Source organism: Pseudoalteromonas sp. Angola-7, assembly GCF_028599255.1.
Classification (GTDB): Bacteria; Pseudomonadota; Gammaproteobacteria; order Enterobacterales; family Alteromonadaceae; genus Pseudoalteromonas; species Pseudoalteromonas atlantica.
In genome coordinates, this window is record NZ_JAQREL010000005.1 from 115,344 (window position 1) to 173,014 (window position 57,671).

Genomic DNA, 57,671 nt, shown 5'->3' on the forward strand with positions numbered 1-57,671 from the left:
CATAGCTGTTACGGCATATCTGCCTTTTGATGTTAACTTCATAACGCCCCCCGCACAAAAGAGTGCAAATTTTAATTACCAGAGTAAAATAGTCAAGTATTATCACTTGATAAAAATTTGATTAAAGAACACTGTTCTATTAACAAATTTTTAATACCTGACCTTTTTGGTCAAGTATTAGGTGTATTGTAATTACTTGAGTGTTTTAGTCAAGTATTAGCTCGTTATTTACCCGCAGGTTTTTATAACCAATCGCTATACCTTACTTAGGAATAGATTTATTAATTGAGGTAAGAATACCGCGCAATATGTTTAGCTCTGCCTCTTCTGGGCGTGCACGGTTAAACAAACGGCGTAGCTTGGTCATTACTAAACCTGGATGCTGCTTAATAATAAAACCGGTGTTATCGAGCGTCTCTTCTAAATGATCGTAAAATAACTCTGTTTGTTTTGAGCTTGGGTAAGCAGTTTCATCGTCTGCTTGCTCAGCCTTTGGCTGCTGATTTAAAAACGCCATACGCGTTTCGTAGCTTAGCGTTTGTACCGCCATAGCTAAATTAAGCGAGCTGTACTGTGGATTTGCAGGAATACATACATGGTAATTACACAGCTGTAGTTCTTCGTTAGTTAATCCGCTGTTTTCACGGCCAAATACAAGCGCTACAGGACCGTTTACAGCCTCAGTAACTAGCTTTTCACCGCACTCACGTGGCTCAACCATAGGCCAAGACAGCGTGCGTGAACGAGCACTCGTACCAATAGTTAATGCACAATCGGCAATGGCATCAGCCACAGTGTCAACAATAACCGCATTGCCTAAAACATCGGTTGCACCGGCTGCTAAGGCGCTTGCATGGCTGTCTACTTCACAAGCAGGGTCCACTAAATACAGTTTTGATAAACCCATGGTTTTCATGGCGCGAGCCGCCGAACCAATGTTGCCAGAGTGTGAGGTATTAACTAAAACGATGCGAATATCATCTAAGATCATTGCTGTGCTACTTTACTATGCCAAAAAATTGTGCGAATTCTAACATAAAAGCGCGCTAAGATCCTAGATCCTTAAAACCGATCAACACGCTAAATGCCGTTAAACCATGGCCGCTTTTACATACACATCAAAACGGTTCTTTTTTGTTTTAATTTGCATGCTGGGGGTTTGGTTGTTTAAAAATGGGGCGTAATCGGGGCGTTTAACTACCACACGCTTACTGGCAAGTGGGTAGGCGAATTCAAGTAAGTCATCGGCGTCGGTATCTGCGCCTACTAATGCCTGAAATACGCGCATTTCTTTTTTAACTAACGCTGATTTTTCTCGGTGTGGAAACATAGGATCTAAATACACTACATCGGGCATGCTCTCGCACTGCTCTAATAACGTGTGGCTTGAGCCAAACACTAAGCTCATATTTTGCTGCATCCATGAACCAATCTCTGCATCTTCGTAAGCGCGTTTTAAGCCATCAAATAATAAAGCCGCTACCACAGGGTGGCGCTCATGCAGTATAACCTTACAGCCAAGTGACGCTAGCACAAAGCCATCTCGGCCAAGCCCGGCAGTGGCATCAAGTACAACAGGCGTTGCGCCTTTATTTAACCCTACCGCTTTTGCGATTGATTGGCCTTTGCCGCCGCCAAACTTACGCCTGTGAGCAACTGCACCTGTTACAAAGTCTACGTTTATTGCGCCAAGTTTAGGCTCATCGCTTTTTAAAAGGCTAAGGCCTTTATCGTCGTAATGCAGAGTAAAACCGCTACAACTTTGCGCCCATTGGGCTAAGTTAAAACGCGTTTCTAGCTCATTTAAATATGGGCGACACTCTTTAAAAGCACACTGAATAACCACTACACACTCCGACGAAAAATTTCAGCTGCAGTATAACAAGCGTTAAAGCACTAAAATAGCTCTATATCGCTTTGATGCGCAAGACTATGTGAGCTGGCCTCCTCTACTTTAGAGCGTAAGTTGCACAATAATTCGTTGCGGCTCTCGGTCACTTGTTTAAGCTGGTACTTTATAAACGCTAAATCACTGTTTGCGGTTACTAGCAGTTGCATAGTTTCGTCTAATTGCGACATGTATAAAGTTAAATCAGCTGGATTGGCGTGTGCTTGTGTTTGCTTAATTGCACAGTTAAGTTCATGAAGCTGCTCTATAAACTGCCTTGTGTAGTCGTTTTGTACAACATTTTGGCTGGTAAGCTGCTTTACTATATCTTGCAAAGCAGTGCTAATTTGGGTGGCTTGTTCAAAGCTATTTTCGTTTCTTTCCATAGCAACGACCTTTTCGTTTGTCACTTCGAGTATGTGCGGGAATAAGTCTTTATAACGGCCGTATAAAGCACGATTATCAGCCGGCATATTTTTAATTAATAAAGATATTTTGGGGTAGTTAATAATGGTGCTGCTACCAATATCAACAAACCGCTTGGCATTACGGTGCTGCTCTAAAAGCTCCTGCTCGAGCGGGCATACGCCACTTTCTAAACTATAAAAATAGCTCCCCCCTTGATACCAAAATACAATAACAACGTCTAAATTAAACGGGCTAAAAAAGGCAAGTAAGTGCTCGCTTAATGACTGAAAGTTATGACAGTGATAGCTTTGCCCCACAAACCTAACAATACGCCCCATATCCCCCGACTCCGCCAAGGCCATTGCGGCGGTATCTTGCGCTTTAGCTACATCAAATTTTAGCTTTTCACATTGCTGCCGGTACTCATAAAGCACTTTAATGCGTGCCATTAGCTCTTCGGTGTTGAAGGGTTTTATGATGTAGTCAGACGCGCCTACGCTGTAGCCTTTTACTCTATCGTTAAGCTCCACCTTAGAGGATAAAAACATAACGGGTATATCGTGTGTTGACTCATCTTCTTTTAGTGCTTGGCATACTTGGTAGCCGGATTTACCGGGCATTTCTATATCAAGTAAAATTATGTCGGGCGTGTGCTTTTTGGCTAGCTTAAGTCCTTGTTCGCCATCTTTAGCGTGAATAAGCTTACAAAAGCCCGCTAAAGCCTCTTCAATAATTCGATGAACATACAAATCGTCATCAATCGTTAGTACCAACTTTGCCATGCCCTAGTCCATTTTGCTGCGTATACACAAAGCATAGTACGGGAGGTTAAAATTACTAAAAACAATTGGCCAATATATTAAAAAACATAAAAAAAGCGCCATGTAGGCGCTTTATAAGGTTAAGTAGTTGTTTATGCAGCTATACCACTGTGACGCAGTAGCGCATCAACATTTGGCTCGCGACCTCGGAACTTTTTAAATAACTCCATAGGTTCTTCACTGCCGCCTTTTTCTAAAATATTTTCTAAGAAGGCTTTACCTGTTTCGGCGTTAAAAATACCGTCTTCTTCAAATTTAGAAAATGCATCGGCAGAGAGTACCTCAGCCCATTTGTACGAGTAGTAACCGGCGCTGTAGCCACCTGCAAAAATATGACTAAAGCCATGTTGAAAACGATTAAACTCAGGCGGGTTAACCACCGACGTGCGGCTACGTACATCGTTTAAAATCGCTTGAATTTGGCACTCTTGGTTTGCCTGGTAGTCGTGGTGGATTCTAAAATCGAACAACGAAAATTCAATCTGACGCAGCATTTGCATGCCAGAATTATAGTTTTTAGCAGCCAGTAGCTTATCAAGTAGCTCTTTTGGTAATGGCTCACCACTTTCAAAGTGGCCTGAAATAAAGCTCAGCGCTTCTTCATCGTAACACCAGTTTTCTAAAAATTGGCTTGGTAGTTCTACGGCATCCCATGCAACGCCGTTAATACCAGCAACAGGAGCAGCATCAACTTGGGTAAGCATGTGGTGTATACCATGGCCAAATTCGTGGAAAAGCGTGGTTACTTCGTCATGTGTAAATAGCGCCGGTTTGTCGCCTACCGCTTTATTAAAGTTACACACTAAGTATGCCACGGGTGTTTGCAATTCGCCGCTGGCGCGCACTTTACGCCCCATACAGTCATCCATCCACGCACCGCCACGTTTGCGCTCGCGTGCATATAAATCAAGATAAAAACGACCGCGCAATGTATTACTGCTATCAAAAATTTCAAAAAAGCGAACATCGCTGTGGTAGCTATCAAAGTCGCTTACTTCTTTTACCTTAACACCAAAAAGGCGGCTAACGGTTTCAAATAAACCGCTAAGTACTTTATCTGCAGGGAAATAAGGGCGCAGTACTTCATCTGAAATTGCGTATTTTTCTTGCTTGAGCTTTTCGCTGTAGTAACCAAAATCCCATGCTTGAAGCTCAGTAATGCCATGGTGTTGCTCAGCATAGGCTTTTAGCTCTGCCACTTCTTGCTCTGCTTGAGGCTTAGACTTAGCGGCTAAGTCTTCTAAAAATGAGAAAACTTGCGCTGGCGACTCAGCCATTTTAGTTGCTAATGATTTTTCAGCGTAGTTATTAAACCCTAATAGCTGCGATAGCTCATGGCGTAGTGCAAGCTCTTCTTTCATAATGGCTGAGTTATCAAACTCACCCGCATTAGGGCCTTGATCTGAAGCGCGCGTACAAAATGCCGTGTAGGTTTCTTTGCGCAGTTCGCGGTCATCTGCATAGGTCATTACCGGTAAGTAAGACGGAAAATCAAGCGTAAATACCCAGCCGTCTAAACCTTTGCTTTTAGCTGTTTCGCTAGCAAGCGCTAATGCCGACTCTGGCAAGCCTGCCAATTGGCTTTCATCGGTAATGTGTTTATGCCATGCAAGCGTTGCATCCATTACGTTGTTGCCAAATTTAGAGGCAAGTTCAGATAAACGCGTGCTAATTTCGCCGTAGCGCTTTTGATCTTCTGCTGATAATGCAATGCCTGAAAGTTTAAAATCACGTAGGGCGTTGGTGATGGTTTTTTGCTGCGCAGTGCTGAGTGTTTTAAATTCATCGCTGTTATAAAGCGCATTATACGCTTCGTACAGGCCTTGATGCTGCCCGACAAATGTTGAGTACTCAGATATAAGTGGTAAACATTGCTCGTAGGCTTCACGCAGCTCGTCGTTATTCATGACTGAATTAAGGTGCGATACTGGTGAAAACATACGCGAGAGTTTATCGTCGGCTTCTTCAAGGGGTAATACTAAATCGTTCCATGTATACGAGCCTTTCGCTAACACGTCATCTATGGCTTTACGACATTGCTCTATACCGTGCTTTAGTGCCGGTACTACGTACTCTGGCTTTATTTTTGAAAACGGGGGTAAGCCTTCTAGGCCAATGAGTGGATTTGTTTGTGCTTCGCTCATGAATTTTCTCAATTTAATTGACTATGAATTTGAAGTTGGGGCAAAACGGTGAAATACAAGCCTCCATTAATGGGTCTAATATAGCTTAGGATGAAACTGATCGGCATAATAAACAATTTCGTTTGTTGTATTTATCAGCTTTTTAGCGCGCCGCGCTGGGTGACTTGCACTTAGCATATGCTATCATCGGCACATTATAGTTAAATATATTTTTTGAGGATAAAACATGGCTCAGCATTTTGATTACATTGCGATTGGTGGTGGTAGTGGCGGTATTGCCTCTGCTAACCGTGCGGCAATGCGTGGCGCTAAAGTAGCGCTTATCGAAGCAAAACACATGGGCGGCACCTGTGTTAATGTAGGCTGTGTGCCTAAAAAAGTAATGTGGCATGGCGCACAAGTTGCTGAAGCAATTAACTTATACGCACCTGATTACGGCTTTAACGTAGAAGTAAAAGACTTTAACTGGAGCAAACTCGTTGAGAGCCGCGAAGCGTACATTGGTCGCATTCATAAAGGATACGACAACGGTTTAGCGAACAATGGCGTAACCGTAATTAATGGTTTTGCTAAATTTGTTGATAGCAAAACCGTAGAAGTAAACGGCGAGCATTACACGGCCGATCATATTTTGATTGCAGTAGGTGGACGTCCGCATACTCCTAATATTCCAGGTGCTGAGTACGGTATAGACTCAAATGGCTTTTTTGAATTAACAGAGCAGCCAAAGCGAGTAGCGGTAATTGGCGCAGGCTACATTGCTGTAGAACTTGCCGGTGTACTGCATGGTTTAGGCACAGAAACTCATTTATTTGTACGCAGACACGCGCCACTTCGTAATTTTGATACGCTACTGGTTGAAACCCTGGTAGAAATCATGAAAAAAGAAGGCCCAACACTGCATACCGAATGCTCTCCTAAAGAAATTGTTAAAGAAAGCGATGGTAGCTTAACCATTCATTTTGAAAATGGTTACAGCCAAAACGTTGACCAAGTAATTTGGGCTATTGGCCGCGAGCCAAGCACCGATGTAATTAACATTGCAGCAGCAGGGGTTGAACTAAATAGCTCTGGTTATGTAAAAGTAGATGAATATCAAAATACAAACGTACCTGGTATTTATGCTGTGGGCGATATTATTGAGCACGGTATAGAACTTACGCCTGTCGCTGTTAAAGCCGGCCGTACCCTATCAGAGCGTTTATTTAATAAAGACCTACCTGATGATTTAAAAATGGATTACAGCCTTGTACCTACCGTGGTATTTAGCCACCCACCTATTGGTACTATTGGTGAAACCGAGCAAGAAGCTATTGCTCGCCACGGCGAAGAAAACGTAAAAGTGTACAAGTCGGGCTTTGCCGCTATGTACACAGCCGTTACACAACACCGCCAACCGTGTGCAATGAAGCTTGTATGCGTAGGCCCTGAAGAAAAAGTAGTTGGCTTACACGGCATTGGTTTTGCCGTTGACGAAATGATTCAAGGCTTTGCGGTTGCTATGAAAATGGGCGCAACTAAAGCTGATTTTGATGCCGTTGTTGCTCTGCACCCTACAGGCTCAGAAGAGTTTGTGACGATGCGCTAAGCAAATTCTGCTTATAACGTTAAAAGCCCTTACTATGTTTTAGTAAGGGTTTTTTTATGCTTAACGCATTTAACCCTATGCAGCACAACTAATTAACTCAACTTCTTACAAAAAACACATCATAAATACATAAAATAAAAACATAACCCATTAATTTAACAGCAAAAAACTTAGACCGATAAATATATAAAAAGTTTCTATAATGTTTTGGCTTTTAGCCATTTTTATAATTAAACTGCCGCGCATTGTTTTCTATTTGAGCTTTTATATGTTTTTACTGCGATCTTTTATTTACTTATTATGCTTAGCAGGTGTGGCTTTTTTAATTCAGCTTGAAGGTTTTGATTTACAGCAAAATGCACTTTACAGTGAAGAAACACTAACCGAACACATGCAAGATATTTTAACGTTTTTAAGTTGTATGCTGTTTTTCTACGCCTCACGTATTCATTCTGATCTTAAAATAGCCGCGCTGTTACTGGCTGCATTGTCGGCTGCTATGTTTGTTAGAGAATTTGACACCTACCTAGATATGTATGTGTTTGATGGCGCATGGCAAGCAATTGTATATACGCTGTTAGGGAGCGTACTACTTTACTTAAAAGCCCAACGAGGCTTTATTTACAGCTCGTTAAAAGCCTATGCGCAAACACCGAGCTATGGTATTTGTCTGTCTGGCTTAGTGACCTTACTCGCTTTTTCGAGAATGATGGGCAAGGGCGAGTTTTGGCACTCAGTTATGGGAGAACAATACGTTCGGGTCGTTAAAAATATTATTGAGGAAGGCATAGAAACCCTAGGTTACACGCTTATTTTTATCGCTGCTATTGAGCTTGTATTGTTTTGCCAAAAACACGCTCAATACGCGCAAGCCTCTATTACAGAGCACACAGCCTAGCTGCTAAGTAATACCGGTTTAATTAAGTATTAGCCGTTCTAGCGTGCAAAATAAAGCGCTAACAGGGTTATAACGCTATTCACCTATAGCTATAAATGGCTCATAACTTAACACAATTGGTATAAGTGATTTTATGTAGCTTAAATTTGCTAATTGGTTTGATTACTCAATATACTTAGCGTGCCTATTGCTACTCGTATTTGGAAGTTATGATTAAAGACATACTCATGCACCCTTTTTTAGTTTCTGTGCTCGTGCTTGCCATTGCATTTGTGCTTAAAGTACTGGTTGATAAACTAGCAAGAAACCGCGCAGAAAAAAAAGAAAAAGACATTCGTTACATCACTCATAACATTAAGCACTTTATTAATTTTGTTATGGTGTTGTCGCTGCTATTTGTGTGGTCGACCGAAATACAAAATTTTGCGCTGTCTATTGCTGCGTTTGCTGTAGCTATAGTGCTTGCAACTCGCGAGTTTATACAATGCGTTATAGGCTTTTTTTACCTAGTTACCACCCGCCCGTTTAGAGTAGGTGATTGGATACAAGTAGGTGACTATTTTGGCGAAGTAGCCGAAACAGACTGGGTAAAAACCACCATGCATGAAATAGACATGCACACTTATCAGTTTTCGCGCAAAACCATTTATATACCAAATAATAAGCTGATCACCAGCTCAATTAAAAACCTTAATTATGTAAAACGCTTTGTTACTCATCATTTTACTATTGTACGCAGAGAGAGCTTTAACCCTTATGTTATTCATGACGAATTAGTCAATCAGGCAAAGCTGTACTGCGAAGAGTTTCACGATGTAGCAACACGTTATAATTCGATGATAGAGCGTAAACTCGATGCCAAAATTTCGGGTCCGGCACCGGTTATTCACTTTGGCACTACAGAGCTTGGTGAGTTTAAAGCAAGCTTTACGCTATTTTGCCCAACCAACAAAGCACTTGAAATAGAGCATAAATTAACTGAGTGTTTTATGGCTTTGTGGTACGAACAGGCGAAGAAGAACAAAGAAGAGCAAAGCGAGGCGTAAACCTCGCATTGGTAATCTATAAAGCGCGAATTGCTTCGCGCTTTATTGTTTTATGCGGTGCCACCTACTGTAAGTTGGTCTATTTTAAGGCTTGGTTGACCTACCCCTACAGGAACGCTTTGGCCATCTTTACCGCAGACACCTACGCCTTTATCAAGGGCTAAATCGTTGCCTACCATAGAGATATGCTGCATCACCTCTGGGCCATTGCCAATCAGTGTTGCACCTTTAATTGGCTGGGTAATTTTACCGTTTTCAATTAAATACGCCTCTGATGCGCTAAATACAAACTTACCTGAAGTAATATCTACTTGGCCGCCACCAAAGTTTGGTGCAAATACCCCTTTTTTAACTGAGCTTATAATATCAGCTTGGCTATGCTCGCCCCCTAGCATGTAGGTGTTGGTCATACGCGGCATAGGTAAATGCGCATACGACTCACGACGTGCATTACCCGTTGGGTTTACACCCATTAAACGCGCATTGAGCTTATCTTGCATGTAGCCTTTTAAAATACCGTTTTCGATAAGTACGTTATAAGCTGCAGGTGTGCCTTCATCGTCAACGTTAAGTGAACCACGGCGATCAGCCATGGTGCCATCATCAACTACTGTACACAGCTCAGATGCTACTTTTTGCCCCACTTTACCGCTAAATGCCGAAGCCCCTTTACGGTTAAAGTCGCCTTCAAGGCCATGGCCTACCGCTTCGTGTAAAAGCACGCCAGGCCAGCCATTGCCTAACACAACTTCCATTGTGCCAGCTGGTGCATCAATTGCCTCTAAGTTTACTTTAGCTTGACGTACTGCTTCTTCGGCAAAGCCCATCCAGCGCGGCTTGCCTTCAACTAGTTCTTTAAAGTAACCATAATCTAAGCGTGCGCCGCCCCCTGCACCACCGCGCTCACGGCGGCCATTTTTTTCAAGTAAAACGGAGCAGTTTAAACGAATAAGCGGGCGTATATCGGTAGCAAACGTGCCATCGCTGGCAGCAATTAATACTTCTTCGTATACAGCCGACATTGAACTAATTACTTGCTCAGCATCAGGGGCGAGTTCGCGTATGTAGTTTTCAAGCTCACGCAATAAACTCACTTTATCGCTGTCACTCATGCTTGATATTGGCTGATGCGGGGCAAATTGCTCTTTTGCTTTCACATCGCTAAATACTTTAATGGTTTTATCTTCGCCTGCATCGGCAATGCTACGAGCCGCCGTTGCGGCTTTGTTTAACGCTTCAAGGTTAATGGCATCAGAGTAAGAAAACCCTGTTTTTTCACCACTAACGGCACGAACACCTACTCCGCGCTCAACATTGTAAGAGCCTTCTTTTACTAAGCCGTCTTCAAGCACCCATGACTCATGATGGCTGGATTGAAAGTATAAATCGGCGTAATCCACTTTATGCTGATGAATATACCCAAGCGTTTTTTCGAGTTCTTCTCGATTTAGCTGGCTGTCGTGTAATAAATGCTGTTCAACCGAATTCATAATAAATGCTCTCTAAATCGTTGATGAGATTGCACGGGCATATCTCTTCTAATTTTATTTAACTGGTTTAGGTCGGCGTAACCGCTTATAAACCCTACCCCACTTTCAAGCGTTGCTATTTGCTCGCCCCACGGTGAAATAATAATACTGTGGCCGTATGTTTGGCGGCCATTTTGATGCGTTCCATACTGCGCCGCTGCAATAACGTAACATTGCGTTTCTATTGCGCGTGCTTTTAATAAGGGTTGCCAATGTGCTTGCCCAGTAGGGACTGTAAAAGCACTGGGCACTAAAATTATTTCAGCCCCTTGGCGCGTAAGTGCGCTAAATAATCCGCTAAAGCGCAAATCATAACATACTGTTAAGCCAATTTTACCAAACGGTGTAGCAACAACCACCACATCATCGCCTGTCTGAATAAAGTCTGACTCTCGATAGCTGACGGTTTTATCGGCCACATCAACATCAAATAAATGCATTTTATTATACGTGGCTACGCATTCACCTTGGCTATTAAATAAGTACGAAGCCGCAAAGTATTTATTATTTTTGTGTGGCTCAGGGATAGTGCCCGCATTTAGCCAAATATTATGCTTTTTACACAATGCACTTAATTGCAGCTTGTAGTGAGTAATACGTTTAGCAACCGCTAGCGTATCATGGCCACTTTTACTAAATACTAAAAACGCCTCGGGTAAACATACAAGCAATGGCCTGGCTGCGGGGAGTTTATTTAACGCCTCGCCAAGGGTTGCCATGTTTTCGTCGGGATTGGTGCCTGAGCACATTTGCAAAGCAATTATATTGGCGTTTAGCGTACTCATTGTGTTGCTGTTACCGCGGCATCTTTAAGTGTGAGTGTACTGGCCGCTTGCGGCTGATTTTGCGCAGCTTGCGGTAAGGTAACTTCTTTACTTTTACGCTCAAGCTCTTGTACCACAGGGTCATTCATTTTGCCGGTTACTTTAAAGTTAATTTCGGAGATCACCCTTGCTGAGTGAATAACCTTATCAAGCGCTAAAGCGGCAAGCCCTGTGACGGGATTAACCATCCAAGCCACTATAACCGGAATACTAGATGTTACTTGTGGTGCCACAGCTAAATCGTAATCTATTTCAAGGGTGTTTAAATTAGCATAGCCGTTAATCGTTAAATCAGCTGGTACGCCATCCATTTTGGTATCTTTTGTGTAGGCTATACCTTTATCTAGCTGCATAGAGCCTTTTAAGCTGTTATAAAAAAAGCCTTTTGAAAATACATCTCTAAAATCGAGTTTTAATTTACGCACTAGCGAGTCAAGGCTAAGTAGCGAAAATACACGCGCCCCACCATCACTTATTTCAGCAATGTGGCCTTCACCTAAATCCCACTTAACTTCACCGCCCAAACTAGGTATATCAAAGTTATACGGGGCGCCTTGCCAAGCAAGGTTGTAGTTAATATCGGCTTTTGAATCTTTTATAGCGGTGGTGATATCAAACTCATCAAATAGCGCGCCTATATCGTCACTTTTAAGTTCACCATTAAATTGCGTAAAGCCACCTTGCCATTGCCCTTTGGTACGTAAAATATGATCGCCCTTATCAACCACAAGCTCAGAAATAGTAAGCTTGTCGCCTTCACCGACCAGCGAAGCGCTCACTTTATCAAGCTGATAACTTGCCACTTTACAATCTGCACACTCAAATTCAATGGCAGGTACTGTGTTAAGCCACGCTAGGTTTTGCTCTGGCAGTACATCGGTGATCTCAAGATCTTCTTCTACTTTAGGTGCAAAGTTAAGTCTTAAGTAATCGCTATTTATACGTATCGGCTGGCTTGGCTGAGAGCTGGGAATAAACACGTCAGCACGCAGTTCTTTGGCATTAAGCTTTAAATATAAGTCGTTTTGCTGGGGCGCTAAGCGCATTTCAAAATCGTTAAAAATAATGTCGCTAGCATTAACCTTATCAATATGCGCAACCACTTCATTTAATGGCGGCATAATACCCTCAGACTGCTGGTCTGGCTTAGCTTGAGCGGCTTTAATTATTTGGTCTATTAATTCAAACCATGCTTCTAGTTGCGTTTGTTCAAGGTTAATATTAACGCTTAAATCTTTTTGATTTAGCCCTAAATCTTGCTCACCAAGTACAATATGCATATTACTAAATTGCGGCTGACCGTTTTCTAAAATCGCATTAAAATATAGCTGCTGATTAGCATTAGCCGTAATAAGATTTGAAATATCATCGCCTTGCACTATGCCCGTTAACGGCCAAACCTGTTCACTTGTTTTGCCATAGGGCGCTGGTAGCGTGCTCGTTAACCCTCGTAGCTCTGATCTTACCTGAGCGCGGTAATTAAAGCCTTGCTCAGTAAAATTAAGTGCAAGGCCTATATCAACTTCACTTTGCCCACTCAGGTACCCTTTCAGTACACCTTGCGCCTGGGTTGTTAGTGTATCTGCATTTAGTAACGCCGTTATATCAATATTAGCGGTGTACTGCTGTGCTTCGCTTGCACTATTATAGTTAATGCTAAGCGGCATACCCAACCATGTAGCACTGGCGTTTTGCATGCTAATTGTATCGTTTTCAAAGCTGAGCTCGCCACTTAGTTTTTCAAGCGCAATGCCTGGGGCTGTAATATAAACAGGCAAATCGTTTAGCTTTACTTTGCCGTTTACACTGGCTCCACCTTTAAATTTAGAGCCAATTAAAAGTGTTACGCTTGCATCGGCTTGACCTTTACCTTGCACCACTTCAAAAATATTGGCCAGTGGGTTTGCAATGGGCGTGGCTGCAAAAAAGTCATGCAGTTTTTCCATTTGCGCGCGTTTATCTATTTGTACAATGAGTTCATCAGCGTGCATTAAATCGGCAATACTCACTTGCACGCTATCGCCTACTTCTAAATTAACTAACTGGCCTTGCTGGCTGTAAATATCCATTCGCTCGTTGGCAAAGTGCAACTGCACATTGGCGTTAGTTACTGCCGGCCAATTGGGGTCAAACGCGTATGTTGCGTTATCTATTTGCGCGAGTACATCAAATTGGCCGCTGCCATCGGTGAAAGGAAAACCTGAAAGCGGGCCTGCAAATAATACTTGCGCCTTAGCTACTTCGCCCCCTTTTATTGCGCCGTTTAAGTAGCTTACAAGTTGAGGGCTCATTGCCTTTAACGGAAAGTAGTGCCCTGCTACTGTGGCATCCTCTGCATAGGCTTCTGCGTATAGATCTAAGCGAGGATCGTCGCTAAGGCTTACATTTAGCTCAGCCGCTAAGGTAACTTCGTTATTATCAAACCAAATATTATTACTGCTTACATTCCAGTAATTATCTGTTTTTGCTAAATCCAGATCGATATTAATTTGGTTGTAATCAATATTTTTACTGAAGCTGTCGCCGGTTATTAAAGTCCCGTTTTCGCCAAATAGCTGCACTCGCCCGCGCTGCTGATTTATAAGCCCCGAGACTCTAAGCGCCTGCGCTGCAGGAATACCAGACACTTCTTGCCAGCCAATATTATTAGCTGAAAACCATAACTGCCATTGCTCATCTGGATTAAGTTCTAGGTAGGCTTGATCGATAAAACCACTTGGTTTGCGGTTTAAAAGTGGCTGTAATGCTTCAAAATTAGTTAACGACGCCAAGTTACTCAGTAAAGAAAGATCGACCTGCTGCAGCCACACTTTATTTTGCTTACCTAAGTTTGCCTCAAATTCTAGACTTGGCCAGGTTGTGTCGTTATTACTAAATGTTAGGCCCGTGCTTTTTAAGTGCCAAGCGTTTGCCTCAGGAAATAAATGAAATCCCCCTTCGCTTAAGCTTACTTGTTTAGCTTGTTGGTTGTTTTGCCAGTGCACAAAGCTAGGTAACCACTGCATTTTTACGTCGCTGATAAAACCATTTTCGAGCTTAAGCCAAGACTTTAAGTTTATGTCTGTGTAAAGCTGTTGTTTTTCAGTATTAATATATTGCGCCAGCCAATTAGACACATCTACGCTATTTGCTTGAACGTAAATGTCACCCGCAATTTGCTCTATAGTTTTGCCACTAAGTGCGATACGAGCGTCAAAGCTACCCACACTAATGCCGGGCAAGGCGAGGCTGCCGCTTCCTAAATGTTGTTCATCTTGGTTTTGCCATACTATGTTTTCGAGTAATAGTTTGCGCTCTCTACCGTCTTCTAAAATAAAATTAATACTCGAATTTTCAATAGCAAAATGCCCTGTATCTCCTAAAAATAGCTCTTCAATTAGCTCTTTTTGTTCAAACGAGACATCATCGTTATTGGTGTTATTAAATAAATTTTGAATATTTACACTGGTATGAAAGCCATTAATAACAAAGTAATTAGACTTTAACTGAAAGGATTTAATGCTCTCCCATAGGTTAAGCTCTAAGCTTGTTTTGGCAATAGTGAGCGATATAGGCGCAGTTTCGTTATCCTTAAAGGAGAGATCTTCCAATACCAAGGCAGGGCCGGCGCCATGCCAACTGGCAGAGATTGCCCCTATAGAAAGACTAATGGCAAATTTATCGTGCAGGTAGGTTTCTATATCGCCTTTGTAGTCGTTTGCATAAGGTAAGGTGTACTTTAAAATAGAAACAATCACGGCCAGTAATACTAAAATTATGGCGCAGGTTTGCCATAACTTTCTAAAACAAAAAAAACAGACCGCTTTCGTTTTCATTACATCATTACCACATCAAACTGCTCTTGGCTGTATAGGCTCTCTGTTTGAATATTGACCTGCTTACCAATAAATAGTTCAAGTTCGGCAAGGTTATGATACTCATCATTGAGTAAGGCTTCACTTACTGCAGGCGCCGCATACACCATGAATTTATCGGCATCGTAGGCACGATTAACGCGCACTATTTCGCGCAGTATTTCATAGCATACGGTTTCGACTGTTTTTTGTGAGCCACGCCCAGAGCAAGCCGGACACACATCACACAAAATATGCTCAAGGCTTTCGCGGGTGCGCTTACGGGTCATTTCTACTAAGCCTAATGCGCTTAAGCCGTTTATGTTGGCTTTTGCACGGTCTTTAGATAGTGCTGACTCTAGAGAATGTAATACTCTGCGTTTATGATCTTCGCTGATCATATCGATAAAATCGATAATAATAATACCGCCTAGGTTACGCAGGCGTAGCTGCCTAGCAATGGCTGATGTGGCTTCCACATTGGTATTAAAAATGGTTTCTTCTAAGTTACGATGCCCTACAAACGCACCTGTATTCACATCAACGGTGGTCATCGCTTCGGTTTGGTCGATAATTAAATAACCGCCTGACTTAAGCGTGACTTTACGATGCAGTGCTTTTTGAATTTCGGTTTCAACGTCAAATAAGTCAAAAATTGGGCGCTCACCTGGGTAGTACTCAAGTGCTTGCGAAAGCAAAGGCACAAACTCTTCAGTAAACAGCTTTAGCTCTTGATAGGTTAGCTTAGAGTCAACCCTAATGCGCTCCATATCTTCACCTACGTAGTCGCGCAGGGTTCTAAATGCAAGCGTTAAGTCTTCGTGTAATATACTGGCTTTATTGGTTTTTTTACGACGTGATACAATTTTTTGCCATAGTTTTCGTAAAAATTCAGCATCGTGCCTAAGCTCCGCTTCACTGGCGCCCTCTGCCGCTGTACGAACAATAAAACTGCCATTATCGTCGCCGTATTCTGCCACTATTTTTTTAAGTCGCGCACGCTCTTCTTCGGTTTCAATACGCTGACTAACACCTACATGCGTAGCGTCTGGCATAAACACTAAATAGCGCGAAGGAATAGTGATATCGGTAGTAAGCCTAGCTCCTTTAGTGCCTAGTGGATCTTTAACCACTTGCACCATAATGTATTGGCCTTGGCGTACTAGCTCACGTATGTCTTGTACTTTTTTGATCGGCTCGTCGTCTACGCCCTCAACTATTGAGGCGCTATTGACTATGTCTGATGCATGCAAAAAAGCGGCTTTTTCTAGGCCTATATCAACAAAAGCAGCTTGCATGCCTGGCAGTACACGGCTTATTTTTCCTAAGTAAATATTGCCTACAATACCTAGGTTGCCTATACGCTCTAGTTGAATTTCTTGTAATACACCGTTTTCGATTAGGGCAACACGGCTTTCACTTGGCGTGACATTTATTAGTAATTCTGTACTCATGTTACCTTCTTAAGAATGCTTGTAATAATTGTTCGGTCTCGTATAAAGGTAAGCCTACAACAGCAAAATAGCTACCCGCAATGTGTGTAACAAAGCGACCACCTAAGCCTTGAATGCCATAACCACCGGCTTTATCTTGTGGCTCGTTTGACTCCCAATAGCTATTTATTTCTTCATCGCTGAGGGTTTTAAAGGTCACATCGGTACTCACTACACAACTTAGTACATCTGTTTGTGTAGCAAAAGCAACGGCAGTAAGTACTTGATGTGTATTACCAGATAAACGTTTAAGTGTTGTTATGAAATCGTTTTTATCGCGTGGTTTACCCAACGATTCGTTATCAATAACAACCACAGTATCGCTACCAAGCACTGGGCGGTCTGTGTAACCAAGCGCTACGCCTGTTTGCGCTTTTAAGCGGGCTAAGCGCTCAACCAATGCATGAGGCTGCTCGTTTGCAAGTGGGGTTTCATCTGCATCTACACTGAACTGTTCAAACTCAATGCCTAACTGACTCAACAACTCTTTACGTCGCGGGGAGGCTGATGCCAAATATACTGCGGTTGTCATTACCTGATCCTAAAATGTCTACGGTATTTGCGAAGAAGTAAAAAGACCCAAAACCAGCTGACCATACCGGTCGCCACTGGCCACAGGTATTGTGGATTAAAATAAACACCTAATAAAAAGTGATTTAACCAAAATTGCATTAAGTGATACAAGGTTAAAAATAAGCCCACTAATAAGCTTTGCTGCCAAAGCGAAAAGTTACGTATTTTTTGAAAGTTACTTGCGGTCACAAATATACAAATAGAATACGTGAGTGAGTTAACCCCTAATGGCGAGCCTAAGGCTAAGTCCATGAGTAGGCCAACAACCCACGCGGTACCAATATTTAATCTATGCGGCACTGCCAGTGACCAGTACATTAATACCAGTAATACCCAATCAGGCCTGAAGGGCTCAAACGAAAAAGGCAGTGGCATTAATGCCATAATTAAAGCAAAAAAGATGCTTAGGGCAATTAACAATGAATAACGATTAATCATCGCTGATTTGCTCCTGTTGATTGCGCCATAAAATAACTAACAAACGAATACGGTCTAGCTGTGCAATAGGCTCTGCAAATACTTGGGCAAACGGGCGTCCTTCATCGCGGTTTATTTCGGTGACAACGGCCACCGGATAACCTTCAGGAAACGTACCGCCAAGCCCCGAGGTCACGAGTACATCACCAATGCGAACATCAAGGCTATGAGGTACATGCGAAAGCTTAACAACGTTAATTTTACCTATGCCTTCAACTACCGTGCGTACGTCGTTTCGTAGTATACGTACCGGCGTAGCATGAGTTGTGTCGGTCATTAGTAGCACGCGCGACGTGGTAGAGCCTACTTTTGTTAATTGGCCAACAACCCCCATTTCATCAATTACGGCTTGGCCTTCGCTTAGGCCGTCGGTGGTACCGCGGTTAATAACCACTTGATGACTATAAGGGTTTGAGTGTACAGAAAGTACTTGGGCTATTTTTTTACGATTAGATTGCTTAGCCGATGAGCCAAGTAAAGCGCGTAGCTTTTGGTTTTCGCGGGCTAAAAATTGGTATTGCTGCAATTGCTCACTTTGCAGCATTTGCTTTTTTTTCAGCGCTTCGTTTTCACTCAGTAACTGATCGCGGGTATGCAGGCTTTTAGCACCTAAGCTAAATATTTCGTAAGGGAGGTTGGCAACGTAAATTAATGGGCTAACAAGTGTATTAAGGCTCGTACGTACAACCGTGCCGCCTTGTGTAAACTTATCGCCCGCAATGAGCACTATGCTCAAAAGCACTGCGACAAAAAGTCGCAGTTGCAAAGAGATGGTTTGTCCAAACAGTAATTTCATTAATCGTAACTAAAAACGTCACCACCATGAACATCAATCATTTCAAGTGCTTTACCGCCGCCACGTGCTACACACGTAAGTGGATCATCGGCAACAACCACAGGAATGCCTGTTTCTTCCATTAATAAACGATCTAAATCTTTTAATAGTGCACCACCGCCAGTCAGAACCATACCGTGAGCTGAAATATCTGATGCAAGCTCAGGTGGAGACTGCTCAAGTGCAACCATTACCGCACTTACAATACCCATTAGCGGCTCTTGGAGTGCTTCTAAAATTTCGTGCGAGTTAAGTGTAAATGAGCGAGGAACACCTTCGGCTAAGTTACGACCGCGTACTTCAATTTCAATTGGTTCGTCAGTTTTAAAAGCAGAGCCAATTTGATGTTTAATATTTTCAGCCGTTGCTTCACCAATTAGGCTACCAAAGTTACGGCGCACATAATTAATAATGGCTTCATCAAATTTATCGCCACCAATACGCACAGACGATGAGTAAACAACACCGTTTAGTGAAATAATAGCAACTTCGGTAGTACCACCACCAATATCAACAACCATAGAACCGGTTGCTTCTGATACTGGTAGCCCAGCACCAATTGCTGCGGCCATTGGCTCTTCAATTAGGTAAACTTCGCGCGCGCCGGCACCCATTGCTGATTCGCGGATTGCACGCTTTTCTACTTGGGTTGCACCACACGGTACACAAATAAGTACACGCGGGCTTGGGCGCATAAAGTTATTGTTGTGCACTTGTTTTATAAAGTGTTGTAACATTTTTTCGGTTACATAAAAGTCGGCTATTACGCCATCTTTCATTGGGCGAATCGCTTTAATATTACCCGGTGTACGCCCTAGCATTTGTTTTGCTTCTGTACCCACAGAAGCAACACTTTTAGGTCCACCAGCGCGTTCTTGACGAATAGCTACAACTGAAGGTTCGTTAAGTACAATACCTTCTTCTTTTACATAGATAAGGGTATTGGCTGTACCCAAGTCGATCGATAGATCGTTTGAAAAAATACCACGGAGTTTTTTAAACATGAGGCTGGATGACCTTTGAAATACGTTCTTATGTTAGCTGCACTCACTTTAACATGCCTAATTAGATGAGCAATATAAAGCGCAACTACCTTTGTTAATTTGTGAAAAAAGGAAGCTAGGCTTCCTTGGTTAAATGCTATCGTTCGCGGACTAAGCGAAAGCCAATGTAGTTAGATCTAAAATCTGGCGCTAAAATTAATCGTGTTGAAGCACGTGCAAGGCTTGGTGCAAAGTTCCACGCCCCGCCTCTTACTGCAACATCAGATTCGCCCGACTCTTTAGCTGTCCATTCCCACACATTGCCTACGGTGTCGTATAATCCAAATGCGTTAGGAGAAAAAGAACCCACCGGTGCTGCACGTTTGTTTGACCATTCGCTACCACACCAACCACAGTTAGCTAAATTTTTACCTATTTCGTTACCCCAAGGGTATTCTGTTTCTGTACCTGCGCGAGCGGCGTATTCCCATTCAACTTCATTAGGTAAACGGTACTGCTGGCCGGTTTCGCCAGAGAGCCATTCGGCATACGCTTTCGCGTCGTTAAATGTTAAACACACAGCAGGAAAATCGCTGCTTTGCTCAAAACCTGGGTTACGCCAGTTTAAATTAGCTTCCCATACGGGTTCGCCATTTAAATAATAAGCACACCCTTTGCTTTGCTCTGCTTGTGTTTTATACCCAGTACTTGCTACAAACGCTTCATAGGCACCTACGGTAACCTCTTTGGTTTGCATAGCAAATGAGCTGGCTATCACTTTTTCAATAACCGGGCGTTCATTTGCTAAACCATTGCCGTTAATATCGCCCATCTTAAATTTACCGGCGGGCACAACTACAACATTATTTTGTACATCAGCAGAGCGATTAGTGCTTGCTGTACGACTTACAGGTTTTGGTTGCTCGCGAGTGTAAGCCGGTGCAGCAATCGACTCAGACTTTTTTACTAAGTTAGCATGAATAGTCTGTGCTTTAGTTAAATCAACTCTTACTTTGTAAGGCTTATAACCTAATTTACGTATTTCTACGTTATGCACACCACGCGGTAAACGCGTAACTAAACGCGTAGAGCCAAAGCTCACCCCATCAATAAACACTTCATCATCGTAAACATTTGAACGTAAAGTCAGCTCAACTTGCTGATTTTTCTCTTTATTTATAATTGATGGATAGTTTTTTTTTGTAGGTGCAGCTTTCACTGAATAATCGCGCACTGGCTGATTGTTCATTCGCGATACAGACACAGTGTCGGTATTATCCGCGGCGTTGCTGAATGTTAACTGACTATCAGAGTAGGTTGTACCGTAACCAGGCTGATACGCTGTCGCGAGTGGCGAGCCATATTCAGAACAATAACGGTTATCTACGTTTAATAAGTTACATAGGCGGCTGCTGTTTACTTCGCCGCGCATGGTTACGCTTAAGTTAACGTTGTAATTGCCTTGTCCGCTAAATGCACTGTTAACTACATGGCTACTTAAAATTTGTACTTGTGCGCCTGCCATGTTGCGTTTTGGTTCAACAATTCGCTCTTCTGTTAAATTAGCAAATATTTGATCAACAAAGCGCTTAGTGGCTTTTTGTAAACCCATTTGCTGGCCGCGTTGCTCACAAGCTGCGAGCGTTTCGGTACGCTTACAGTTAATTGTGTGGTTTACTTCAAGTGTACCTTCGCGGGTAAACTCATTACGTAAACGCTCTACTCGGGCTGTAGTTAATTGCTCTTTTAAGCTTTCTAAGGTGTTTAAAAGCGTATGTTTTGCAACACGAATTTGCTCTATATCTTTACGATGAGATGCAATTGCCGCCAACTGCATTGAGATGTCGTCTTTATTTTGCTTATGATCAACCACGGCTTTTTGATAGCGCGATTGGGCAGCACTAATATCAAGCGTAGGATCGTCAATTAAGCGGCGATACATTTCGTTCATCGCATCAAGTGCTTGGTTTTTCTCTTTATCAAGCTCTGTAGAGCGAGAACGAAGTAGTTCAAGTTGGTTTTGTAACTGACTTTCTTCTTTTAAGTGTTTTTCAAGTATTTGTGTCGAGTTATCGTATTCTGTTTGTTTAATACTAATCTCTGATTCAATTCCGGTTACTGTTGCTGTGTCTTGTGCAAATGCACTACTAGCTAACAAACTAGCGGAAATTAACAGAGATAAAGGAGCAATTCGCATATATTCCAGTCCCAAAAAGCGGCAATTATTTGGTCGTTATTATTGTTTATTAGAGTGTACTCACTTTTGAAAGCTGAACATTTTTCAACCATCAAAAATCAATACACCCAATGCCTTATGCTATGTACTTGAAGCACAAAACACAAGCTTTGTTCAATTATTATCTTAGTTTACAACTATTCTCTTGTTTCACGCCAGTAAATAACCCGATCATTTCCTCTAAAGCGACCAAATTGCAAAATAGCATGGGGATCTTGCTGTGAATTATCACCAAGCCAATCCCACTTTAACCAATTTTCTGTTTCGTATTTTAATGTAAATGTACCACTGCCATTTGGTGTTGCATAAATAGCATTGTTTGTAGGGTAGCTGCCAGCTTCTAATGAACCCGCTGCACCTGCACCATACTCATAGCTTAATATTGGCGTTGAAGGCGATATTTGGGATAACTGCGGATGCTCAAATACACTGCAGTTATCTTCGGTATTTAGTACAAAGCCTGTTCCATCAAAGTACTGAGCCTGCATAGGCACACGTAATGAGTCTAAATCTGAGCCGGCATTGTTGCCTAGCACTAACCGTCCAAAGCGAAAGTCTATTGGCACATCGTTTAAACGCACACTATTGCAATCAGTGCTGCAGCTTGCTTGCGTACTCGGCTCATCGTTAGCATCAATTAACGTAGCGCCTTCTGTATTAGTGACGGTGGCCATAAGATTAACCATAGTAAATGGGCCGTCGGGATTATTTATAGCCAAGCGCGTTAACATGGCAGTGCTGTCGCTCATTTGCCACTGTCCATCGGCTAGAGTGTTCCAACTGTTGCTGCTTATATTTGCTAACCTGCTGGTTAACGTTGTTGCTGGTACATAATTACCAGCTTGATTGTTTTCGGCATTTATTTGTACTTGGGCTTTTTCAAAGCCTTGTTTGTAATTAGCCATTAGCTGGTTGTTATGATTAAGCGCTTGTACCGTAAAACCAAGCTCAAAGGGCTGATCTAAATAGGTTAAATTACTGCCTAACTGTGTACATTGCGCAGCAGCTTGAACACCTAATACTTGATAGTGCGATGGAGCAAATCGCCCTACGTTGTTTAGCTGCCCTTTTACATCGCCCACACCAAAATAATCGCCATCTTGTAAACCCGCAAATACGTTTATAATACCCACTTGGTCATAAGCGTACTGCGATATGGACTCACTCAAGCTTCCCGTATCAGTAAAGGCAAGGGTACTTAGCGCTTCAATTTGCCCCTCATTACCAGAGCTGGGTAATACTAAGCTATGTGTTACTAAAGGAGACTCGCTAATGAAGTGTTTGGCAATGGGATTACTATGAATAGCGCTATAGTTATCAGGTATCCCGTCATTGTTATTGTCTTGCCCTGCGCGCCATTGTACTGCATTCATTTTTAAATCAAATGACTCACCCGTTAATCTAAATAAACTATCGTTTGCTGTTTGGGCATAGCCGTCACTTGCAACTTGCATCGCTAACCCAAAGGGCTTAACTACATATTCGTTAGAGCTGCCGGTTAAGCTTACTGATAAATTAGTTACTGGGTCTAATACAACTGTTGCCCGTGCATTTAAGCTTAATTTAGCGGCATCAGGGTAGTTAATAGCAATAGGGGATTTTGAGTCTTGATCAAAGGTGAGCGAAAAAGTTTGATATGCTTGCTGCACGCTATACGTATTCGCATTATTACTAAGTTGTATTGGATCTGAACACGTAGCGCCGGCACTGCAGGTATAAGCTAAATCTAAATCAACTTGACCACCTGCAGGGAATGCGGCTTCACATACGCCTGTTGTGGTATTTGTTTTAACCGCTTGAATGGATAGCTCGGCGGCATTAAAACCTTCGCTAGAGGGTTTACCAGATAATTGAGTGGGGATACTCGCTGTATTGGCGGTGTCGTTATTAAAAATAAACCCTGCATCAGAAAAAACCACTTTGCACCCGCCCAGGCCTACGTTATTACCATTAATATAACAACGCAGCGGTGCAGATGGGTCGGCGGTATTATAGCCAAGTGTAACGGTGCCTGTGGTACGCTTTGCAAGCGCTACTGTGGCAGAGCCTGTAAAGGTAATATTTTCACCGCTTACCCAGCTTTGCTGGCCACTGTTATCTGGAGACAGATCAAGTGCGGAAGGCTCATCGTACAGTAAATCACATACATCGTTTGCACAGGCGGTTAATGTCATTTCTTTTGCTTGACAGGTTAAACCTTGGTTATCACTTAATGATATGCGGTAGTGATCAAGCAAAACCGGCGTAAAAATACCGCAAAATCCAGGAATACTCTCTGGCACTGTTAACGCATCAAACGTAGAGCTGCCCTCGGTTATTACTTGTGTTGCAGCGGTTATAGAGCCCTGGTATGTGACATTTTGAGCAATTCTTACCTCCCCCGTTGCGACAATATATGCAGCAATATTTGCATCGGCCGCAATGGCAACATCACCATCGACATATATAGCTAAATACGCCCCTTCCTCAACCGCAATATTCGTTTTGCCTATGTTCAAAAATGCGCTAGAAATTAGCGACGATGTATCTTTTAAAAAGATACGGGTGGGCGCTGTTACCTTGTACTCATCTTCCAATAAGTTAAGTGCTAGTTCGTCATAAAAATAATCGCCAGCTAACGATACAGGCACATCACCGGTAGAGCTTCCATCGTTTGTGACCGTGGGTACTTGCGCAGCTTGATTTGGCTCAAGGGAGTTATACCCAGTGGCCACACAGCCTTGGCCATTACACAAAGGCGGGTTGGTGAGTGCCGTTGATATTAAATTAGTGGTGGTAATAAATTGTGCATTGCTATCGGTTATTTCCACACCTTGAACAAGCTGCACTTGTCCATCATTGTAGGTAGAAATAGCGCCAGGAAATAAAGTATCGCAATCTAAAATATCGCCATTAAATACAAACGTACTGGTCATGGCCAATATAGAGGCTTCTTCTTTTACGTGGTTACGCTCTCTGTCGCCATCACGGTCTTCATCAACCACCAGCCCTAACCGATCCGCTCTTAAATTACAGCTGCGCAGCCACCCACCGTCTTCTTCAAGTCGGGAATTTTTACTTGCCACCACCAGCGGTGCCTCACTAAAGTTATTGTTAAAATTAAAGTAGTTACACCCATCATTCCAACCATCAACTTCGAATCCTGTAAAAAAGGTCTCCCACGACACTTCTACCCCATTGTCATCGGTAAAGGTGCGATTACTGCCAGGCTCTACAGCCATGTAGGCCACCGTTTCAGTTTGAATAACACCTAATGCGGTTTCTGAGGCCTCTAACGCTATATTTACCCCGCTTGTAGATATGGAACCACTTTGCACTGCAATGGTTAAAAAAGGCACAAGCGCTTGAGACGGCGGGTTACTATCTAAACTATTTAGTGTTTGTAACGAATGAAAAAAGTTAGGCCTTACGGCAAACGGTTTATTAAAAGTCAGTGATTTGTAACCTTTAGGCGTGATGGGGGCAAACCCCGACTTATCACCGTATTGTAGTTCAAGGCGTAAGTCGGTGTTTCCTACTTCCATAATGGTCCCATCAGGAAATTCATGCACACCATATTCTACCGCTAAATAGTGCGCGCCCATGGTTATATGCTCACCATCTTCTCCTGATGGCTCAAGTGGCAATGCCTCAAACCCTGTGGTTGTTACATTGCGTATTCTCACTATAGCGGGGTTACCGCCTTGATTAGTGGACAACATAAATACCGCAGGAGGGGTTATGTATTGCTGCTGAAAATTTATTTTTGTCCATATGGGTGAAGTGTACGTGTCTTGTAGCTCTATAAATCGCCCTTCAATTTTAGGCGGTACAGCCATAGCGCATCGGCTTAGTAGCAAACTTATTAAACATAAAATACAGAGGGTATATTTGCTCATGGTAATGTTTTAGCCTCCACACTTAGAGTACGTTGGGTTTGCCAATATTCCTTTTGACATGCTGCATCGGCAGCACAATCACTGGCAGCGCACGTTGCAGAGCTTTGTAAGTAGTAAATATTAACGGTGCCAGAGCGGGTGTTGCTATCGGGTAAGGCTATGTATTCACTACAGCTCAGTTCAACTTCACAATTGGCTAGATAGAGGGTGCTAAAACTCCTACTGGTGGTTACTGCACTGCATGTTTGCGCAGTGCTATTTAGTGCAAAAATTTCGCTTAAGCCGGTTTCTAATCCGCTTTGGGCTGCCATGTAAGCGCGCGCGCCGTAATACTCAATGGTATTTTGCTGCGCCGCACCCGATAACACTTTAGAAAGCGCCAGCCCTAGTGCCAGCAAAGTGACAATGATCACCAACGTAATTATGAGCAAATTACCCTGCTGCTTTTTAGCAAAACTGATGTTTTTTATATTAGGGGACATTAGGCACATGCACCTCATGGCTAATACTTATTTGTTCGGTGTCGTTAAACCCCATTTGCGCAAACACATTAACAACCGCGCTGCGCTGTAGCGAAATCTCACTTAACGTAAAAAAGGCTCTGCTCGTTAAGTTATTGGCAATATAATTACTCATTAAATCGCGTTTAACGCCCGAGCTAACCTGTAAGCTGGCGGCGTTTAATTGGTTTGTAGTAAAGCCGTAGTTGCTATAGCGATACAGTGAATTACCTTCTACACAAAAGCTAACGGGCTGATCTAATAAATAAAGACGCTTACTCGGTGACTCTTGAGCAAATGCTTTGCTAAATTGCCATGTATCTAGCTCACTTGTAACGGCGCTGTAGCCGCTAACTTGTAAACGCTTGTTTTGACTTTCATCGTATATATCGCTGCTATTTAATGGATAAATACTTGCCCAATCGTTTATTTGTGGCTCAGTTAAATTATTAAGCGCAAAATTCACGGCGGTAATCTCAAAAGGGGCGCTAGTAGGTAAGTAATCGGTATAGTGAGTGGCAGATAAAAACGGCGTAAATTCTAGACATTGCTGCGTGCTACATGCTCCATTGCTGGCGTTATCGCAATTTAAGCGCAGTGAGTTAGGGGTTGCATGGCGAAGCTCTTTACTTAATCGGGTTAAAACAAAGCGACTTTGCGCCACCGCTTCTTGGCGTTTCACACCTTGGCTGTAAATATTAAATCCAGCGCTAATAAACGAAAATGACGCTACGGCTAAAATGCCAATAATTACCATAACAAGTAATAGCTCAACTAAGGTAAAGCCACGCTTTTGCTTTGCTCTATTCATTAGTAATTACCTTTATATGCACTAAAGCCGTACACTTGCCCCAAGGGTGAGGTTACTTCAATGGTAATTCGTTTAAAGGCAACGCCATCGTTATTGGTTGCCTCGTTTAGGTCGCTGTCGTATTGCACGTTCACAACCAGTGAAAAGTCGCTGTATTGCGCTAATGTATTCCCTAAACTATCACTAATAGGCTGCCCTGTGAGCGCAATGTAATCATCAACATCGTTAAAATTAGCCCGTGCTTCACCGCTATCAGCACCAAGCTCAGAATGAGTACTACAAGGCTGGGCGCCTAAGCTTGTTTCGGAACAGCGCCTAAATGGTGGCGTGCGCTCGCTATGTTCATCAAATGATTTAGCTAATATTTCGTTCATTAATGCTTGCCCAAGCTCTGAAGCCCTGAGTGCGACAATAGGCTCGGCACTTTGCTTTGCTTGAGGTGCGATAAGCGCTGTAATAATACTTAGCGCAATAGCAAACATTACAATGCCAATAATCAGCTCAATTAAGGTAAAACCTGATTGTATTTTAGGGGCAGGCATAAATAAGCCCTTCACCGCTAATGCACACCGCGGCTAGACCCAGGTCAATTTTACATTGTACTGAGCAATTTTGATCTGCTCGCCCAAGTGGGTCAAAGTTAATTTGCGTAAACACATTAGCATTGCTATCTAAGGCATTAAATCGTACGTCGCTGCGCACGGTATTGATAGCAACAACTAAATACTCGCTATTATTGGTACTTGGGCCGCCAGTACAGGTTTCTGGCTCCGGCCCCGCAACCAAGGTAGGTGAAATATACAGTTTATGGCAGCTGCTTGTTGCAGTATTTTGCATCGCGCGTAATTGTACTGTGCGCAGGGCGTTTAATACCCTATCTCTGTATGAGTATGCTTGCTCTGTTGAACTTCCTAGCAACTTGGGCACTGCCGTTACCGACAGTATGCCCAAAATAACTAAAGTAATAATTAATTCAACCAGTGTGAAGCCACGCAATCGTTGATTACTACTGCTATTCATTTATATAAATTAACACCCACTCGTGATAAGCGTAACAGTAGGAGGCGTAACAGATACAGGCGGCGTACCGTCGTTTGCATCTGCTGCTTGTGTATACTCAATACGACAATCATCAGTTTGCACATAACTATTAGGGAAAATAATTGCTTTTTCATCAGCAGCAACTTCTACAAGGTTAAAATCTGCAGAGTCATCAGCTGCAAATTCAACATCTAAAAAAGCTTCAAAAGCTGCTTCCGTCGCTGCAGGGTAGCCATAAACTATAGGTACGTTTGCACCACTATCTACAGAAACCGAATCAGCATCTTTTTTATGGGTACTTGCAATAATAGATTTACCATTAACAATGTTCATACCACTGCGAATTGAGCCTTGTAAACCTTCGAGTGTAGAAGCGTTAGCATCACCTTGCAGGTTTAAAAAACGAGGGGCAGCGGTCACCGCTAAAATACCTAAAATTACAATTACAATTATTAGTTCAACAAGCGTAAAACCTGCTTGCTTATTCATTGGTTGTTTTAATGACTGCGTTTTCATAAGTAAGCCTCTTTATAATTACTTAGTTTTTAAAAATTTGCACTTTGCCTGTTGTTGGAAAGTACGAAAACCCTACTTTTTTAGCCATAACGGCGCCATCAGTAGGTAGGTTATTGGTGTTTAAATTATGAGTTAAATAATAAATACACTGGTTGTTTTTAGTGTTATAACGCACTAAATAACTCACCTTGGTTATTATAGAAACCTCGGTACTTAATGTGCTTGTAGGCGCATCTTGTAAAATTACACTTAATACTTTTTGGCATTGCAGTGCAGTCATTGCGCTGGCCCGCGTATCAGTATTAGTCGTTTTATCACCCGTTGGTGTGCCTCTGTGTCCATCGACACCAACAATGACACCTCCGTAATTAATATGTGTTGTATTATTAACGCCCTTCGGACGCCCCGATAATTCCCACTGACCTTTGACCATCAACACCGCAGAGGCAAATCCACCAGCCACCACATCCACACTCGCATTGTGTGCCTGATTTTTAATGCCTATGTATTGAGGTATAGCAAAAGCCATAATAACTGCCAGTAAAACAACTACTAAAACGAGCTCAAATAACGAAAAACCTGTTGCACGAACACGACAGTTAGTCACAATGGCTACCCTTTAATAGCCGACATCATGTTCCACATCGGCATAAAAATACCGAGTGCTAAAATAAGCACCATAATGGCAACAAACACCGTCAAAATGGGCTCTATTTTTGCGGTTAAACTGCGTAAATCGTAATCGACTTCTCGTTCATAAAAATCAGCCGCTTCTTGTAATAACTCATCTACGCGACCGGTTTCTTCACCCACTGCCACCATTTGCAGTACCAACTGTGAAAATAGCTCGCTACTTCGTGAAGCCCGCAACAAACTGTCGCCTTTTTCGATATCTTGACGCATGGTGATAATGGCTTTTTCCATGTAGCTGTTATCAACTGCATGGGCCGTTAACGACAGCCCTGTCGTCATAGGGACGCCCGAGCGCAGCACCATGGCTAAGCTTTGGCTATAACGGCCAAGTAAGGTGCGTTTTAAAATATCGCCTACAAATGGAATTTTGAGTTTGTGGTGATCCCACTTAAAGCGCCCAGCCGACGTATTTAAATACCGACGCCATGCAACGACTCCACCCACTAATATTAGCGCTAGCAGCCACCAATAATTGACAAAAAAGTTACTGGTGCCAATGAGGATCTGGGTCATTAAAGGCAGCTCTGCATCAAACTTTTCGAACATGCTGGCAAAGGTTGGGATCACAAAAATATTTAATATGATCATCGCAACTAAAAGCGCCAAAATAACAAAAGTGGGGTAACGCATAGCGGCTTTTATGCGCTTACGAGTCTCTTGCTCTTTTTCAAAATAAATAGCCAGTTGATAAAACGCATCTTCTAATCGTCCCGACCCTTCTCCGACTTTAACCATAGAGATAGTTAAGCGGCTAAACACCTTGTTGTGTATAGCTAACGCACTAGATAATTCACGGCCTTGTTCGAGCTGGCGTGTTACTTCAAGCAACACACTTTTAAACTCTTTATTTTGCGTGGTATCAGCAAGCCCTATCATTGCCCTAATAATGGGGATCCCGGCTTTAAGTAAAGAATACATTTGCCGTGAAAACATGATCATGTCATCAAGGGTTATTTTTTCGCTAAATAGGTTATCGAATAACTTTATATTGTTTTTTGTTTCAACTAACGAAATTGAAATAGGTATGTACTGGCGCTTTAATAAGCTATCGGCCACACCGGCCTCATTATTTGCCTCAACACGCCCTTTAACCAGCGCACCTTTTGCGTCTTTGGCTTTGTAACTATAAAGCTGCATCGTCATCACCTACCACTTCAGGTACATATTCAGCCACTTTAAATACCTCATCTAACGAGGTAATGCCTTGCTTTGCATACGTTAAAGCCATATAAGAAAGCGGTGCAAAATTAGCGCTATTTTTAGCCGCTTCGGCAAAACGCTGCGTGTCGTTAATACGCAGGGCATCCATCATAGCGTCGTTCATTTCTAACAGCTCAAAAATCCCCACCCTGCCTTTGTAGCCGCTATGGCTACATGCTGTGCAGCCTTGGCCTCGCCAAAACCGTGTGCTGCTAACATCTTCGCCTAAATAGGTAAGCCAGCTTTGTTCTTGTTTATCTGGGTGATACGGTGTTTTACACTCATTGCAAATACGCCTAACTAAGCGCTGAGCAATAATAGCGCGTAGTGAGCTTGCAACTAGATAAGCGGGTGCTCCCATATCAATTAAGCGCACTGCGCTTGATATGGCATCGTTGGTATGTAACGTAGAAAGTACTAAATGGCCTGTTAATGCAGCCCTTAGGCCTATATCAACGGTTTCTTGGTCACGCATTTCGCCAACCATAATAATATCGGGGTCTTGGCGTAACGTGGTTCTTAATACACTGGCAAAACTTAAGCCTATTTTGTTGTTTATTTGCACCTGGTTTACCCGTCCAATGCGGTATTCAACCGGATCTTCTACGGTAATAATTTTACTTTCTTGTTGGTTAAGCTCACTTAAAGCGCCATACAAGGTGGTCGTTTTTCCTGAGCCGGTAGGCCCTGTCACTAACACCATGCCATGAGGGCGTTTTATAATGCTGCGCAGGCGTTTTAAAATATGCACCGGCATGCCCGTTTCATCTAACGATAAAAGCCCTGCAGATTGGTCGAGCAACCGCATCACAACTGACTCGCCATATTGCACTGGCATTGTCGATAAACGTACATCAATGCTGTGCGCGTGCACTTTTATATTAAAACGGCCGTCTTGCGGTAAACGCTTTTCAGATATATCTAACCCCGACATAAGCTTTAGCCTAAGTACTAAAGCAGAGGCTATTTTTACTTGGTTTAATGTGTGCTCTTGCAATACACCATCAACTCGTTGGCGAATGCGTAATAGCCTTTCATCAGGCTCTATGTGGATATCTGAGGCACGTACTTGTACTGCATCTTCAAATATAGATTGCAGTAGTTTTACTACGGTGGCGTCAGAGGTTTCATCTGCTAAGGAATTAAGGTCAAACTCTTCTACGTCTTCGTATTCTTCGTGTAGCTTTTCAGCAAAGTTAGTAATATCTTCTGTTCGGCGGTACACATTATCAAACGCTGCCATAAGCTGGCTTTCTTGCACAACAGCCAGCTCAATTCGCTTAGGGGCTAGCATTGGCGCTAACTGATCCAACGCTCTCAAATCAGCGGGGTCACTCATTCCGACTAACACAGAATCCCCGTTATCTTCTATTACTAATGCTCGGTAGCGTCTGGCATAAACCTCTGAAAGTAATTTAGATACATCTGAAGATATTTTGCGCTGCGAAATATCTAAAAACGGTATTTGTAATTGTTGGGCTAAAAAGCGCAATAATTGCGGCTCACTTATAAACTCAAGCGCAATTAATGTAGCCCCTAACTTTCGCCCCGACGCAGCTTGCACATTAAGTGCTTCACTTAGCTGTGCTTCGGTGATCATTTGCTCATGAACGAGTAAGTCCCCTAAACGCATTTTTAAACTGGGTCTCATACAGCCTCCTTCAATGCGACTAAGCGCTGAAGTGCATGTTGCGTCATTGCGGCATTTAAACCGCCTAAATCTAGGGCAACTTTATAAAGGTGCTTTGCATCAGCAAACTCCCCCAATGCATCTTTTGAAGTAGCTAACGCCAGCCACCATTTAGCCTGCTGAGGCTGAAGCTGTGTAAGCTGTGTAAAACTCGCAAGCGCTATTTGATGTTGCTGCGCATTTTGTGCTGCAGTGCCTTTTAATACCCAAAACTCCAAGTTTGCTTGCGGCTCAAGTTCGGCTATAAGCAGTTTAAGCACGCCTTCGTACTCTTGTTGCATAATTAAAATTTTACTGAGCATTACACGCCACTGCACAACCTCAGGGTTTATTTTTATGCCAGCAACTAATAACTGCTGAGCCATAAGTACATCTTGCTGCTGAAAATACGTTGCCGCGAGTAAATTACGCGCTTCTATATGCTCAGGTTGTGTTTGTAAAATAGCGGTTAAATCGTTAATCGCATCATCATATAAAGCAAATTCCAACGCTTGTTTAGCACGCTTTAATTGCTGTGCTATGCGCTGGGCTTTGCTTTGCTTAACACTGGCAGTTTTTACTAATTTATTTTCAGCGGGCGGCTGCTCAGCCTGTGTAATGCTTTTTACTGGTGCACTGCTTTTTGCTTCAACTGGAGTATTTATTTCTGGTCTAGTAGCTACTTTAGCGCTTACTTCTGTGGGGCTTGCTTTTTTGCTTAGTAGCGCGGCTTTGTCTGCAGCGTGTTGCCGTATTACTTCGTCTTTTGGCTGATTAGGCAATGCGTTATTGCTTTGTGCCTGCGCCTGCTCTTTTGGCGTATCTGCATTAATTTGAGCTGCTTTAGCGCCAGTGTTTTCTTCGCTTAATTGTTTTAAGGGCTTAATTACGGGGGTAATTTTAGCTTGGGCAATTTCAATCGGCTGGCTGTTATTATTAACCGCATATGCTTTTTCAGCCGTGTCGCTACTCGCTTGTGGTGCCTGTGCAAAAGGTAAATAAAGGTAGGCTGTAAAAATTAGTACAATCGCTAATAAAACACTCAGCACTTTAAATAATACATCGTGGTAGTCGCGTACAGGGGGAATATCGACCCCGCCACTTTGCTGATTACGCTGTGCAGTTTGGCGCTGGTCGATATTTTTTAGCATGTTATTAATAACACTCATAACCATTGCCTCCATACCCACATAACTGCAATAACAAAAACACTAATAGCTAATAAGCTGTAAGCCCAGTAATGGTTAGCGTGGTGCTTTTTGCAATCTTCGGTCTCTGCAATGGCAAGATGTATATGGCGCGGTGTTACTTTATTAAGGCCTTCACCGTATGCCTGCAGTAAAACTTTATGGCATAAAATATTGACCAAACGGGGAATTCCTCGACTCGCACGCGCTATTTTTAATCCTAAACGATTAGTAAATAGTGGTGGCTGATTAAAGCCTGCCACCTGTAAACGGTGATTAATATAATAAATAACTTCACTGGCGGTCATTGCACGCAATGAGTAGGAAAAACTGATCCGCTGGCGTAGTTGCCTCACTTTACTATTGGCAAGTTTTTCATCTAATTCAGGTTGGCCAAATAGCACCACCTGAATAAGCTTTTCGGTTTCGGTTTCTAGGTTTGTAAATAATCGAAGCGCTTCAAGTGTATCCCAACTCAGGCACTGCGCTTCATCTATTAGTAGTACAACCCGTTCGTTATCTTCTTGCAGCTCTAGTAAGAAATGGTTTATTTGCTGACTTAACGATTGCTGATCTAGGCTTTTATCTACCTCCATGCCAAGTTCTACAGCAATAGCCCAACGTAATTCTTCAGGGCTTAAATAAGAATTAGGTAAATAAGCCACAAAGTAGTCTTCTTCAATTTGATTTAAAAGTTTTCTGCATAGTAAGGTTTTGCCTGTCCCTACTTCTCCTGTTACTTTTATAAATCCCTCCCCCATTTCTAGTGCTGTGGTAAGTACTTGCATCGCTTCGTGGTGTGGCTCAAGTGCACAAAAAAACTCGGTGTTTGGGGTTAAGGTGAAAGGCATTTCACTTAACTTAAAAAAGCTCAAATACATAGTTAGTTCTCATACCATGTATTTAATAGCGCGCGGCTATGAGCTTGTTGCTTTTTCCACGTGTCGGGCATCACCACCGTTGGCTTGATTAAAATAACGAGCTCTTTTTTCTCTTGACGCTTACTAATACTTTTAAACAAATTACCTAATATTGGCACATCGCCCAAAATAGGTGTTTTCGACTCTTCATCTTCTGTGGTGGTTTGCATTAACCCACCAATTACGACTATTTCACCACTTTGAGCGCGGATCACCGTATCAGATTCACGAATATTGCTTTGTGCAAGCGGCAACTCAAAACGCTGATCATCTAATGTAATCACCTTGAGCTGCTCTTCTGTTTCGGTTACCGATGGGTGGACGTGCAAAATTACTGAGCCATATTTATCGATTTGTGGGGTGACATCTAAGGCAATTCCCGAAAAAAACGGAGTTAAATCTATTTCTGGTGACGTAGTCGTTGAAGTGCCCGTTACTGTTGTGCTCGAAACGTTAGTAACAAAGTACTCATCTTGCCCCACTTTAATCACGGCTTTTTGATTGTTTGTTGCAGTTACACGCGGGTTAGAAAGCATTTGCAGGTCGCCCTGCGTTTCAAGCAAACTAATTACGCCACTAAAGTCGCCTTTTTCAATCGTTAACGAGGAGACCCCTCCTAAAGTAGCTGAAATAGAATTACCTATGCTGCCTGCTGTTGTTGCAAACGACACCCCACCTTCTAACCCTCTAGAAATTCGCTCCCAATTAACCCCTTGTTGGTATTCATCTTTTAAGGTTATTTCGACAATTTTAGCTTCAAGAATAACTTGTCGCTGAAGGTTTTCTTGGCTTTGACGTAAAAAGTCTTTTAACTGGTTTATTTCACTTGGTAATGCATTAACCGTAACCAAGCTTGCCTGTGGGCTGGCAACCACATAACGGCCATCGTTTGAACCAATAAGCGATTTAAGAGCAACTTCAAGCTCCTTCCAAAAGTCGTTTTGGTTAATTGTTTGGATGCGAGAGCCATTTAGCTCGGTATTTTGATTATCGCTGCCAAACTGATTATTTTGGCTTGAATTATTACTACTGTTTGAGCTTGAATTTGAACTTGAGTTGTTTTGTGAAAACTGGCTCACTCCACCAGCAACAACACTTACCGTTGATTGCCCATGGCGCTGCATCATTAAATAATTAACCGGTATAGTTTCTGTGCGCATGACCGCTGGCAACACCTGCACAATACGACCTTCTTGGACAATATCTAACGGGTACATGCGTTTAATAACAGCTATAACTTCTTCAAACGTGACGTTTTTTAAATTTAAAGAAATAACTCCGCTCACCTTTGGGTGTACGGCCACGCTGTATGGAGTATCAGCAGTTAATCCATTAAAAAATGAGCTTATTTCTACCTCTTTTGCGGCTACATCAAAACGCTTTACAGCTAACTCATTTGTTAAACTTTGCTCGTTATTAAGTGACGAAAGTAAGCTTTGTGTAAGCGCGCTACTCACCTCTACCGGGGCAACACTTTTAGCATTGTTGCTTATAGGAGCAAGCTCTTGTGCTATGTGTGGCTGAATCTCTTTTCCGGGCTTAAAACTATGGCACGCCGTTAAAAAAGGCGGTATTAAAATAAGCGCAAGCCATGGCTTTGTTATATTATTTTTTAATTTCATAGTCGTATAATTCTAATTTTATTTGCTTATCATCATCCGCTAACAACACTGAATTGGCGTTTATTGTTAGCACCCGAAATTCACCTATTACATCTCCTGGCTTATACACCTGCTTAGAAATAATCGCTTTGTATTGCTTTTCGGTTTTAATAATTGACTGTAACGACAGCGCTGTATTGCTAACTGCAGCGCCTTTTAGTATTGGTGCATTGCTTGGCTGAGTAGGATCGCGCAGTATTTCAGCTGAACTAACAGAGAAAAAACACACGCAACATACACACAAACTATAAAGCGATAAATTTTTCATTGGCACTCACCGTTGCGATTTGTAATGTTAACTCTGCATTAGGGTATGTTTGCACCTGATAGTTAAACTGCTGTATTAACAACTTTTGTTGGCTAGCTTTAAGGCCTTCTAAATACTGCTGTAAGCTAAAATAACGTCCCTGCAAAGTAACCACCATTTGATGTTCGAAAAACAAGGTTTGCGTATCGTGCTCACCAAGTTTTTCTACATCAATTGCTTTTGCTGGGTTTACTCTAAAGCCAACCACTTGCACATCGGGGGTATTTACTAATAAATCCTTTAATACAGCAGGTACTTTGTTTGCTGAAATAAAGCCTTGGCTAAACGTGCTTAACTTATTATTTATATCTTCTAGCTCGCGCTGAGTTTGCCCAACCTGATTTCTGAGCACTTTAGTGTAGTCATGCTCTAATGCCTGGGTAAGCATAGAGAGCTGTGCTTCATTTTGATTGAGTTTTTGCCACAATGTATTTTGTTCCACGCGTAAACTATTTACTGCATCCTGCTGCGGAAACACCACAAACCATAAACCTAAATAAACAATAAGAAATAAGCCAACAAACAGTACAGAATACTTTTCCCGCTGCTGTAACGCCGCAAATTGTGCTTGGTATTTAACAAATATTGGCCAGCCTTTATTTTCATTTTGCTCATTCATTGTGTTACCTCACTTGAACTAAGCTCTGTAGCCACATTAAACTCGCTCACGCCATCACTGCTCGACAGCTCCAACACTGAAAACTCCTTCCCTTTAAAAAAGCTCGATTGCTTGAGATTAGCAAGCCAAATAGGTAAAAATTTAGCCTGTTGAGTACGCCCTTTGAGCATTACTTTTTTGCCTTCAAATTTTATCTGATCAAGCCAAATTTGCGGCTCGTGGTACGCTGCCAAATCGCGCATCACATCGGCATAATCCGTTTCCGTGTGCATAGATGTGTTTTCTAAATAATCAAACACTTGCTGTTTGTGTAAAATTTCTTGTTGCAGTACTTTTAGCTCATCTATCAAATGCGATTTGTTTTGTTTATCAGCTAATCGCTGCTTTACCACGTTCAGCTGCTGCTGCGTTTGCTTTAGATAAGCCTGGCTTTGTGTAAGTAATTGCTGGCTATTGTGCTCTTCGTATAAATAAAACAACCAGGTTAATGCAACCACTAGCAATGTACCTAGCCACAGCAAAAGCATTCCTTTAAAGGGCACTGGGTCGCGCCTAACCCTAATGGCTTTTTGGTAAAAATTAATCCGTGTTTTCATAGCACTGAATCCGGATCAGTTAATTGGTACGCTGCGCCTAATGCGTAATAAAAGCTTGGCTCAAGATCCTGTGCTAAATCTATATTAGGTTTAAAATCAACAACCTTTACTTGCAAAAATTCTGCAAGGCCTGCTCTTAACGTTAAAGACGATAAATCATCGCAATGCAGCTGAATGCTTCTGATAGGAGGCTGTTTTAGTTGGCTTTCAAAAAAATCCATGGATCGTTGGATCTCAAGCCCTAAGGCCTCAACCAAACCGTGTGTACGCTCTTTATCTGAAATGCCTAAAAACCCGTTTAAACGCCTAGCTAATAAAAGCTGACCATCACGAATAATTAAAATACGCGGCTCATGCCCTGCATGTTGCACTATAAGCATGTGCGCGCTTTTATCTTCGCCAAACAAGGTCACTAAAATCATTTCTTCCGAGGTCATTGCTCTGAGCACAGGCTTTATTTTTGAAAAGCTATCAATAAAAGGCAGTAACTGTAGTTTATTAGTAATAAACACATTCATTTTACTGCTTTGCATAGGCTGAATAATGGGGTAATCGATAAAGTCGGCAACAATGTTCTCTGGTGGAATATCAACTAAGTCTTTTGTTGTCCAAGGTAAGGATTGAATGATCTCTTCGTCACTCAGCATGGGTTTATCCATTTGCACTATTTGATAAAAATAATGAGGAACCACTAAATTTACAGGGCACACCTCAGCGCAAACTTCATTTGTGCAAGTTGCAATAGCGACTGTATAATCCGTTTGGTCCTCTACATTCACACTGTGTGAGTTATGTACGTACCACTGCCCTTGATTTTTTTTTAAACACACCGCGTTTACTGTATCTGCATAAGTAGCAATACCAATCGCTGTGCTTGAGTCTAAACTGCGATTTAACCAAGATAACAACGAAAACAGCTTTTTTTTCATATAGCTACTATTGTTAATTAGAGATTAATTAAGTGTCGTACAAGATTGTTAGTTTGCAAGTTTAAACGCGAGAAATAATGCTTAACTTATTTAATATTGAAAAAGAAAGTCCAATACAACAAATAGATAGCGACTGTCTAAAAAAGAGAAACATACGGTTAAGTATAAAAAGAGATGACTTACTTCACCCGCTAATAAGTGGAAATAAATGGCGTAAGCTAAAATATAATTTACAGCAAATGCAAGCCCTTAATAAAACACAACTCCTCACCTTTGGGGGGGCTTTTTCTAATCATGTTCACGCCTGTGCAGGGGCGGGTAAACTATTTAATATAAAAACCCACGCCATAATTAGAGGGCCACACTTAGATACTCAAAACCCCACCCTGCAATTTGCTAAACAGTGCGCAATGGATTTACATGCGGTTACTCGTATTGAATATAAGCAGCGCCATGACCCAGATTATTTAGCTCAGTTGCAAGCACGCTTTACACAAGCCTATATAATCCCAGAAGGTGGAAGTAATACATATGCCCTGCCAGGGTGTGCTGAGCTTGCTAAAAGCTTACCAACGCATGATTACTTAGTATGCCCCACAGGAAGTGGCGGAACACTTGCAGGCTTAATTGAAGGTAGCTTTGAGGCCACACAGCTGTTAGGAATTGCGGTATTAAAACAAGCCGAGTACTTGAACAAAGAAATTACAGCACTCAGTAAAAAAGCAGCTCAGCAATCCAATTGGCAGCTACTTACTGAGTTTCATGATGGCGGTTATGGCAAATTTAGTAATGACTTATGGCAGTTTTGCCAACGCATGCAACAGCAACATAACTTACCTCTTGAGCCTATATACAGCGGTAAAATGATGTATGCACTATGGCAACTTATCGAGCAAGATTACTTTGCTGCAGGTAGTCATATAATGGCGATTCATACAGGCGGTTTACAGGGGCTCAATGGGCTAAAATATCGTGGCCTGATCTAGGGCTATTAACCTCTGGGCATTAAAACATGCTTACTTAAGGCCAGTTTAACCACGGTGCAATGTGTAACCTAGTGAGCTCTACAACCGCTGCTAGAGTGGCCCTTTTGGCTGTACTTAGCTTAAAAGGATTAACTGGCCTTAGTAAAACGTGGCATGCGTGTATTCCTGCAAGGGCTCAGAAAAGTAAAAACCTTGTGCGGCAACTACGCCTAGTTTAGCCAACATAAGTAGCTCTTTTTGGGTTTCTACACCCACCGCGTATACAGGTATATTGAGCAACTTGCTTTGCGCCACAATGTTTTTAACTTGTTTTTGCTGTTGTGTTTTTTCATCCACATTATGAACAAGCGGATAACCCAGTTTTATACCGCTAACTAATTTTTGAGAAGCAATTTGGTTAATGTGCTCCACATTCTGTACATTATCAATCACCAGCAAACTTTGTAGGGCCGTCAGTTTTTCAAAGGCACCTGCTAGTTGCGCTTGGTACTTAATAAAGTCTGCTTCGCTAATTTCAAACTGTAATTTGCGCTTTGTCGTAAAATCTTTCATATTGGTGATAAACCAGCTCCAAAACTGCTCGTTAAACCAATTACTTATATGCAAATTAACGCTCACCGTTAGAGCACTGGGCTCAGCTAAAATAAGCTTTTTAACTTGAAGTAGCACCGCTTTATCTAACTCAAATGCTTGGTGATTGTTAAAGTCTTGATTAATAAAGTAACGCGCAGCTAATAAACCGTGCGGTTGCTGCCTAATTCTTATTAGCACTTCATGTTGTACAATATCGCCGCTGGTGATCATAAATAACGGTTGAAAGAATAAGATAAATTTATTCTTTTTAATATTTTCAATAACCTGCTTACTTGAGATTAAGTTCCCTTGCTCGTGCTGTAATGCGAGCCTATGCCAGTGCTGAATTAAGCTTTTTTCTGAAAATACCAAGGCCGATTTAGCGAGTTTAAAAATAACGGGTTGCTCAGCCGCATATCTATAATCGCACAGACCAACCTTTATGTTTTTACGCGTTACTGTGCTTCGATAACGCTTACAAATTTGATAAACGCATTCGTGTAGGCTTTCACTGTATGTATCTAGCTTTGCTACGGGGATATTATTTAAAGTAATAGCAAGGTTGTTAGCATCAAATACATTAACTGATACTGCAGGAAGCTCTTTAAAATATTTTGCTATCAATACCTTAAAGCTTGCTTGGGTATCGGTATTTTCATCAAACACACAATCACATTTCACTATGGCAAATAAGCTATGTCGCGCTGCACTAACACCGTACATAGACTTTACTTCGCAGTTTAATGTGGTGATTTGCGTAGAAAGTTTTTTTGCAGCTTTAGTTTTGCTGTAAGGCAATGGCAGGTTCGCTGCCGGTTTTGTTACTAATACTTTCCACCATCTAACCCACCAGCTAGTGGCACCTAATATAATGATATTTAATAATAAAAATAAGTAAGCTTGCTCCACCCAGGCAGGCCAGTGGTATAAACTTATGCTGAGCGTTTTATAGCTAAATACATCGTGCTGTATATCAACTAAGTATTTGAAGTGTTCGGCATTTGAGTGTGCAGCCAGCATAAAGCCCTTACTTTGCACCAATGCCTGCACTATTTCTTTATCGGCATTGGCATTAATTTGCAGCTCAAAAATTTGCTGCGTTAACTGCTGACCATTTTTATGAATTTTTTTATGGAGCGTATCATTTAAAAGCACATTAAAAATAATTACCACCAGCGTGAAACTGGTTAAGTAAATTATTTTTTTTTGCTCAGCAATTTTTATTAAGGCTTTATGCATAGTGCTCTCTGTGGCAACGCGACTATTTAAAGTGTTGTTCAAAATAGTCATTAGCACAAGCAGGCAAAGCAAGTTTAAATGTTTATAATTTTGCTAAACAAAAAAAACCCGTGTAAACGGGGTTTTGGCAAATAGTTTATTACTTTTAGGGTTGCTCGCCCTGCGCGTTTAATATCATTTCGCCGTCTTCTTTGTATAGCTCACCTTTAGGCCATTGTGCTAATAGCGTTAAAACTTGCTCACTCGGGCGACATAGCTTAACCCCTTTTTCGGTGCACACTATAGGCCTATTAACCAGTATAGGGTGCTCAAGCATGGCCTCTAAAATAGCTTCATCTGTTACATTTTCATTTAACAAGCCTAGCTCTTCAGCAGGCGATTTCCTCACTCTCAACGCTGTTTTTGGTGTTAAGTTTGCTGCGGCAAATAACGCTAACAATTGAGGTTTTGTCCAGCCCTCTTTAAGGTATTCAATAACCGTGGGGTTATAGCCAGCGGCTTTAATAATCTGCAATACATTGCGCGATGTACCACAATCAGGATTATGATGAATAACGACCATGACACTCTCCTAGTTAAACCAATGACGCGTTTTATTAGCAAAATAAACTAAGCTAAGCATAACAGGTACTTCAACAAGAACGCCCACAACGGTGGCAAGCGCAGCACCAGAGTGTAAACCAAATAATGAAATGGCTACGGCAACAGCGAGTTCAAAAAAGTTAGAAGTTGCAATCATGCAAGCTGGAGCTGCAATATTATGAGCTAGGCCCATTTTTTTTGCGGCTATATAGGCTATTGCAAAAATACCGTACGTTTGAATAAGCAGCGGAATAGCAATCAATACAATGGCTTCTGGATTATCTATTAATGTTTGAGACTGAAAACCAAACAAAAGGGCCACCGTTGCCAGTAAGCCAATTATAGAATACGGTTTCATTATCTTTAAAAAGTGATTTAACCGTGTGTGATCTTCACCTTTATCTAACTTTTTGCGGGTAATAGCGCCTGCTATTAATGGAATAAGTACATACAAAACCACCGAGAGTAATAACGTGTCCCACGGTACCGTTATGTCTGTTACCCCTAGTAATAAACCTGCGATGGGCGCAAAGGCAAAAATCATAATAATATCGTTTATAGATACCTGCACTAACGTGTAATTAGCATCGCCTTTTGTTAATTGACTCCACACAAACACCATTGCAGTACATGGTGCTACTCCTAATAAAATCATACCGGCTATGTATTCTGTTGCCGTTTGTGGGTCAACAAAGTCTGCAAAAATGCCTTTAAAAAATAACCACCCTAGTAAGGCCATGGTAAAGGGTTTTATGAGCCAGTTGATAACAACTGTCAGTACTAAGCCTTTAGGCTTTTTGCCTACATCTTTAATAGAGGAGAAGTCAATTTGCACCATCATTGGGTAAATCATAAACCAAATGAGTACAGCGATAGCAATATTTACATGTGCATATTCTAAGCTTGCAACAACACTAAATACATCGGGTACGGTGTAACCGGCGACAATCCCTACCGCGATTGCCAGCGCAACCCACACCGATAAAAAGCGTTCAAATAACCCCACAGTAACCTCCTAAATGTCTTTTTGATTTACGCGTTTACTGAGCTGCTCAGCTGTTTCTACTCGCTCAGAGTATCTATCAACAAAGTAATCTTTTTGGTCGCGCATTAATAAGGTAAATTTTACGAGCTCTTCCATTACATCCACAATTCGATTGTAAAAAGCGGAAGGCTTCATTCGGCCATTCTCTTCAAATTCTAAAAACGCTTTAGGCACCGATGACTGATTAGGTATTGTTACCATGCGCATCCAGCGCCCTAATACGCGTAACTGATTAACCACATTAAATGACTGTGAACCACCACAAACCTGCAGCACAGCCAGCGTTTTACCTTGTGTAGGCCTTACCCCACCAAGGTTTAATGGAACCCAATCAATTTGGTTTTTAAATACACTCGTCATAGCACCGTGTCGCTCCGGCGAGCACCATACTTGCCCTTCAGACCAGAGCATTAAATCACGTAGCTCTTGCACCTTAGGGTGCGTCTCATCTTCACTATCTGTTATGGGTAAACCTTCAGGGTTAAATATTTTAACCTCAGCACCAAAGTGGGTTAGCAAGCGTGCACTTTCTTCTATAACTAACTTGCTATATGAGCGAGCTCTTAACGATCCGTATAACAATAAAATTTTAGGTTTATGAGATGAAAACGTTAGCGTGAAATCCTTAACGGTAGGAGGAATGCTTTGTGAAAGTTCTAAATTAGGTAGCTCGTGTTCAATTGATTTACTCATAATCCTTAACCTTGTAGTTCTATAGCGAACTAAATACATATGAAAAAACGAATATATGAAATTTCACATATTAAAAGGTGTGAGTCAAACCCTATTTATATAAATTTTGCGTTTGGTTTTTTAACGTTGCAGGCGTTAAAGCCTGCTATTAAAGGTAGGTAATTGATAAGTTTATTTATTTAAGCAGCTAATTATTGTATCGCGTAATGTTTTAGCTTTTATTGGTTTAGCAACATGTGCATTCATACCAATAGATAGGTAGTGAGTAATATCATCTTTCATTACGTTTGCAGTTAACGCAATGATAGGCATAGAGGCAAGCGCAGTATTGCTATCACTGCGTATTACTTTAGTCGCTTCTACACCGTCCATAATGGGCATATGAATATCCATTAAAATAATATCAAACGTTTCTAATTTTACGGTTTGTATGCATTCTAAGCCATTTTCTACTACGTGCACTTGCGCCCCACTGGCGGCTAATATATCAGATACAATTAACCTGTTTATGGCGTTATCTTCCACAACGAGTATTTTTACCCCTTGCAGTGGCTTTTCGGTGGCAGGTTTATGGGTATTACTTGTAGAAGGGCTAACCACTTTGCTTTTCATCGCTTCAAATAACACGCTGGTAAGCACAGGCTTATGCAAAATAGTTTTAATGTTTATTTTTTTAGCTATGTCGTAAATTGCGTCATCTTTGCTTGCTGTAAGTACAATAATATTGTTGCAAAGCTGTGGGTTTACTTTGTAAACGCGGGTAAAAAACGTTTCACTGCTCATGGTCGGCATTTCACAATCAACAATAATAATTTTATAAGTGTTTATATTTACTTTAATTATCTCTATTGCATCACTTGCCTGCGTGCAAGGCGTACAACGCAGTCCCATTGCACTAAGCTGACTTTTAATTAAGCTTAAATCATCTTCGTTATCATCTATTAGTAATACATCAAATGGTTCAGCAAATGATAACTGCGGGCTGTCTTCTATTAATGCTTGGGTGTTTACCTCAACGTTTATGGTAGCAATAAACTCACTGCCTTCACCTTGCGTACTGCTTACAGAAATATCGCCACCCATTGCTTGGCATAAACGTTTACTAATGGCTAAGCCTAACCCTGTCCCCCCGTATTTTCGGGTTGTAGAGCTGTCGGCCTGAGTAAATGACTCAAACAAGTTAGGTAAGCTTTTTGCATCAATACCAATGCCGGTGTCTTTAACACTAAAGCGTAAAACAACACTTTTGGCGTCATTGGGGGCTTCTTCTGCGTCTATTTGCACCGAAACAGCCCCTTTAGAGGTAAACTTAATCGCGTTAGAGCACAAGTTAATTAATACTTGGTTTATACGCACCACATCGCCAACTAAGTTATGTTTCACGTTATCGCTAATATTAATCTCAAACGCAATACCTTTACTCCGCGCCCTATTTTCAAATGTGGTCGTTATATAATCGACAACCGCGTTTAACGAAAATGCAAAGGCCTCGAGTTTGATATTTCCTGACTCGGTTTTTGAAAAATCTAAAATGTCATTAATAACCACAAGCAATTGATCTGACGAGTACTTTATTTTTTCTAAATACTGTTTATCTTCTTCAGGTAAGTTTTTGCCCAATAAAATATTTGTCAGCCCTATAATGCCACTCATTGGGGTTCTGATCTCGTGACTCATATTGGCTAAAAATTCAGATTTTGACGAGGTAAGTTGCTCTGCTTCTTCTTTAGCTTGTAATAGCTCTTTAGTGCGTTGCTCTACACGCGACTCAAGTCGTAGCTTTTCTTCGTCAAGCGCGTTTACAAGCTGAATGCGGCGGCGGTTTAACCGTAATACAAACACTAAAAAAGCGCTCAATACAAAAATAGTAATGGCAGCGCTGTAAATTAACACTTTATTTTGTTCAAAGTAACTCGGCTTGTAATAAGCAATAATCGATTTTTCTGGCAGGCTTTGCGGGGCAACATTATATTTTTTTAGCTGTCGCCAATCGTATTTATGAACACTTAAATTTTCATCGCTTATAGTAGGTAACACGTTATTTTCACTGTAAGAAATAATAGCTTCACCCACGCGTTTACCTATTTTCTCACCTGATAAAACATAACCACCCACTACACCTGAGCCCAATAAAACTTCCCAGTAGCTAAAAATGGGGGCGTTACTATGCTGAGCGAGTAAGCTGACGAGCTGATACGGGCTAATCGACTTATTTTCGTAATTTCTAAATATAGGGGTAAATAAAATAATGGCGTCTGAAGGCGCATTTTTTACTTTTTTCATCAGTTCAGCAGTCGGAAGATCAAACCATTGCTCAATCTCTAAATACGAAAAATCTTGGCTGATAATATTGAACAGCCCTGTATAAAAGTTTATACCTATTTCATTTTTAGTATCCAAGATGACAATGAGCTTTTTAGGTTTCATTAAATTAACCGCGCTGGCGGTTGCTTGCTTGTAGTCTAACTTAGCCTGCATTAATGCATTGTTAGTGTTTACCGGTAGCCTAAACTGCTCGCCAGGCTCAATATAAATTTTTGGCGTGCTAGTAAAAAAATCATTCAATTGCGATATTAACGTGGCTGCTGAGGGTGATAGAGTGACAACAATATCTATGTGCTTATTTTTATATTTTTGCTTAAGGTAGTCGCTCATTAATTGCTTTTGAGTGGCCTCATCAAAGCGCCCTACATCAATGTTTTCAACAAAAAGCTCATAGTCAAAAGTCCGTGTTGATAGCTCGCTATTTAAGCCCTCTTCAACACTTTTATGCCAAGGCATATGTTGGTTGGTAGAATTGATAAATAAGACATTGGTAATTTTAGAATCCGGTTGAGCGCTTACCGGCAAACTGGCAAATTGAAAAACAAGAAATAAAAATAAAATAAGGGCTTTCATGTTTCTCATAGTTGCTTGAAGTAATTAGTACCTCTAGAGTAGGTGTTAACTATTTATAAATCAATTAAATGAGATGTAAATTACGAAGGCACTGTTGTGTGTTACGCATTTACGCCTCGCTAATTATTGCGGCGCATAAGTTAGCTAAAAGCGCTTTTATAAAGCCAACTCAATTACGCATGCTAAGCTGAATTTCTGCTTGGGCATTAAGTGCCATTTCTACAAACGCTTGCGTGGTAGCGCTGCTGTTAATTTGCTTGTATTGCAGCTGCAAATAAATTTGTGTGTCGACCTTTTCTAACTCTATAAAATGGCAACCCTCGCTATATAATTTACTTACACAATAAGGCGCTATAGCTAACCCTAAACCAGCGGCAACCTCTGTTACTAAGGTTTGCATATGCCTTGGTTGACTAATAATGTTAGGTGAAAAGCCAGCGCGCTTGCAACGAGTAATAATTTCATCAAACAACCCTAAGGCTTCGTCGCGATTAAAAAGAATAAACGGCTCATTTTTAAGGGTTTTCAAATCAATAGTTTGCGTTGATGCAAAGGGATGATTTTTGTTGACCACCGCTACGAGGCGGTCAACGTACATAGTTTCACTTATAAACTCATCGGCTATGGTGCTTGGTAACGGCCGAGAAAATGCAACATCTACCCGTTCGTTTTTAAGGGCCTCTATTTGCTCGGTCGCGGTCATTTCTAGCAAGGTAACGTGAACATTAGGAAACTGCGACTTATACGTTCGGATTAATTTGGCTAAAAATGTTAAACACGCAGAGCTTAAATACGCAATACTCAGCGAGCCTAACTGCCCGCTATCGACCAGTTTAACCTTATTTTTAGCCCGCTCTGTAAGCGCTAAAATTGCAGTGGCATCTTTAACTAACTGCTCTCCCGCTTGCGTGATCGACACCTCCCGAGAGTTACGGGTAAACAAGCTAACACCTAGCTGCTCTTCTAACGAAGAAATATGGCGACTTATAGCGGGTTGAACTGTATGTAGCTCTTGAGCCGCTTCTGAAAAGCTCAGGTGCTTAGCCACTGCAATAAAACTTTTTAATATTTTTATATCCATGTGCGACTCAAATTTGCTCTGTATGAGAGGTATAGCAACAACTATACGTTATTTGTATAGATTCCATCAAATTTAAACATTTCTAACATCAAGCTTCTCCCTCTATCATTCGCCTACCTTTTAATGTTGGAGAGCAAAATGACCCAGGTAACGCAAAGCGCCTCATTAAGTCGCTTTATTTTATTGTTGATGACAACCGCCATTGCAGCAACCGCTGCAAACCTATATTACAGCCAGCCAATTTTACCCCTGATTGGTAACGAGTTTAATTTAACGGATTCACAACTCGGTAGCATTCCCGCATTTACTCAATTTGGTTACGCTTTTGCCCTATTGTTTATCTCGCCGCTGGGGGATTCTATTGCGCGTCGACGCTTAATAAGCATTTTATCGGGCTTACTTGTTATTGCATGTAGTTTTGCCGTGTTTACACCTAACTTACCGCTGTTATTAATGTCGGTATTTTTAATAGGGGTAAGTGCCAACATTACCCAGCAATTAATCCCTTTTGCGGCATCACTTGTATCTGCTGAAAATAAAGGGGCGACATTGGGCACCTTAATGATGGGCCTAACCATTGGTATTTTACTTTCACGCACGTTAAGCGGCTTTGTAGGAGAGCACTTTGGTTGGCGTGGTGTATTTGTTATGTCTGCAATATTAGCTGCGCTATTTGGTGTACTACTTAGGCTCTTTTTACCTCTAAATAAACCACACACTAGCTTACGTTACTGGCCGCTACTTAAAAGTACAGTGGCGTTATTTAAACAGCACAAACCACTACAAGTGTTTACTTTAACTGGCGCGCTTTGGTTTGCTGCTTTTAATGTACTGTGGGCTACTTTAGCTATTTATGTCAGTGATGCACCTTTTAACTACAGTGCCCAAGAGGCCGGATTATTTGGCATCATCGCATTAGCTGGCGTAATAGGGGCTAAGTCTTCGGGTAAGTGGGTCAATGCGTTGGGCTCTAAAAAATTAGTCATGGTAGTACTCACACTTGCCGCAATTGGTTTTGCTATTACAGGCGTTTTTTTAGGAAACCTAATAGCCCTAATTATCGGTATTATTTTAATCGACTTCGCTATTTTTAGCGCACAAGTAGCCAATCAAGTCCGCGTATTTAGCATAGACCCAAGCGCACAAAGCCGTATTAATGGTGTTTACATGCTCGGCTACTACTTAGGCGGCGCCTTTGGCTCAATTATTGGTGTGAAAGCCTTTGCTTTGTACCAGTGGCCTGGCGTAGTCGTCCTTAGTGTAGTGTTAATTACCATCAGCGCTGCTTTTAACTCTCTTGCAAAAAAATAACCGCCATTAACTCCTTGCAACTAAGCGTAAGTACCCCTTAGTTGCCCCATTTAAAAACAGAGAATACTTATGAATAAACTCAATAACGCAGGAAGCTACACGTTGCTGTGTATAGCTTGCTTAACAATCATGGTGGGTGCATTGGTTGCACCTGGTTTAATCAGTATATCAACAGCCCTAAATGTTGCTGACAGTGCGGTATTTTTAGTGACCTTACCGGCTTTAGGGGCTGTTATATTTGCGCCTATTGCAGGTAAATTAATTGATAAATATGGCGCTTACCGTTCATTAATTATTGGCTTATTTTTATACGGCTTTTTAGGTGCAAGCGTGTATTGGTTACAAGGGCCGTTGTTGGTTTTTGCTAACCGTATTTTGCTTGGCGGTGTTACCTCAATTGTTATGGCCGGTTGTACCGTTTTAATATCACAGTGGTACTTTGGTAAAGCGCGCCTAGGCATGCTTGCTAAGCAAGGCATGGCAATAGAGCTCGGTGGCGTTATATTTCTATTTATAGGTGGCCTACTTGCTGTGCAGCATTGGGCTTTACCATTATCGTTGTACCTTATTTCTTGGGTATTTTTAGCCATGTTGCTACTTTTTGTGCCGCGTAATCACCCTCAAGCACAAGAGGCACAAGCAACACAAGAGCACGTAATATCAAATAAAGGCTTGTCTCTTAAGCATGTGTATTCGCTGGCTGTGCTTGCAATGATCACGTTTTTTAGCGCAATTGTTTTACTGCCCAGCACAATGCATGCGCAAAATTATAATGAAGAACAAGTAGGGTTTTTACTCTCTTTCATCTCGTTAGTGGCTGTTGTTGGGGCACATTTTATGCCTCAGTTAACTAAAAAAATGGGCGAGCAAAAAGTACTTGCGCTGGCATTTATAGGCTATGGGGCATCATTTGCTTTCTTTTTACAAACGGGTACAGCCTTATTGGTAATAGGCGCTGTGTTTAGCGGTATTGGCTTTGGTTTTAGCATCCCACTATTAAACCATATGACCGTAGAGCGTAGCGCAGTCTCTGTTCGCGGCCGTAACCTCTCTTATTTCACAATGGCTGTTTTTTCTGGGCAATTTTTAACATCGTTTGTTGAATATATCCCCGGAGGCACACGCAATATTTTTATTAGCTGTATCAGCTTATGTGCACTCACTGCGCTGTACTTATTTGTTAAAAAAAATCATTCACAATCAGTATAAAAGAGGTTTTTATGTCAGAGTCATTTAAATTAATAGCCGGTAATTCATTTCCAACAGTTACCGCACACTTACTCGATGGTACAACCGCAGATCTAAGTAAGCCGCACGCTGGCGCCGAGTGGCAAATGCTCGTGGTATACAAAGGCAAGCATTGCCCGCTTTGTATGCGTTACTTAAATTTACTAGAAGCGCAATTACCCGCATTAAAGGCACTTGGGGTGAGCGTTTGTGCTGTTTCTGCAGATAGCCGCGCACAGCTAACACAAAGCATGGACACGCTCGCGGTTAGCTTTCCTATAGCTTATGGTTTAACACAGCAGCAAATGAAACAACTTGGGCTGTATATTTCCTCACCTCGCTCTAAGCAAGAAACCGACCACAACTTTGCAGAGCCCGCTATGTTTGTCGTAAATGAGCAAGGGATATTGCAAGCTGTAAATATTTCTAATGCCCCGTATTTACGCCCTGAGTTAGACGTGGTTGTAAGAGGCCTAAAGTTTATTAAAGAGCAAAATAACTACCCTATTCGCGGCACTGTTGTGTAACCATTTAAATTGCAGCCGTGGCGTTTATTACCTTACGGCTGCTTTATTAAGGCATAAGCTTTCATGAAAAACTTATTTAGTAATCTTTTAAATTTAGCCAGTGCGCTTTTTATGTTTAAGTTTGCCCTGGCAAAATTATTAGCAGCGCAAGTAAGCGTTAAAACCTTTAGCTACTTTGCGCAGGTACTGCCCGTTAACGCTAAAATTTATATGTATAGCGTTGGTTTACTGGAGTTGGTAGTGGGTTTAATGATGCTTACTCTTTTGTTTATTAAAAATGAAAAGCAAAAAGCACTGTTTATCTATGTTGCGTATGTTTTATTGGCGGGTACGTTAATTGGGGCGCTGTTACATGAATATTTTGTTCGCCCCGAGCCAGTTGCTCAGTTAGTCACTTACTCAGGCTGCTTTTTAGTTATATGTGCCATACAATTTTTAGCCTATAAAAAGGCGCTAATAGCACGTTTTGAGTGACTTTAAGGCGTTAAATGGTAGATAGAAACAGTGCCTTTTGTGCTAAAGCGTGTAGTTACAAAAAAGCCGCTTAATAGCGGCTTTTAATATTATTTTTCAACATTTCTGCTTGTATCAGAAATTAAAACGGAATGTCGTCATCAAAATCTATTGTTGGTTCCATAGGATTTGATGCACCGCCCTGAGGGGCGTTTTGCGGCTTAGGTGCAAAACCACCTTGCTGCTGTGGCGCATTACTTTGCCCAGGAGCAAAGCCACTGTTGTTTGATTGTTGGTATTGGTTATTTTGCTGTGGAGCAGGTGCTGCAGCTGGGCGTTGTGCTGGTGCAGCTTGTTGCTGTGGCGCATAACCACCTTGCTGGCTGTTTTGAGCTTGGTTGTTTTGACCATAGCCACCGCCTTGTTGATTATTTTGGTAACCGCCACCTTGCTGGCCGCCTTGATTACCTTGATAACCACCACCTTGCTGATCGCCACCGCGTGCGCCTAGCATTTGCATTTGACCCGTAAAGCCATCAACAACGATTTCTGTTGTGTATTTTTCTTGGCCTTGTTGGTCGGTCCATTTACGTGTTTGAAGTTTACCTTCAACGTAAATCTGCGAGCCTTTACGGCAGTACTCACCAACAATTTCAGCTAGCTTGCCAAAAAACACTACACGGTGCCATTCAGTTTTATCAACCATTTGGCCAGTGTTTTTGTCTTTATAGCTGTCTGACGTTGCTAAGGTAATATTTGCTACACCATTGCCATTAGGCATGTAACGAACTTCAGGATCTTGTCCTAAATTACCAACCAAAATTACTTTGTTCACACCGCGTGCCATGGAACCTTCTCCTATAAACGTTAGATTAAACCAGCTACTTTACGTGCTTGGTCTAGGTCAAATTCTTTATCATTAATCTTTAAATAGCTGCGGCTTTCGTCGCGTACTACTGTTGCTTCTATTACGCCAGGTAAAGCAACTAGCTGAGAAGCAAGTGCTTGAGCTTGCTCTTCAGAACTTAAATTGGTCATTAAACTAATAACTTTACTTTTCGGTGGGACTTGCATTTTCCACGCAATAATAAGCCATATTAACCCAACAAGTGCCGCTGCCGCAAACACAGCTTGCGTACTTGTAGTTTGGGCAACATAACCCCCTAAAATACCACCTAAAAAAGCCCCCAAAAACTGGCTAGACGAATACCCACCCATTGCCGAACCTTTTTGGCTAGCGGGCGCAATACGCGATACAAGCGCAGGCATAGTGGCTTCTAAAAAATTAAATGCTACAAAATAAAGCAGCATACAAATGGCAATGCCAACCACGCTATTCACCCAAATAGACATAGCAAGCATACTAATAGAAAGCAGTGCTACTGAGCCAATAAACGCCTGTTTTTCTTTTTCTTTTTTAATGGCAATAATCATAATAGGGACCATTAAAATAAACGCTAACAGCAATACTGGAATATATAAATACCAATGATGGTTTGCCACTAAGCCATCTTTTATTAGTTGGCTCGGCAGTACCACAAAAATAGTGGTTAGCGTTAAATGTAGCAGTAATACGCCTGCATTTAAGCGCGATAATTGCGGATGCTTAATAAGCTTTTTAATATCACTAAAGCTTGCCAAGGTATCGCCTTTGGGCGCTTTGTTTACTGCGTTTGGCACTAGAAATAAAATAATACCAATACCGAACACGGCAAGTATTGCTGTTAACCAGAATACTCCCGCTACACCCCACGACGCGGCAACAATAGGCCCAAGTAACATAGCAAAAGCAAAGCTCATGCCTATGCTCATACCAATCACCGCCATTACTTTAGGGCGCTGTTCGTCGCGGCTTAGGTCGCTGGCAAAAGCAAGCAGCGCACTGGCTATAGCGCCCATACCTTGTAGTGCACGGCCCACTGTAACCATTTGAATAGATTCAGCAAGGGCTGCAATAACAGAGCCCAATGCAAACACAACTAAGCCACCAACAATGACTTTTTTACGGCCTATTTTATCTGACAAACGCCCCATAGGAATTTGCAATACCGCTTGCGTTAAGCCATACGCGCCAATAGCAAATCCTATCCACATAGGCGAAAAACCATCAAGCGATTGGCCATAAATAGCCAATACAGGCATCAGCATAAACAAGCCGAGCATTCTAAATGCAAACACACTCGCCAGCGATACAGCGGCGCGCTTTTCTCGTGAATTAAGTGAAGATGCGGTCATTATCTGCGTATTCTTACGATATGAAAAATTTAGGCTGGGATTCTACCACAAGCTTGGCAATAATTAATCGCCTATAAGTAAGGATTTTTTCGTTGATCATTGATTAATAATGTTTCGTATTATGCGATACTGGACAAATAATTTTGGTAATAAACGAGATAGCATGGAAAACATTGAAGTCCGAGGCGCCCGTACGCACAATTTAAAAGACATCAGCCTAACCATCCCACGTGATAAATTAATTGTTATCACAGGCCTATCTGGTTCGGGAAAGTCATCACTGGCATTTGATACTTTATATGCAGAAGGACAGCGTCGTTATGTTGAGTCACTTTCTGCCTACGCAAGGCAATTTTTATCGTTAATGGAAAAGCCTGACGTTGATCATATTGAAGGCCTCTCTCCCGCCATTTCTATTGAGCAAAAATCTACATCGCACAATCCTCGCTCAACAGTGGGTACCATTACCGAAATATACGATTACTTGCGTTTAATGTTTGCCCGCGTGGGCGAACCACGCTGCCCAACCCACGACTTACCGCTTGCAGCTCAAACAATTAGCCAAATGGTTGATACCGTTTTAGCACTGCCAGAGGGCACTAAGCTGATGCTTTTAGCGCCAGTGGTTAAAGATCGTAAAGGTGAGCACGTTAAATTACTTGAGCAACTTGCAAGCCAAGGCTACATTCGCGCTCGTATAGACGGCGAAGTATGCGACTTATCAGATCCACCAACGCTTGAGCTTCATAAAAAACACACTATTGAAGTGGTGGTTGACCGCTTTAAAGTAAAAGATGGCCAACAGCAGCGTTTAGCAGAGTCGTTCGAAACCGCACTAGAGATGTCAGGCGGTGTGGCAAATGTAGCCTACATGGACGACAGCACGATAGAAGAAATGCTGTTCTCGGCAAATTTTGCCTGCCCTACCTGTGGCTACGCAATGACCGAATTAGAACCGCGCTTATTTTCGTTTAATAACCCTGCCGGTGCGTGTCAAAGCTGTGATGGTTTAGGCGTACGCCAATATTTTGATCCTAACCGTGTGGTACATAACCCAGAGCTCAGCCTTGCCGGCGGTGCTATTAAAGGATGGGATAAACGCAGCTTTTATTATTTTCAAATGCTACAGGCGGTCGCCGAGCACTATAACTTTGATTTAGATGTGCCATTTGAAAAGCTGGCTAAAGAATCGCAAAAAATTATTTTAGAGGGCTCAGGGCAAACAAAAATAGCCTTTAACTACCGTAACGACAGAGGCGATTTAATAACACGCAACCACGAGTTTGAAGGCGTGTTAAACAACATGAACCGTCGCTATCGCGAAACTGAGTCAAACTCGGTGCGTGAAGAGCTCGCTAAATATCAAACTAGCCAAGCGTGTCCTAGTTGTCATGGCTCGCGTTTACGCCAAGAAGCACGCCACGTATTTATAGGTCAAACAAACCTACCTGCTATTACGACTATGAGTATTGGCGAAGCGATGGACTTTTTTGAAAGGCTATCACTAACAGGCCAAAAAGCTCAAATAGCTGAAAAAATCCTGAAAGAAATTCGCGACCGCTTATCGTTTTTAATTAATGTAGGACTTAATTACTTATCGCTTGAGCGCAGTGCCGATACCCTCTCCGGTGGTGAAGCCCAGCGTATTCGTTTAGCCAGCCAAATAGGTGCAGGCCTTGTAGGCGTAATGTACGTACTGGATGAACCATCAATTGGTTTACACCAGCGCGATAACGACCGTTTATTACAAACATTGGTACATTTACGCGACTTAGGTAATACCGTTATTGTTGTTGAGCACGACGAAGACGCGATTCGCGCAGCCGATCACATTATTGATATTGGCCCAGGTGCGGGTGTACACGGCGGACACATTATTGCACAAGGTACACGTGACGATATTTTAGCCACTAAAGACTCAGTAACTGGCCAGTTTTTATCAGGCGTACGCAAAATAGAAGTGCCACAAGAGCGTAACCCAACCAGCGACAAATGGCTTGAGCTATTTGGTGCCACAGGTAATAACCTAAAAAATGTAGACTTAAAAATTCCATTTGGCTTATTAACCTGTATTACAGGGGTATCGGGCTCAGGTAAATCAACGCTCATTAACGATACACTCTTTAAGCTTGCGCATACTGAGCTTAACGGCGCGACCACAGCAGAAGCCGCGCCTTACAAGTCAATTAGTGGCCTTGATCATTTTGACAAAGTGATTGATATTGACCAAAGCCCAATTGGACGCACACCGCGCTCAAACCCTGCAACCTACACAGGTATTTTTACCGGTATTCGTGAGTTATTTGCAGGGACACAAGAAGCCCGCTCTCGCGGCTATAAAGTAGGTCGCTTTAGCTTTAACGTAAAAGGCGGGCGCTGTGAAGCTTGCCAAGGGGATGGTGTAATTAAAGTAGAAATGCACTTTTTACCTGATGTATATGTACCGTGTGATGTATGTAAGGGCGCGCGCTATAACCGCGAAACCTTAGAAGTGCAATACAAAGGTAAAAACATTCACCAAGTGCTCGAAATGACCGTTGAAGACGCGCACGACTACTTTGATAAAATACCTGCAATAGCGCGTAAACTTAAAACGCTAATGGACGTAGGTTTATCGTATATTCGCCTAGGGCAAGCTGCTACCACGCTCTCTGGTGGTGAAGCACAACGTGTAAAACTGGCTCGTGAGCTTTCTAAACGCGATACAGGTAAAACACTGTATATACTTGATGAGCCAACAACCGGCCTTCACTTTGCCGATATTGAACAGCTACTTGTGGTATTACATCGCCTGCGCGATCATGGTAATACCATTGTGGTAATTGAGCATAACTTAGATGTGGTTAAAACCGCAGACTGGGTGGTTGATTTAGGCCCTGAAGGGGGCGCTGGCGGCGGTGAAATACTCATTGCAGGCACGCCTGAAGAAGTAGCCGAATGTGAACGCTCGCATACTGGGCATTACCTAAAGCCCCTATTAAACTAACTGGGGTTTATTACCTCATACGATAAGGAAAGTCGGTGTTAAGGCGTTATAAAATTATAAAATGGCGAGCCAGTAGGCTATTTAAACAGCTGCAAAAAAAATTGCAGCCTCTTAAAGCTGATATTGATAAGCATATTAAACCCATATGGTTTAGCCTTAGCACCGCGCAAAAGCTTTACTTAGCAGCGCTTATATCTGTGATTTTCTTTAAATCCTGGTCACTTTGCGCGCTTTTAACAATGACTGCCTTGGTAATTGAATTTTGGCCAAAGTTTAATAAACTATGGCACTCTTTAGCAGGCAAAGCTTTAATTTTGGTTTTTTATGCAACCATTGCTAATTTTGTTTTGGCAAATGCAAGCAGCATTGTTAACGATGTAACTCACGTATCAGCTGCAAACATGAGCTACACACACAATTTTGCAACTTTGATATATTTACCCATTTGGGCATTAGGAATTACACTCTGTACATTACTAATATTTCAATTTATTTTACCCTTTTATATCATAATGCTGTTACTTATAAAGCCATTTGGATCGCAAAGCATTAAATATATAAGTCAAAGCTACTCTCCCTTACTTACCGCATCTATTAGATTAATATTAGCCTTCATAACTTTAAGTACCCTCTATCCATTATTGGACGATAGGGATGAAGCAACATTTCTATCAGATATAGAAAACGGTTTCTATTTTGGAAGAGAGCTGGCTAGTGACTCTCCTGAAGTGAAGGGGCATGCTATGGTCAACCTAAATGAAAGGCTGGCTAAACAGGAAACAAAAACTCAACCCAGCTCGCCAAAAGCAGAAGAAATAAATGAATTCGCCGAATCTGCAAGTTCATTTGTTGCTACTGAAGGTTATTTTGGGCGTAGTAAACACCTTATAGCGATGTTTGCATTTAATTACGAAGCGGATGAATACTCAAGGTGTAAAAAAGCCAAAAATAGCAAAGTGGTAGAGTTGAACGATTACGAAATAGTAGAGATTACGCCAAATGAAACTATGCCTTATGGCTATTCTTTTATTGTAAAAGCCTGCGAATCTCCTGCGTTTAAGTCCACTAGCTAATAAATTATGGCTTTTTTAAGTGATGAATGAAGTATTAGAAGTTATAAAAAAATGCCGCTAAATTTAGCGGCATTTTTATTTGCTTATACTAGGGCGTGTTGATCTTTGATGGTTGAATTTGCAGCAGTATGTTTGGTTTTTAGGCAAGGCAGAGCCTATGAAATGTGGTTACTCCCCATAAATAGGCGATAACGCAGCATAAATGCCAAACATGCGCTGCCCTTCGGGTTCTGCCTAGGGGCGATAAACTCTTTGTTGCCTACATGGATGTAGGTAAGGGGCGTGAGCAGGACGCGGAAGCTTTGCTCGGTTTTTACTTAGCCCACTAGGTTACAAACCTCGCGCCGCGATTTAATCGCCCTAGATTGAACAAATTTCAATCCGCAAAGATCAACACGCCCTAATAAAACAATTTATGTACGAGGAATAAACCCTAGTGCATCGTAAACCGATTTAAGAGTTTTTTCTGCACGTACACTGGCTTTTTCTGCGCCTGATTTCATGATGCTATCAAGTAGGTTTTGATCTTCTCTGATCTCTTTAAAACGTGCTTGGATTGGCTCAATCATGCTAACAACTGCATCGGCTGTGTCTTTTTTCAGGTGACCATACATTTTATCTTCATACTCTGGCACTAAGTCTTCAATTGAGCGCTTAGT

49 protein-coding genes (2 of these 49 cut by a window edge) are annotated in these 57,671 nt (G+C 41.8%); 10 read left to right on the plus strand and 39 right to left on the minus strand.

All coding sequences use genetic code 11. The annotated features are described in order from the left end of the window. The 5 genes from iscR to prlC form a co-directional block, all read right to left on the minus strand. A protein-coding gene (iscR, locus tag PSH50_RS09320) for a Fe-S cluster assembly transcriptional regulator IscR (protein WP_004585770.1) crosses the window boundary here: on the minus strand, positions 1 to 42 show its 5' portion. Its footprint begins 450 nt before the window's first position; 42 of the gene's 492 nt are visible here — the first part of the coding sequence; its start codon is at positions 40 to 42; its stop codon lies beyond the left edge, outside the window. Positions 43 to 262: 220 nt separating this feature from the next. Next, a complete protein-coding gene (gene trmJ, locus PSH50_RS09325; protein ID WP_273609582.1) occupies positions 263 to 991 on the minus strand; it encodes a tRNA (cytosine(32)/uridine(32)-2'-O)-methyltransferase TrmJ in 729 nt (242 codons plus the stop codon). Between the two features lie 99 nt (positions 992 to 1,090). Continuing rightward, positions 1,091 to 1,846 carry a class I SAM-dependent methyltransferase gene (locus PSH50_RS09330; RefSeq protein WP_004585768.1) on the minus strand — a complete coding sequence of 252 codons (756 nt, stop codon included), beginning with the start codon at positions 1,844 to 1,846 and terminating at the stop codon, positions 1,091 to 1,093. A gap of 50 nt (positions 1,847 to 1,896) precedes the next feature. Then, positions 1,897 to 3,078 (minus strand): PleD family two-component system response regulator, encoded by a 1,182-nt coding sequence (locus tag PSH50_RS09335; protein ID WP_154944670.1) that lies wholly within the window; start codon positions 3,076 to 3,078, stop codon positions 1,897 to 1,899. A gap of 131 nt (positions 3,079 to 3,209) precedes the next feature. Continuing rightward, the gene (gene prlC, locus PSH50_RS09340; protein ID WP_273609583.1) at positions 3,210 to 5,261 is read right to left on the minus strand and encodes an oligopeptidase A; all 2,052 of its coding nucleotides are present in this window, start codon (positions 5,259 to 5,261) and stop codon (positions 3,210 to 3,212) included. Between the two features lie 226 nt (positions 5,262 to 5,487). Between prlC and gorA the strand changes: the two genes are divergently transcribed. The 3 genes from gorA (at position 5,488) to PSH50_RS09355 (ending at position 8,793) form a co-directional block, all read left to right on the plus strand. Then, positions 5,488 to 6,849, plus strand: coding sequence for a glutathione-disulfide reductase (gorA, locus tag PSH50_RS09345; protein WP_055254577.1), 1,362 nt, complete (start codon positions 5,488 to 5,490; stop codon positions 6,847 to 6,849). A gap of 313 nt (positions 6,850 to 7,162) precedes the next feature. Continuing rightward, positions 7,163 to 7,747 carry a hypothetical protein gene (locus tag PSH50_RS09350; protein WP_232510954.1) on the plus strand — a complete coding sequence of 195 codons (585 nt, stop codon included), beginning with the start codon at positions 7,163 to 7,165 and terminating at the stop codon, positions 7,745 to 7,747. Positions 7,748 to 7,956: 209 nt separating this feature from the next. Next, positions 7,957 to 8,793, plus strand: coding sequence for a mechanosensitive ion channel family protein (locus PSH50_RS09355; protein ID WP_055254579.1), 837 nt, complete (start codon positions 7,957 to 7,959; stop codon positions 8,791 to 8,793). Positions 8,794 to 8,843: 50 nt separating this feature from the next. Here the strand turns inward: PSH50_RS09355 and tldD are convergent, their stop codons facing one another. The 25 genes from tldD to PSH50_RS09480 form a co-directional block, all read right to left on the minus strand. Next, positions 8,844 to 10,283: a metalloprotease TldD gene (gene tldD / locus PSH50_RS09360; RefSeq protein ID WP_024032486.1), complete on the minus strand. Its 1,440-nt coding sequence runs from the start codon at positions 10,281 to 10,283 to the stop codon at positions 8,844 to 8,846. Next, positions 10,280 to 11,107 (minus strand): carbon-nitrogen hydrolase family protein, encoded by an 828-nt coding sequence (locus PSH50_RS09365; RefSeq protein ID WP_273586670.1) that lies wholly within the window; start codon positions 11,105 to 11,107, stop codon positions 10,280 to 10,282. The genes tldD and PSH50_RS09365 overlap by 4 nt, the downstream gene beginning before the upstream one ends. Next, a complete protein-coding gene (locus tag PSH50_RS09370; RefSeq protein WP_273609584.1) occupies positions 11,104 to 14,961 on the minus strand; it encodes a YhdP family protein in 3,858 nt (1,285 codons plus the stop codon). The genes PSH50_RS09365 and PSH50_RS09370 overlap by 4 nt, the downstream gene beginning before the upstream one ends. Further along, positions 14,961 to 16,433: a ribonuclease G gene (rng, locus tag PSH50_RS09375; protein WP_004585759.1), complete on the minus strand. Its 1,473-nt coding sequence runs from the start codon at positions 16,431 to 16,433 to the stop codon at positions 14,961 to 14,963. Before rng ends, PSH50_RS09370 begins: the two co-directional genes overlap by 1 nt. 1 nt (position 16,434) lies before the next feature. Further along, complete coding sequence (locus tag PSH50_RS09380; protein ID WP_024032489.1) at positions 16,435 to 17,004, minus strand: nucleoside triphosphate pyrophosphatase; 570 nt, start codon at positions 17,002 to 17,004, stop codon at positions 16,435 to 16,437. Further along, positions 17,004 to 17,483: a rod shape-determining protein MreD gene (gene mreD, locus PSH50_RS09385; protein WP_004585757.1), complete on the minus strand. Its 480-nt coding sequence runs from the start codon at positions 17,481 to 17,483 to the stop codon at positions 17,004 to 17,006. The genes PSH50_RS09380 and mreD overlap by 1 nt, the downstream gene beginning before the upstream one ends. Next, entirely contained in the window at positions 17,476 to 18,318 is an 843-nt protein-coding gene (gene mreC, locus PSH50_RS09390) for a rod shape-determining protein MreC (RefSeq protein ID WP_024032490.1), read from the minus strand. The genes mreD and mreC overlap by 8 nt, the downstream gene beginning before the upstream one ends. Continuing rightward, positions 18,318 to 19,361, minus strand: coding sequence for a rod shape-determining protein (locus PSH50_RS09395; protein ID WP_002958401.1), 1,044 nt, complete (start codon positions 19,359 to 19,361; stop codon positions 18,318 to 18,320). The genes mreC and PSH50_RS09395 overlap by 1 nt, the downstream gene beginning before the upstream one ends. A 136-nt stretch (positions 19,362 to 19,497) precedes the next feature. Further along, entirely contained in the window at positions 19,498 to 21,537 is a 2,040-nt protein-coding gene (locus tag PSH50_RS09400) for a formylglycine-generating enzyme family protein (RefSeq protein WP_004585755.1), read from the minus strand. A 176-nt stretch (positions 21,538 to 21,713) separates the two neighbouring features. Further along, a complete protein-coding gene (locus tag PSH50_RS09405; protein ID WP_273609585.1) occupies positions 21,714 to 25,394 on the minus strand; it encodes an H-type lectin domain-containing protein in 3,681 nt (1,226 codons plus the stop codon). A gap of 56 nt (positions 25,395 to 25,450) precedes the next feature. After that, positions 25,451 to 25,936: an agglutinin biogenesis protein MshP gene (locus PSH50_RS09410; RefSeq protein WP_273609586.1), complete on the minus strand. Its 486-nt coding sequence runs from the start codon at positions 25,934 to 25,936 to the stop codon at positions 25,451 to 25,453. Further along, the gene (locus PSH50_RS09415; RefSeq protein ID WP_273609587.1) at positions 25,926 to 26,765 is read right to left on the minus strand and encodes a type II secretion system protein J; all 840 of its coding nucleotides are present in this window, start codon (positions 26,763 to 26,765) and stop codon (positions 25,926 to 25,928) included. The genes PSH50_RS09410 and PSH50_RS09415 overlap by 11 nt, the downstream gene beginning before the upstream one ends. Beyond that, positions 26,765 to 27,307 carry a prepilin-type N-terminal cleavage/methylation domain-containing protein gene (locus PSH50_RS09420; protein WP_138685380.1) on the minus strand — a complete coding sequence of 181 codons (543 nt, stop codon included), beginning with the start codon at positions 27,305 to 27,307 and terminating at the stop codon, positions 26,765 to 26,767. Before PSH50_RS09420 ends, PSH50_RS09415 begins: the two co-directional genes overlap by 1 nt. Beyond that, on the minus strand, positions 27,294 to 27,785 hold the full coding sequence (locus PSH50_RS09425; protein ID WP_273609588.1) for a type IV pilin protein: 492 nt from the start codon (positions 27,783 to 27,785) through the stop codon (positions 27,294 to 27,296). Before PSH50_RS09425 ends, PSH50_RS09420 begins: the two co-directional genes overlap by 14 nt. Before the next feature lie 9 nt (positions 27,786 to 27,794). After that, positions 27,795 to 28,322, minus strand: a complete 528-nt coding sequence (locus tag PSH50_RS09430; RefSeq protein WP_273609589.1) for a prepilin-type N-terminal cleavage/methylation domain-containing protein — start codon at positions 28,320 to 28,322, stop codon at positions 27,795 to 27,797. A gap of 22 nt (positions 28,323 to 28,344) precedes the next feature. Further along, on the minus strand, positions 28,345 to 28,929 hold the full coding sequence (locus tag PSH50_RS09435) for an agglutinin biogenesis protein MshB (RefSeq protein WP_273586662.1): 585 nt from the start codon (positions 28,927 to 28,929) through the stop codon (positions 28,345 to 28,347). Between the two features lie 5 nt (positions 28,930 to 28,934). After that, complete coding sequence (locus PSH50_RS09440; RefSeq protein ID WP_248462171.1) at positions 28,935 to 30,152, minus strand: type II secretion system F family protein; 1,218 nt, start codon at positions 30,150 to 30,152, stop codon at positions 28,935 to 28,937. Then, the gene (locus tag PSH50_RS09445) at positions 30,139 to 31,866 is read right to left on the minus strand and encodes a GspE/PulE family protein (RefSeq protein WP_273609590.1); all 1,728 of its coding nucleotides are present in this window, start codon (positions 31,864 to 31,866) and stop codon (positions 30,139 to 30,141) included. Before PSH50_RS09445 ends, PSH50_RS09440 begins: the two co-directional genes overlap by 14 nt. Next, positions 31,863 to 33,053: a M48 family metallopeptidase gene (locus PSH50_RS09450; RefSeq protein WP_273609591.1), complete on the minus strand. Its 1,191-nt coding sequence runs from the start codon at positions 33,051 to 33,053 to the stop codon at positions 31,863 to 31,865. The genes PSH50_RS09445 and PSH50_RS09450 overlap by 4 nt, the downstream gene beginning before the upstream one ends. Next, positions 33,050 to 33,952, minus strand: a complete 903-nt coding sequence (locus tag PSH50_RS09455) for an ExeA family protein (protein ID WP_273609592.1) — start codon at positions 33,950 to 33,952, stop codon at positions 33,050 to 33,052. Before PSH50_RS09455 ends, PSH50_RS09450 begins: the two co-directional genes overlap by 4 nt. 2 nt (positions 33,953 to 33,954) lie before the next feature. Beyond that, the gene (gene mshL, locus PSH50_RS09460) at positions 33,955 to 35,613 is read right to left on the minus strand and encodes a pilus (MSHA type) biogenesis protein MshL (RefSeq protein WP_273609593.1); all 1,659 of its coding nucleotides are present in this window, start codon (positions 35,611 to 35,613) and stop codon (positions 33,955 to 33,957) included. Next, positions 35,597 to 35,920 carry an agglutinin biogenesis protein MshK gene (locus PSH50_RS09465; protein ID WP_273609594.1) on the minus strand — a complete coding sequence of 108 codons (324 nt, stop codon included), beginning with the start codon at positions 35,918 to 35,920 and terminating at the stop codon, positions 35,597 to 35,599. The genes mshL and PSH50_RS09465 overlap by 17 nt, the downstream gene beginning before the upstream one ends. Next, on the minus strand, positions 35,898 to 36,578 hold the full coding sequence (locus PSH50_RS09470; RefSeq protein WP_273609595.1) for an agglutinin biogenesis protein MshJ: 681 nt from the start codon (positions 36,576 to 36,578) through the stop codon (positions 35,898 to 35,900). The genes PSH50_RS09465 and PSH50_RS09470 overlap by 23 nt, the downstream gene beginning before the upstream one ends. Continuing rightward, entirely contained in the window at positions 36,575 to 37,174 is a 600-nt protein-coding gene (locus PSH50_RS09475; protein ID WP_273609596.1) for a PilN domain-containing protein, read from the minus strand. The genes PSH50_RS09470 and PSH50_RS09475 overlap by 4 nt, the downstream gene beginning before the upstream one ends. Then, positions 37,171 to 38,103: a hypothetical protein gene (locus PSH50_RS09480; protein WP_054982911.1), complete on the minus strand. Its 933-nt coding sequence runs from the start codon at positions 38,101 to 38,103 to the stop codon at positions 37,171 to 37,173. Before PSH50_RS09480 ends, PSH50_RS09475 begins: the two co-directional genes overlap by 4 nt. Before the next feature lie 77 nt (positions 38,104 to 38,180). Between PSH50_RS09480 and PSH50_RS09485 the strand changes: the two genes are divergently transcribed. Next, positions 38,181 to 39,089, plus strand: coding sequence for a 1-aminocyclopropane-1-carboxylate deaminase/D-cysteine desulfhydrase (locus tag PSH50_RS09485; RefSeq protein ID WP_273609597.1), 909 nt, complete (start codon positions 38,181 to 38,183; stop codon positions 39,087 to 39,089). Between the two features lie 138 nt (positions 39,090 to 39,227). On the opposite strand, the gene PSH50_RS09490 is transcribed toward PSH50_RS09485, so the two are convergent. From PSH50_RS09490 to PSH50_RS09515, 6 genes are all read right to left on the minus strand, one after another. After that, complete coding sequence (locus PSH50_RS09490; RefSeq protein ID WP_273609598.1) at positions 39,228 to 40,901, minus strand: EAL domain-containing protein; 1,674 nt, start codon at positions 40,899 to 40,901, stop codon at positions 39,228 to 39,230. A 145-nt stretch (positions 40,902 to 41,046) separates the two neighbouring features. Then, positions 41,047 to 41,463, minus strand: coding sequence for an arsenate reductase (glutaredoxin) (arsC, locus tag PSH50_RS09495; protein WP_064386233.1), 417 nt, complete (start codon positions 41,461 to 41,463; stop codon positions 41,047 to 41,049). Positions 41,464 to 41,472: 9 nt separating this feature from the next. After that, the gene (gene arsB, locus PSH50_RS09500) at positions 41,473 to 42,489 is read right to left on the minus strand and encodes an ACR3 family arsenite efflux transporter (protein ID WP_273586653.1); all 1,017 of its coding nucleotides are present in this window, start codon (positions 42,487 to 42,489) and stop codon (positions 41,473 to 41,475) included. Between the two features lie 9 nt (positions 42,490 to 42,498). Continuing rightward, positions 42,499 to 43,221: an arsenical resistance protein ArsH gene (arsH, locus tag PSH50_RS09505; protein WP_273586652.1), complete on the minus strand. Its 723-nt coding sequence runs from the start codon at positions 43,219 to 43,221 to the stop codon at positions 42,499 to 42,501. 171 nt (positions 43,222 to 43,392) lie between these two features. Next, a complete protein-coding gene (locus PSH50_RS09510) occupies positions 43,393 to 46,119 on the minus strand; it encodes a response regulator (protein WP_273586651.1) in 2,727 nt (908 codons plus the stop codon). Between the two features lie 169 nt (positions 46,120 to 46,288). After that, on the minus strand, positions 46,289 to 47,200 hold the full coding sequence (locus PSH50_RS09515; protein ID WP_273586650.1) for a LysR family transcriptional regulator: 912 nt from the start codon (positions 47,198 to 47,200) through the stop codon (positions 46,289 to 46,291). Positions 47,201 to 47,338: 138 nt separating this feature from the next. On the opposite strand from PSH50_RS09515, the gene PSH50_RS09520 reads away from it, so the two are divergent. From PSH50_RS09520 to PSH50_RS09535, 4 genes are all read left to right on the plus strand, one after another. Then, a complete protein-coding gene (locus PSH50_RS09520; RefSeq protein ID WP_273586649.1) occupies positions 47,339 to 48,511 on the plus strand; it encodes an MFS transporter in 1,173 nt (390 codons plus the stop codon). Positions 48,512 to 48,580: 69 nt separating this feature from the next. Next, positions 48,581 to 49,720, plus strand: a complete 1,140-nt coding sequence (locus PSH50_RS09525) for an MFS transporter (RefSeq protein ID WP_273586648.1) — start codon at positions 48,581 to 48,583, stop codon at positions 49,718 to 49,720. A gap of 11 nt (positions 49,721 to 49,731) precedes the next feature. Further along, positions 49,732 to 50,265, plus strand: a complete 534-nt coding sequence (locus tag PSH50_RS09530) for a redoxin domain-containing protein (RefSeq protein WP_273586647.1) — start codon at positions 49,732 to 49,734, stop codon at positions 50,263 to 50,265. 63 nt (positions 50,266 to 50,328) lie between these two features. Beyond that, a complete protein-coding gene (locus PSH50_RS09535; protein WP_273586646.1) occupies positions 50,329 to 50,739 on the plus strand; it encodes a hypothetical protein in 411 nt (136 codons plus the stop codon). A gap of 121 nt (positions 50,740 to 50,860) precedes the next feature. On the opposite strand, the gene ssb is transcribed toward PSH50_RS09535, so the two are convergent. Continuing rightward, positions 50,861 to 51,565, minus strand: coding sequence for a single-stranded DNA-binding protein (gene ssb / locus PSH50_RS09540; RefSeq protein ID WP_024032519.1), 705 nt, complete (start codon positions 51,563 to 51,565; stop codon positions 50,861 to 50,863). 20 nt (positions 51,566 to 51,585) lie between these two features. Next, positions 51,586 to 52,953 (minus strand): MFS transporter, encoded by a 1,368-nt coding sequence (locus PSH50_RS09545; RefSeq protein WP_054982921.1) that lies wholly within the window; start codon positions 52,951 to 52,953, stop codon positions 51,586 to 51,588. Positions 52,954 to 53,116: 163 nt separating this feature from the next. Here PSH50_RS09545 and uvrA point away from each other — a divergent pair, with 163 nt between their 5' ends. Together uvrA and PSH50_RS09555 are read left to right on the plus strand one after the other, a co-directional pair. Next, positions 53,117 to 55,939, plus strand: coding sequence for an excinuclease ABC subunit UvrA (gene uvrA, locus PSH50_RS09550; RefSeq protein WP_273586633.1), 2,823 nt, complete (start codon positions 53,117 to 53,119; stop codon positions 55,937 to 55,939). 35 nt (positions 55,940 to 55,974) lie between these two features. Then, entirely contained in the window at positions 55,975 to 57,012 is a 1,038-nt protein-coding gene (locus tag PSH50_RS09555; protein ID WP_248462161.1) for a hypothetical protein, read from the plus strand. A gap of 413 nt (positions 57,013 to 57,425) precedes the next feature. On the opposite strand, the gene trpS is transcribed toward PSH50_RS09555, so the two are convergent. Next, positions 57,426 to 57,671, minus strand: partial view of a tryptophan--tRNA ligase gene (gene trpS, locus PSH50_RS09560; protein WP_273586632.1) — the 3' end only. It continues 759 nt past the right edge of the window; the window shows 246 of its 1,005 coding nt (coding positions 760-1,005); its start codon lies off the right edge, out of view — the gene reads right to left on this strand; its stop codon occupies positions 57,426 to 57,428.

Excerpts from the sequence above, each read along its gene's own strand:
- trmJ (WP_273609582.1), bottom strand. The coding sequence starts at position 991 with ATGATCTTAGATGATATTCGCATCGTTTTAGTTAATACCTCACACTCT.
- PSH50_RS09335 (WP_154944670.1), bottom strand. The coding sequence starts at position 3,078 with ATGGCAAAGTTGGTACTAACGATTGATGACGATTTGTATGTTCATCGA.
- prlC (WP_273609583.1), bottom strand. The coding sequence starts at position 5,261 with ATGAGCGAAGCACAAACAAATCCACTCATTGGCCTAGAAGGCTTACCC.
- gorA (WP_055254577.1), top strand. The coding sequence starts at position 5,488 with ATGGCTCAGCATTTTGATTACATTGCGATTGGTGGTGGTAGTGGCGGT.
- PSH50_RS09355 (WP_055254579.1), top strand. The coding sequence starts at position 7,957 with ATGATTAAAGACATACTCATGCACCCTTTTTTAGTTTCTGTGCTCGTG.
- tldD (WP_024032486.1), bottom strand. The coding sequence starts at position 10,283 with ATGAATTCGGTTGAACAGCATTTATTACACGACAGCCAGCTAAATCGA.
- PSH50_RS09365 (WP_273586670.1), bottom strand. The coding sequence starts at position 11,107 with ATGAGTACGCTAAACGCCAATATAATTGCTTTGCAAATGTGCTCAGGC.
- PSH50_RS09370 (WP_273609584.1), bottom strand. The coding sequence starts at position 14,961 with ATGAAAACGAAAGCGGTCTGTTTTTTTTGTTTTAGAAAGTTATGGCAA.
- rng (WP_004585759.1), bottom strand. The coding sequence starts at position 16,433 with ATGAGTACAGAATTACTAATAAATGTCACGCCAAGTGAAAGCCGTGTT.
- PSH50_RS09380 (WP_024032489.1), bottom strand. The coding sequence starts at position 17,004 with ATGACAACCGCAGTATATTTGGCATCAGCCTCCCCGCGACGTAAAGAG.
- mreD (WP_004585757.1), bottom strand. The coding sequence starts at position 17,483 with ATGATTAATCGTTATTCATTGTTAATTGCCCTAAGCATCTTTTTTGCT.
- mreC (WP_024032490.1), bottom strand. The coding sequence starts at position 18,318 with ATGAAATTACTGTTTGGACAAACCATCTCTTTGCAACTGCGACTTTTT.
- PSH50_RS09395 (WP_002958401.1), bottom strand. The coding sequence starts at position 19,361 with ATGTTTAAAAAACTCCGTGGTATTTTTTCAAACGATCTATCGATCGAC.
- PSH50_RS09400 (WP_004585755.1), bottom strand. The coding sequence starts at position 21,537 with ATGCGAATTGCTCCTTTATCTCTGTTAATTTCCGCTAGTTTGTTAGCT.
- PSH50_RS09405 (WP_273609585.1), bottom strand. The coding sequence starts at position 25,394 with ATGGCTGTACCGCCTAAAATTGAAGGGCGATTTATAGAGCTACAAGAC.
- PSH50_RS09410 (WP_273609586.1), bottom strand. The coding sequence starts at position 25,936 with ATGTCCCCTAATATAAAAAACATCAGTTTTGCTAAAAAGCAGCAGGGT.
- PSH50_RS09415 (WP_273609587.1), bottom strand. The coding sequence starts at position 26,765 with ATGAATAGAGCAAAGCAAAAGCGTGGCTTTACCTTAGTTGAGCTATTA.
- PSH50_RS09420 (WP_138685380.1), bottom strand. The coding sequence starts at position 27,307 with ATGCCTGCCCCTAAAATACAATCAGGTTTTACCTTAATTGAGCTGATT.
- PSH50_RS09425 (WP_273609588.1), bottom strand. The coding sequence starts at position 27,785 with ATGAATAGCAGTAGTAATCAACGATTGCGTGGCTTCACACTGGTTGAA.
- PSH50_RS09430 (WP_273609589.1), bottom strand. The coding sequence starts at position 28,322 with ATGAAAACGCAGTCATTAAAACAACCAATGAATAAGCAAGCAGGTTTT.
- PSH50_RS09440 (WP_248462171.1), bottom strand. The coding sequence starts at position 30,152 with ATGCAGCTTTATAGTTACAAAGCCAAAGACGCAAAAGGTGCGCTGGTT.
- PSH50_RS09445 (WP_273609590.1), bottom strand. The coding sequence starts at position 31,866 with ATGAGACCCAGTTTAAAAATGCGTTTAGGGGACTTACTCGTTCATGAG.
- PSH50_RS09450 (WP_273609591.1), bottom strand. The coding sequence starts at position 33,053 with ATGAGTGTTATTAATAACATGCTAAAAAATATCGACCAGCGCCAAACT.
- PSH50_RS09455 (WP_273609592.1), bottom strand. The coding sequence starts at position 33,952 with ATGTATTTGAGCTTTTTTAAGTTAAGTGAAATGCCTTTCACCTTAACC.
- mshL (WP_273609593.1), bottom strand. The coding sequence starts at position 35,613 with ATGAAATTAAAAAATAATATAACAAAGCCATGGCTTGCGCTTATTTTA.
- PSH50_RS09465 (WP_273609594.1), bottom strand. The coding sequence starts at position 35,920 with ATGAAAAATTTATCGCTTTATAGTTTGTGTGTATGTTGCGTGTGTTTT.
- PSH50_RS09470 (WP_273609595.1), bottom strand. The coding sequence starts at position 36,578 with ATGAATGAGCAAAATGAAAATAAAGGCTGGCCAATATTTGTTAAATAC.
- PSH50_RS09475 (WP_273609596.1), bottom strand. The coding sequence starts at position 37,174 with ATGAAAACACGGATTAATTTTTACCAAAAAGCCATTAGGGTTAGGCGC.
- PSH50_RS09480 (WP_054982911.1), bottom strand. The coding sequence starts at position 38,103 with ATGAAAAAAAAGCTGTTTTCGTTGTTATCTTGGTTAAATCGCAGTTTA.
- PSH50_RS09485 (WP_273609597.1), top strand. The coding sequence starts at position 38,181 with ATGCTTAACTTATTTAATATTGAAAAAGAAAGTCCAATACAACAAATA.
- PSH50_RS09490 (WP_273609598.1), bottom strand. The coding sequence starts at position 40,901 with ATGCATAAAGCCTTAATAAAAATTGCTGAGCAAAAAAAAATAATTTAC.
- arsC (WP_064386233.1), bottom strand. The coding sequence starts at position 41,463 with ATGGTCGTTATTCATCATAATCCTGATTGTGGTACATCGCGCAATGTA.
- arsH (WP_273586652.1), bottom strand. The coding sequence starts at position 43,221 with ATGAGTAAATCAATTGAACACGAGCTACCTAATTTAGAACTTTCACAA.
- PSH50_RS09510 (WP_273586651.1), bottom strand. The coding sequence starts at position 46,119 with ATGAAAGCCCTTATTTTATTTTTATTTCTTGTTTTTCAATTTGCCAGT.
- PSH50_RS09515 (WP_273586650.1), bottom strand. The coding sequence starts at position 47,200 with ATGGATATAAAAATATTAAAAAGTTTTATTGCAGTGGCTAAGCACCTG.
- PSH50_RS09520 (WP_273586649.1), top strand. The coding sequence starts at position 47,339 with ATGACCCAGGTAACGCAAAGCGCCTCATTAAGTCGCTTTATTTTATTG.
- PSH50_RS09525 (WP_273586648.1), top strand. The coding sequence starts at position 48,581 with ATGAATAAACTCAATAACGCAGGAAGCTACACGTTGCTGTGTATAGCT.
- PSH50_RS09530 (WP_273586647.1), top strand. The coding sequence starts at position 49,732 with ATGTCAGAGTCATTTAAATTAATAGCCGGTAATTCATTTCCAACAGTT.
- PSH50_RS09535 (WP_273586646.1), top strand. The coding sequence starts at position 50,329 with ATGAAAAACTTATTTAGTAATCTTTTAAATTTAGCCAGTGCGCTTTTT.
- ssb (WP_024032519.1), bottom strand. The coding sequence starts at position 51,565 with ATGGCACGCGGTGTGAACAAAGTAATTTTGGTTGGTAATTTAGGACAA.
- PSH50_RS09545 (WP_054982921.1), bottom strand. The coding sequence starts at position 52,953 with ATGACCGCATCTTCACTTAATTCACGAGAAAAGCGCGCCGCTGTATCG.
- uvrA (WP_273586633.1), top strand. The coding sequence starts at position 53,117 with ATGGAAAACATTGAAGTCCGAGGCGCCCGTACGCACAATTTAAAAGAC.